The following is a 55477-nucleotide window of genomic DNA, read 5'->3' on the forward strand; positions in this document are numbered from 1 at the left end:
AACCGGCCATCTTGAGCTCGACTTGCCCGATCAGCTGCCGGACGAAGCCTTGGCTTTGCCGTCTCCTGCCGATGAACCGGAGACGGACGAGGCGAAACCGGCGAACCCGGTTCCGGCCTGACCTCAGATGAGTGCGAAGTCGTCGAAGAGGTGACGCACGGGTTTGCGTGGGCCCGGCTGGGGAATGCGGAGCTTGGGCTGTTCACGGGCGTCTTGGCGGCGGTGTCTCATTTTCGGTCCTGGTCAATTCTGCGTTGCGTCTTGCGGGGTCAACGGCATGTTCAGGGTCTGGTTCCAACCCGGTTTGCAACCGCGATCGCCCTTGTTTCATTCTGAAATGTGCAGCGTGAGCAGCTCAGATCGCGGCCCAGTCGGTGAAGCGGTAGGTCTTCGGACTCTTCGGTCCCGGCTGGCGAGTGACGGGTGCAGGTTGCGGGGCGGGTTGTGCGTGGTGTGTCATGGGTCGGGTCCTCCGGTGTGATGCCAAGAGGATGGGGACGATCGGCCCTGACAGACAAAGTCGCGCCGTTGAAAGCGGAGAACCAGCCGCTGCTATCCGATGACATCGTGCGAAATCAAACAGTTGCGACGTCGGCGGGAACTGCCGTCGGGCATCGTTGGTTCGCTCCGGGATGGCAGATGCGTCGCCTGCCCGATCCGCGCGGCGTTACGGATGGAGAAAGACATGTCCCTGAAGAGAGTCGCGAAGACCGCCCTCAAGACCTATGCCCGGAACAGCCGTCGCAGCGGCCCCGTCAACCGTACGTCGACTGTGGGTCACAGCCCGGGGACCTATCGCCCGGGTTCGACCAAACAGAAGGCGGCACGGACCGCCGTTCGCGAAGTCGGCAAGGCGTTGCGGCGCTTTTGACGGCGCAAACTGACCGGCCGAAGTGGCGCGTCCGTTGGGCGCGCCTTTTCTCTTGGCATCAGCCGATGACGCCCTTCTTGAGGATGATGTTCCCGTACAGCCGGGTTTCGCCGGTCTGGACGATCACGAAGGCCTCGGACGCGCGCTGATAGAAATCGAACCGTTCGAGAGAGGCGATCGGAGCGGGGTGATCCGCCGTCTCATCGATGATCTTCTGAAACTCACCGAAAATCGGCGGCGCCTCGTCCGGCTTGCCGACGACCTGCATCGTGAGCGCGGGGTCGGGGACGAAATTGTCGAGCGGCATAAGAGAGAGGACCGCCTGCAAAACATCGGTTGCGTCCAGTCCGTCCAGCCGGATGGCTGTCGGTCCCAGAGACGAGGCCGGGAAGTTCGCATCGCCGAGCACGATGTCGTCGCCATGCCCCATCGCGGCAAGCGCGTGCAGCAGGTCGGGCGAGAGAATTGGTGGAATGTTTCGCAGCATTGGAGCCCCTCGGAGAATGTCTCGGACACTCTATCCGGTTGGGATCAGCTTGCGTAGGGGGTGGCGCGCCGGAACACCGGCGCGCCGATCGCCTCAGGCGAGAGCGAGGTTCGTCGCGCTCGAACGGCCGTCGCGGCCGGATTCGATGTCGAACGTCACTTTCTGGTCGTCACGCAGGCCGGTCAGGCCAGAACGCTCGACGGCGGAGATGTGCACGAACACGTCCTTGCCGCCTTCGTCAGGAGCGATGAAGCCGAAACCTTTGGTTGCGTTGAACCATTTCACGGTGCCAGTGGCCATGTGAAGATTCCTTCCGTTTTGTCTTGCTGCCCGCAACATGCGGCAGCCCGGCTCGGTCACGTCTGGTTCGAAAACTGTGAGCCGGGTCGCGGAAAACAGAAGGGTCGAAGAGAAGATCGGTCGCAGCCATCTCTATGCGCTCTTTTGTGAGTCGTTGCAAGCGGCGCAGTTCTCAGGATCATGTGACCGCGCAACAGTCGACTTCAGGAATTCTTAAGGTCGATCGGTTTGTCTGTCGGCATGAGAGCGCATGTCCAGTCGGCCCCCGCGACGTTCCGTTTCTGCACCCTCTCCCTTTCGAGGGAGGGGGACAGGCTGCTGATCGAACACCTCGATCTGTTCCGGGCGAGCTACTGGGACGAGGTTCGGCGCCGGCCCCTCGTCACTGACTGCATCGTCGTGCTTCCCGACCACCTCCATGCGATCTGGTCGTCGGCCGGGTCGGTGAAGTACACGGCCGGGCGCTGGTCCCGCATCAAGGCCGGCTTCACCCGACGCCTGAAATCCCGGACAGGTGTCCGCGAAAGCCCGTGGATGCCGGGGGTTCTGCAACATCGTATCCGCAGTCTGCCCGACCTCGAGGCGCACCGCCGGCTGATCTGGACCAATCCGGTGCGCCACAATCTTGTCCCCCGGCCGGAGGACTGGCTGGTGACATCGCTCCACCGCGACCTGAGGGAAGGGCGAGTGGATGATGCCTGGATGGTCGCATTGGGCGCCGGACCTGCCGAGGAACCAAGGCCCGGTTGAGCTCAGGCATGCCGACCCGTCATCAGGCCGCTTGCGATGATGAGAGCGAGCACACCGTAGAAGGCGAGCGCGGTAGCGACACCGGCACCAGAAAACAAGGTGAGAGAGGCGGCGAACAATGCGCCGTTAAGTCCGATCAGGGTGCGTGCCACGAGTAACCTCCGTTCTGGCTGACCAGAGGCATTTTGGCGAACGGGCTTTAACCGTCGGTCAGCAAAGCCGGGTCATTTGAAGGCGATACCGCGTGACATCGTGGCAATCGTGAACCTGCCCTTAACCCCGACTGCCTTATTCCAGCTTCATGACTTCGTACCGACGGCTGCGCGTCCCGGGCGGCACATATTTCTTCACGGTCTGCGCGGTCGGGGAGGGATCGACGATCCTCACCGATCATGTGGACCTTCTGAGGCGAGCCTGGTCCGATACCTGTCGGGACAAACCGTTCAGGACAATCGCCGCGGTGGTCCTGCCGGATCATCTGCATGCGATCTGGACGCTGCCGGCGGGCGACTCCGACTTCTCCAACCGATGGGGCATGCTCAAGGCACGTTTCACGCGGCGGTATAGGGCGCGAATGGGCTATGCCCCGATACCTCGATCCATGTCGAAGGCTCGCAAAGCCGAAGCCGGGGTCTGGCAGCGCCGCTTCTGGGAGCATCATATCCGAGATGCGGCGGACCTCCGTGCGCATCGGGAGTATTGCTGGGCCGATCCCGTCCGGCATGGACTCGTCGCGCAGCCGGCGGACTGGGCGTTGTCATCCCTGCAGCGGGAGGTCCGAGCGGGCCGGATCGGGGCAGACTGGCGACCGGCGAGTCTCGAGGGTCCGGGTAGGATGGGTGAACCACCCATCCTACGAGACTCACATCACCTCAGCGGGTGAACTTCTTGAACTTCACGCGCTTCGGCTCCAGCGCGTCCTCGCCGAGGCGGCGCTTCTTGTCCTCCTCGTAATCCTCGAAGTTGCCCTGGAACCACTCGACATGGGCCTCGCCCTCGAAGGCGAGGATGTGCGTGCAGATCCGGTCGAGGAAGAAGCGGTCGTGGCTGATGACCACGGCGCAACCGGCGAAATCCACCAGGGCGTCCTCGAGCGCGCGCAGCGTTTCGACGTCGAGGTCGTTGGTCGGCTCGTCGAGCAGCAGAACGTTGCCGCCGGACTTCAGCAACCGCGCCATGTGCACCCGGTTGCGCTCACCGCCCGACAGCAGGGAGACCTTCTTCTGCTGGTCGCCGCCCTTGAAGTTGAAGGCCCCGCAATAAGCGCGGGAGTTCATCTGCGCGTCGCCGAGCTGAATCACTTCGCCCCCGTCCGAGATCACCTCCCAGACGGTCTTGTCGGCGTCGAGGTCGTCGCGGCCCTGATCCACATAGGACAGCTGGACCGTGTCACCGTACTCGATCGACCCCTCGTCGGGCTGTTCCTGCCCGGTCAGCATCTTGAACAGCGTCGACTTGCCGGCCCCGTTCGGGCCGATCACGCCGACGATGCCGCCCGGCGGCAGCGAGAAGGACAGGTCCTCGATCAGGAGCTTGTCGCCCATCGCCTTCTTCAGACCTTCGACCTCGATCACCTTCCCGCCAAGCCGCTGGCCGTTCGGGATGATTATCTGTGCCTTGCCCAGCTTCTCGCGCTCGGACTGGTTGGCGAGCTCCTCGTAGGCGCTGATCCGGGCCTTCGACTTCGCCTGGCGCGCCTTCGCGCCCTGGCGCATCCACTCGAGCTCCCGCTCCAGCGTCTTCTGCTTGGACTTGTCTTCGCGGGCTTCCTGCTCCAGCCGCTTCGCCTTCTGCTCCAGCCAGCTGGAATAGTTGCCCTCGTAGGGAAGGCCCCGGCCGCGATCGAGTTCAAGGATCCAGCCGGTGATCGAGTCGAGGAAATACCGGTCGTGGGTCACGATCAGGATCGTGCCCTTGTACTCGATCAGGTGGTTCTGCAGCCACGCGATCGTCTCGGCGTCGAGGTGGTTGGTCGGCTCGTCGAGCAGCAGCATGTCAGGCGCTTCGAGCAGCAGCTTGCAGAGCGCGACGCGGCGCTTCTCACCGCCCGACAGCGTCGTCACGTCGGCCTCGTCCGGCGGGCAGCGCAGAGCCTCCATCGCGACGTCGATCTGCGCGTCGAGATCCCAGAGGTTCTGACTGTCGATCTCGTCCTGCAGCGTCGCCATCTCTTCCGCGGTCTCGTCGGAATAGTTCATGGCGAGCTCGTTGTAGCGCTCGAGGATCGCCTGCTTGGCGGCAACCCCTTCCATCACGTTCTCGCGGACGGTTTTCGCTCCGTCGAGCTCGGGCTCCTGCGGCAGGTAACCGACGCGGGCGCCTTCGGCGGCCCATGCCTCGCCGGTGAAATCCTTGTCGTGCCCCGCCATGATCTTGAGCAGGGTGGACTTACCGGCGCCGTTGACGCCGACGACACCGATCTTCACGCCGGGCAGGAAGGAAAGGCGGATATTCTCGAACGTCTTCTTGCCGCCGGGGTAGGTCTTGGACACCCCGTCCATGTGATAGACGTACTGGTAGCTTGCCATGATCGTCGGTCCTCCGGGGAATGGTTTTCGCGCGATCTACAGTCTGGCCGGGGCGGGTGCAATCGAGGAGGCGCGATCGCCTCAACTTCACCACGGGCGAAGTTTTTCCGGAACTCTGATGACGATCCCGTGTTTGTCACCTGACATGGCGGACGATATCAACGGGACACAGTACGACGAACGTACGAAAGAGCTGCGGGCGATCCGCCGCCTTATCGGGGCGATGTTCATCATCGCGCTGTTCGGCACACTCTACTTCGCCCGTGCCCTGCTGTTTCCCATCGTTCTCGGGTTGCTGATTGCGCTGACCCTGCGGCCCGTGGCGCGCAGCTTTTCGAGGATCGGAATTCCCCTCATCGTTTCAGGCGTTTCGCTGATCGCGGCCTTCTCGGTCCTCGTCGGCGGCGCGATCTATTTCGCCAGCGGCCCGGTCGGTCGATTGGTGAGCCGGGCGCCGGAGATCGGTCAGGACCTGCAGTTCAAGCTGCGTCACCTGCTGCAGTCGGTCGACGACGTGCAGGAGGCGTCCGAGCAGGTCGAGAACATGACCACCGGCGGCGACGGCGTGCAGCAGGTCGTGCTGGAGCAGGGTGGCTTGCTGTCCAACGTCGTAGGATCACTCGCCAGTGCGGGCACGTCGCTCGCCGTGGCGACGGTGCTGGCGATGTTCTTCCTCGCTTCCGGCGACTTCTTCCAGCAACGCGTGGTCGAAGTGTCCCGCCGCCTTCAGGACAAGAAGCGCGCGCTGATCATCGTGCGCGACGTCGAGCGTCAGATTTCCCGCTACCTCGCCGCGATCACGATCATCAACGCCGGCCTCGGCGTGTGCATCTGGCTGGCGCTCTGGCTGATCGGACTGCCCAACGCACACTTCTGGGGCATCGCCGCCTTCCTGTTGAATTTCCTGCCCTTTATCGGTGCGATGATCGGCGTCGTCGGGGTCGCGATGGTGTCTGTCGTGACGTTCGACTCGATCGGCTACGCGGCGCTTTGCCCGGCCGCCTACCTTGCGCTTACCGCGCTCGAGGGGAACGTGGTCACGCCCTCGCTTCTGGGCCGTCACCTTGCCATCAACGTGACGGCCGTCTTCCTGACGGTCACGCTCTGGGTATGGCTCTGGGGAATCGCGGGGGCCTTCCTCGCCGTGCCCGTGCTGGTGATCCTCAAGGTCCTGTGCGACCATGTGCCGGCGATGAATTCCTTCGGCCTGTTCCTTGGCTCTGGCGAGTCCAAGCGAGGTTGAAGGTGAATTGCGGGGACAGGCCCTGCGACAGGCAAAGCATTGTTTTTAGGGCCTCGTCCGCAATAATCCGTCGGAAGGCGGCCATGGTCGGGCAGGTCACCGCCGCTGGACAGGCGCTGAGCAAAGAGGCCGCCGAGCTGTGCGAGTTGATGGCGTAGTTTCACCTGTCGGCTGAAGATGATGATCCCGCTATTGTCGAGCCGCTTCACGTCGGCGCCCGCCCCGACCCGCGCACTGCCGCCATCGGCGCTCCCCATCACCGCCTTCCGCCGTTTGACATTTCCTGGCGGGACGTCTCTTATCCCCTAAAACGTTTACGACCGCCATCAATCATGGCGGGACGACCTTTGGGAGGAGACCGAAGATGAGCTATCACGCGGCAGAAGATCGCTATGAGAAGATGGTCTACCGGCGCTGCGGCGCCAGCGGACTGAAACTGCCGGCCATCAGCCTCGGGCTGTGGCACAATTTCGGGCACGATTTCCCGCACCAGACGAAGCGCGAGATCTGCCTGACCGCGTTCGACCACGGCATCACGCACTTCGACCTCGCCAACAATTATGGCCCGCCCCCGGGCAGCGCCGAACATGCGTTCGGCTCCATCATGGCCGAGGACCTGAAGCCCTACCGCGACGAGCTCATCATCTCTTCCAAGGCCGGCTACGACATGTGGCCCGGGCCCTACGGTGAATGGGGCAGCCGCAAGTACCTGATCGCCTCCTGCGACCAGTCGCTGAAGCGGATGGGCCTCGACTATGTCGATATCTTCTACTCTCACCGTTTCGACCCCGACACGCCGCTGGAAGAAACGATGGGCGCGCTCGATTACATCGTGCGCTCGGGCCGTGCGCTTTATGTCGGGATCAGCTCCTACAACAGCGACCGCACGCGCGAGGCGGCAGCGATCCTGAAGGACCTCGGCACGCCCTGCCTGATCCACCAGCCGGCCTACAACATGCTGAACCGCTGGGTCGAGCGTGACGGGCTGAAGGAAACGCTGACCGAGCTCGGCATCGGCTCCATCGCCTTCACGCCGCTCGCCCAGGGCATGCTGACGAAGAAGTATCTCGGCGGCATTCCCGACGACAGCCGCGCCAGCCAGAACAAGTCGCTCAATCCGTCGATGCTGTCCGAGCGTGCGGTCGAGAACATCCGCAAGCTCAACGAGATCGCCGAGAACCGCGGCCAGACGCTCGCCCAGATGGCGATCGCATGGGTGCTGCGCGAAGGGGGGATCACCTCCGCCCTGATCGGGGCGTCGCGGCCAAGCCAGGTGATCGACTGCGTCGGCGCCGTCGGCAACCTCGAGTTCAGCGCCGAAGAGATCGCGCAGATCGACGAGTATGCCGACGAGGAGAAGATCAACCTCTGGGCGCGCTCCTCGGATGCCTGACGCCGGGTATGCCACCCGGCCACTCGCACCGGAATCCTGGCAGCCCTATGCCGATCTCGTCGATCGTCACCATCGCCGCAAAGGCGTCGCCGCCCGGGCGCTTGAGGGAGCAATGCCCCTCATCGCCGAAGCGGGCTGCGGCACGGTCGGGGCCTGTCCCGAGGAGCTGACCGGCCAGAAGACCTCTGCCGGTTTCCTGTGGGGCGGCACTCTCAGCCTGTTCGAGCGGGCCGGTTTCGCGCCGCACCGCAAGATCGGAAAGCACCGCTGGATCGTGCGGCGCAATATCGAAAGGACACTCCAATGATCCGCAATCCCGTGCTGAAAGGCTTCAACGCGGACCCGTCGTTCCTTCGCGTGGGCGAGGATTACTACCTCGCCGTCTCGACGTTCGAATGGTATCCGGGCGTGCAGATCCACCATTCCCGGGGCCTCGTGAACTGGCGGCTGGTCTCGCGACCGCTGGACCGTGAAGCGCTGCTCGACATGCGCGGCAATGCCGACAGCTGCGGTGTCTGGGCGCCCTGCCTGAGCCACGACGGAGAACGCTTCTGGCTGGTCTACACCGACGTGAAGCGGCTCGACGGCAACTTCAAGGACGCCCACAACTACATCACATGCAGCGAGACGATCGACGGGCCCTGGTCCGACCCGTGGTACGTGAACTCGTCCGGCTTCGATCCGTCGCTGTTCCACGATGACGACGGGCGGAAGTGGTTTGTGAACCAGCAGTGGAACCACCGCGGCCCCGGCACCGGCGGCAACCCTGCCCACGCGAGCTTCGACGGGATCCTCTTGCAGGAATGGTCGCCCGAAGAGGGGCTGATCGGCGAGGCCGAGAACATCTTTCCCGGCTCCGACCGCGGCCTGACCGAAGCGCCCCACCTCTTCAAACGGGACGGCTATTACTACCTGACAACCGCCGAGGGCGGGACGGGCTACGATCACGCGGTGACGATGGCGCGCAGCCGTGACATCCACGGCCCCTATGAGCTGCACCCCGAGACGCACCTGATCTCGACCAAGGGCACGCAGGGTCCGATCCAGCGCACCGGCCACGGTCAGTACGTGGAGACGCATTGGGGCGATCACTACCACTCCTTCCTGATGGGCCGGCCGATGCCGGGCCGCGACGGCACCGGGCGCTACTGCCCGATGGGGCGCGAGACTGGGCTGGAAAAGGTCGTCTGGAAGGACGGCTGGCTGTGGCTCGAGGAGGGTGGCACCGTGCCGCGCACCGAGGTGCCCGCGCCGGTCGATGTCGCTCCGGAGCCGGAAGTCGCCATCGACTACGGGTTCGATGCCGGCCTGCCGATGGACTTCCAGTGGCTGCGCACGCCCGCGCCAGAGCGGATCTTCCGCACCGGCGACGGTGCCCTGACGCTGTTCGGACGCGAAAGCCTCGGCAGCTGGTTCGAACAGGCGCTCGTCGCGCGCCGGCAGGAGCATTTCGCCTACACTGCTGAAACGGAAGTCGATTTTGCTCCGACGACCTACCAGCAGGCTGCCGGCCTCACGACCTATTACAACCGTCACAAGTTCCACGCGCTGCTCGTCACGGATGAACCCGGGATCGGCCGGGTGCTGACAATCCTGTCCTGTCCCGGCGACTGGCCCGAACAGCGGCTCTCGATGCCGGCCGAGCCGGTGGCGCTCGCCGACGGCCCGGTCGAGATGCGGGTCGTGGTCGATCATGCCGAACAGCAGTTCTGGTATCGGCAGGGTGGCGACTGGCAGCCGTTCGGTCCGGCCCTCGACGCGAGCGTGATCTCGGACGAGGGCGGACGGGGCGAACATGCCTCCTTCACGGGTGCCTTCGTCGGCATGGTGGCGATGGACACCTCCGGCCGGGGCCGCGAGGCGCGTTTTTCGCGGTTCCGCTACGCCCCCGCCGGCACCTGAATTTTCGAAGGAAATTCGTGAGACCCGACAGATGATGAGTGAACTCTGCCTGTGCGACCCGTCCGGCAACCTCGAGGTGCTGATGACCCACGATGGTCATATCGAGGCGCCGAACTGGCATCCGGACGGATACCTCGTGGTCAACGGAGGGGGGCGGATATTCCGCGTCCCCCTCGACGCGCCCGAGCTGCTGCCGATCGACACGGGCTTTGCCGACAGGTGCAACAACGATCACGGCCTGTCGCCCGACGGCCGAACGCTCGTAATCTCCGACGCCAACGAGCACGGCAAGAGCTGCATTTACACCCTCCCGGTGGAGGGCGGCGCGCCGACCAAGGTCACCCGGCGACAGCCTTCCTGGTGGCACGGCTGGTCCCCCGACGGTAGCCTGCTGACTTATGTCGGCGCGCGGGGCGACCGGGTGGTCAAACCCTTCGTCAGCAATGTCGACGGCAGCGGCGAGCGCTGCCTGATCGAGACCTTCGACCATGTCGATGGCACCGATTTCTCCGCTGACGGGACATGGGTCTGGTTCAACGGAGAGCGGGACGGTCAGGTCGATCTCTGGCGCATCCGCCTCGACGGCTCCGACCTGCAGCGGATGACCGACGGGCCGAGCGTCGACTGGTTTCCGCACCCATCGCCGGATGGCCGGCATGTCATCTGGATCGCCTATCCGCCGGGCACCGAAGGCCACCCCGGCGGGCTCGACGTCAGTCTCTGGATCATGCCGCAGGACGGCGGGGCAGGGACCGAGCTGGTGGCGCTGCATGGCGGGCAGGGCACGATGAACGTGCCCAACTGGTCGCCCGACGGCGAACGCTTCGCCTTCATGCGCTATTCGCGCTAGGTCGCTCCGAAAGCCTTGAGGGACGTCAGGTGAGACACGGGTTCCCAGTTGCGCGTGCTGGCCAGGTCATCGGCCTGCTCGGCGGATCGTTCGATCCGCCGCACGAGGGACATGTGCATATCTCCCGGACCGCGCTTCGCCGCTTCGGCCTCGATCAGGTCTGGTGGCTGGTCTCGCCGGGCAACCCGCTGAAAGCGAAGGGTCCCGCGCCGCTCGAGCGCCGGCTCGCCGCTTCGCGCGAGATCATGCGCCACCCGTCGGTGCAGGTGACCGACCTCGAGGCGCGGCTCGGCACCCGCTACACCGCCGAGACGCTGGAGCGGCTGCGCGCACTCTATCCCGGCGTGCGCTTCGTCTGGCTGATGGGGGCCGACAACCTCGCCCAGCTTCACCGCTGGCAGGACTGGGAAGAGATCATGCTGAGCGTGCCGGTCGGCGTTCTCGCCCGGCCCGGTCAGCGCATCTCGGCCCGGATGTCGAAAGCCGCCCGCATCTACCGCGAAACCCGCCTGCCGGCGCGCGCCTCGCACCTGCTCGGCCGGGCAGAGGCGCCGACATGGTGCTTCGTCAATCTCCAGATGAGCGGCGCGTCCTCGACCGAGATCCGCGCCACGGGCGGCTGGACCTAGGTGCCGGTCGCCTCCCGCCAGTGACGCCGGCAGAGCGAGACGTAGGTCTCGTTCCCGCCGATCTGCACTTGCGCGCCATCCCGCACCGCCTGACCGTCCGGTCCGCGCCGGATCACCATCGTCGCCTTGCGCCCGCAGTGACAGATCGTGCGCACTTCCCGCATCTCGTCGGCCAGCGCCAGCAGCGCGGCAGAGCCTGGGAACAGCTTGCCCATGAAATCCACGCGCAGCCCGTAGCACATCACGGGGACGCCGATGTCGTCGACCGCGCGGGCCAGCTGCCAGACCTGCGCCTCGGTCAGGAACTGCGCCTCGTCCACGAAGACGCAGGCACAGGGTCCCTCGTCGAGACGCGCCTGCACCCGGGCCATCAGATCGTCCTCGGGCCGGAAAGTCGCAGCCTCCGCGCCGATCCCGATCCGACTCGCGATGCGGCCCGATCCGGCCCGGTCGTCATGCGCGGCGGTCAGAAGGAACGTCTCCATCCCCCGCTCGATATAGTTGTGGGACGCCTGGAGGAGCACCGTCGACTTGCCGGCGTTCATCGTCGAGTAGTGGAAATAGAGCTTGGCCATGGGCGACGGGCTAGCCCGCCGAACCGGGCTTATCAAGCGGCCGGCGGCGGTCAGAGCCGCTCGACGATGACCGACCCGACGGAATAGCCGGCCCCGAAGGAACAGATCAGTCCGAGATCGCCGGGCGCCAGCCCGTCCCGATTCTGTGCGAAGGCGATGATCGACCCGGCGGACGACGTGTTGGCGTAGTCCTGAAGGATGTTGGGCTGCTCGCCCGGCGCTGGCTCGCGGCCCAGCACCTTCTTTCCGATGAAGTCGTTCATCGACTTGTTCGCCTGATGCAGCCAGAGCCGCTTCAGCTGATCCGCGCCGATCCCCTCGTCGTCCATATGGGCCGCGATATGCTCGCTCACCAGCGGCAGCACTTCCTTGAAGACCTTCCGGCCGTTCTGCATGAAGCGCATGTCCCGCCGGTCTTCCATCTGGTTGTGCGCCGACCGCAGGAAACCGTGGTTGTTGCGGATATTGTTGGAATATTGCGTCGCCGCGCGGGTGGACCGGACAAGGAAGCCGCCAGCCGCGTCCTCTTCGCGTTGAAGCAGCACCGCCGTCGCCACGTCGCCGAAAATGAAATGGCAGTCCCGGTCCCGCCACTCGAGATGGCCGGAGGTGATCTCGGGCGACAGTACGAGGGCCGAACGGATCGACCCTGCCCGGATCATGTCCGCCGCAGTCTGGATTCCGAAGGTGGCGGAGGAGCAGGCGACATTCATGTCGAAGGCGAAGCCCGCCGTGCCGAGGATCGACTGCACCTCGACCGCAATCGCCGGATAGGCGCGTTCGTGGTTGGAGGCCGCGCAAAGGATCGCATCGACCGCGTCCGGCGCGACACCGGCCTCTGCCAGCGCCGCCTCCGCCGCCTTCACCGCGATCTCGGCCATCAGCGAGGGCTCGCCGTCCTCGCGCGGGGGCAGGTCGGGATACATCCGGTCGGGATCGAGCACGCCTTTGCGGGTCATCACGAAGCGGCTCTCGATGCCCGAGGCCTTCAGGATGAAGTCGGACGAGGAATGCTCCTTCGCCGCCACCGTGCCGGCCTCGATCTCCTCGGCATGGTCGCGGTTGAACCGGTCGGCATAGTCGTTGAACGCCGCCACCAGCTCGTCGTTTGTGATACGCTCGGGCGGTGTGAAAACGCCCGTCCCGGAAATGACGGCGCGATACATGGGGCCCCTCCCTGACAGTCCGAAGAGCGTGACGGCCCCGTCCGCGCTTGTCCAGAGCGTCGACGCAACGTCCCCCGCGCTCGGCACTTCTTCATTCCCGCTCCCTAGGGTGCCCGCCGAACCGAAACCACGAGGGTGCTTCCATGACCGACCATTTCCGGGCCAGCGTCTCCGGCCTCGACTCGCCCGCTTCCGGCCTCTTCGCGATCACGCCCGACGATGGCGCCGACCTTGCCATCGCCACGCGCGCCATCGTCGCCGCGACGTCGGGCCATGTCCGCGTCACGACGATCGACGGCAGCGAAGGCACGCTCTTCGTCGCCGCCGGCGCCCCGATGCCGGTGCGCGTCGCGCGGGTCTGGGCCACGGACACGGATGCCACCGGGCTGGTCGGCCTCTACTAGGCACCTCGTCCATTGGCTTCTTTGGGCTTCAAATATTTCTCGGGGGTGAATTGGGCCAGAGGCCCAAGAGGGGGCAGACAGCCCCCCTCGATCCGCTCGCCCGCAAGGGCGGGCTGACCCTGCGCGCGCGGCACGCGCGCTCCGCAAGGTCAGGCCTTTCGAGGTCAGCCCTGTAGAGAGCGGACCCGCATTTCCTCTTCGCCACGCGCCTTCATGGCCAGCGCGGCGGCATGTGCGCCGGCGGCGGTCGTGTAGTAGGGAATCTTGTCGGCCAGCGTCACCGCGCGCATCGACCGGCTGTCCTCGACTGCGGCCGCGCCCTCGGTCGTGTTGAAGACGAGGTCGACGTGCCCGTCCTTCAGGCGGTCGACGATGGTCAGCCCGCCCTCGTAGGCCTTGTTCACGAGGTCGGCCGCGATGTCCTTTTCCTTCAGCCAGGCCGCCGTGCCGCGCGTCGCGAGCACCGTGAAGCCGAGCCCGACCAGGATCGAGGCCGCCTCCGCCATCTGGTCCGTCTTGTCGGCGTCGCGGATCGAGATGAAGACCGTCCCGCTCTCGGGCAGGTTGGTGCCGGCTCCCATCTGCGCCTTCAGGAATGCGAAGGGGAAGTTGCGGGCCCAGCCCATCACCTCGCCGGTCGAGCGCATCTCGGGGCCCAGGATCGTGTCGACGCCGGGGAAGCGGTTGAAGGGCAGCACGGCCTCCTTGACCGAGAACCACGGCGTCTTCGGATCGGCCAGCGTGAACGGGTTGCCGAGCGGCAGCACGTCCATCGGGTCCGCCGCCTCCGGGTAGGGCTCGCGGCCGGGGAAATTCGACAGCGGCTCACCCGCCATCAGCCGCGCGGCGATGGAGGCGATGGCACTGTCGGTCGCCTTGGCCACGAAGGGCACGGTCCGGGACGCACGCGGGTTCACCTCGATCAGGTAGACCACGTCGTCTTTCACCGCGAACTGGACGTTCATCAGGCCGACCACCTTCAGCGCGCGGGCGAGCGCGGCCGTCTGGCGCTTCAGCTCCTCGATGATGTCGTCTGAAAGGGAGTGCGGCGGCAAGCAGCAGGCGCTGTCGCCGGAGTGCACGCCGGCTTCCTCGATATGCTGCATGATGCCCGCGACATGGACCGCCTCGCCATCGCAGAGGCAGTCGACATCGACTTCGGTCGCACCCGACAGGTAGCTGTCGAGCAGGACCGGCGACTTGCCGGAGACGACGACGGCGTCGCGGATGTAGCGCTTCAGCCCCTCCATGTCGCGCACGATCTCCATCGCGCGGCCGCCCAGCACGTAGGAGGGACGGATCACCAGCGGGAAGCCGATGTCGTCCGCGATCGCGAAGGCTTCCTCGTCGGAATGGGCGATGCCGTTCTTCGGCTGCTTCAGCTCGAGCTTGTTGACCAGCGCCTGGAACCGCTCGCGGTCCTCGGCAAGGTCGATCGCGTCGGGCGTGGTGCCGAGGATCGGGATGCCCGCCGCCTCGAGGTCGTTGGCCAGCTTCAGCGGGGTCTGGCCGCCGAACTGCACGATCACGCCATGCAGCGTGCCCGCTTCCTGCTCCACCCGCAGGATCTCCCTCACGTGTTCGAAGGTCAGCGGTTCGAAATACAGCCGGTCCGAGGTGTCGTAGTCGGTCGACACCGTCTCCGGGTTGCAGTTGACCATGATCGTCTCGTAGCCCTGATCGCTCAGCGCGAAGCAGGCGTGACAGCAGCAATAGTCGAACTCGATACCCTGGCCGATGCGGTTCGGACCACCGCCGAGGATCACGACCTTCTTGCGGTCGGTCGGGCGGCTCTCGTCCTCCACGTCGCCCATCACCGGGCTCTCGTAGGTCGAATACATGTAGGGCGTCTGCGCCTCGAACTCGGCGCCGCAGGTGTCGATCCGCTTGAAGACGGCCGTCACACCAAGCCGGGTGCGGGCGCGCCGCACCACGTCCTCGTCCCGCCCGGTCAGCGCGGCGAGGCGGGCGTCGGTGAAGCCCAGCATCTTGAGCGCGCGCAGCCCGTCGGCGGTGACGGGCAGCCCCTCCTTGCGGATACGCTGCTCGGCATCCACGATCTCGCGGATCCGGGCGAGGAACCACGGATCGAAGCTGGTTACGGCCTGGATGTCGTCGTCGGACAGCCCGTGCCGCATCGCCTGAGCGATGACCCGGAGCCGGTCCGGCGTCGCCTTGGCCAGCGCCTTGGTGATCGCCGCGCGGTCGGGGGCGCCGGGGATCTCGATCTCGTCGAAACCGGACAGCCCGGTTTCAAGCGAGGCGAGTGCCTTCTGCATCGATTCATGGAAGGTCCGGCCGATCGCCATCGCCTCGCCCACCGACTTCATCGAGGTGGTTAGGTTCGGCTCGGCGCCGGGGAACTTCTCGAAGGCGAAGCGCGGGATCTTGGTGACGACGTAGTCGATGGTCGGCTCGAAGCTCGCCGGGGTCACCTTGGTGATGTCGTTGTCGAGTTCGTCGAGCGTGTAGCCGACGGCCAGCTTCGCGGCGATCTTGGCGATCGGGAAGCCCGTCGCTTTCGACGCCAGCGCAGAGGAGCGCGACACGCGCGGGTTCATCTCGATCACGACCATGCGGCCGTCCTCGGGGTTGATCGCCCACTGGACGTTCGAGCCGCCGGTCTCCACCCCGATCTCGCGCAGCACGGCGATCGAGCCGTTGCGCATCTCCTGGTATTCCTTGTCGGTCAGCGTCAGGGCCGGGGCCACGGTGATGCTGTCGCCGGTGTGGACGCCCATCGGGTCCACGTTCTCGATGGAGCAGACGATGATCGCGTTGTCCGCCTTGTCGCGGACGACCTCCATCTCGAATTCCTTCCAGCCGAGCAGGCTTTCATCGACGAGGATCTGCCCGACGGGGGAGGCATCCATCCCCGTCCGGCAATAGTGCATGTATTCTTCGCGGTTGTAGGCGATCCCGCCGCCCGTGCCGCCGAGCGTGTAGGCCGGGCGGATGATCGCCGGCAGGCCGATGTCCTCGAGCGCTTCCAGCGCCTTGGCGACGCCCGCGTCGAGGTCGTAGTTCTTCTTGCCCTTCGGCGCGGAGATGATGGTCGCTTTCGGGTTCTCGAGACCGATCCGGTCCATCGCCTCGCGGAACAGGGCGCGGTCCTCTGCCATCTCGATGGCGTCCCGGTTGGCGCCGATCAGCTGGACGTTGAATTTCTCCAGCACACCCAGGTCGGCGAGCGCGAGCGAGGTGTTCAGCCCGGTCTGGCCGCCCATGGTCGGCAGCAGCGCGTCGGGGCGCTCCTTCTCGATGATCTTGGCGACAACTTCGGGGGTGATCGGCTCGATGTAGGTCGCGTCGGCGAGGCCGGGGTCCGTCATGATCGTCGCGGGGTTCGAGTTGACGAGGATGACGCGGTAGCCTTCCTCACGCAGGGCCTTGCAGGCCTGGGCCCCGGAATAGTCGAACTCGCAGGCCTGGCCGATGACGATGGGACCGGCCCCGATAATCATGATGGACTGAATATCGGTACGTTTTGGCATGGTCATTCCCTCGACAACACCCGAGTCGGACGGTCCGGCTCGGGCAAATTGATGTGCCTTATAGATAGCGGACTGTTGGGTGCAACCCCGCGCGCGCCGTGCCTCCGGAGGTCGGGGAAACCGGAATGGACCCACGCGCCGCGAGCGGCTTTCCTAAAGGCGTCATTCATTTCGACAAACCATTTTTTAAGGGAGACTTCAGATGTCACTATTCAGGACAATGGCGTCCGCCATGTTGCTTTTGGTCTGCGGGCAGGGGGCTGTTGCTCAGGACCTCAACGTTACCCTCGAGAGCAACGCGATCGTCCGGCCGGAACGCGCGAGCGCGCTCAACATGTTCGATGGGAAATTCGTCAACGAGGCCTTCGTCGACCGGCTGACCGACCGGCCGGTTCTGCATTGGGAACTGGTCGAAAACGGCGACGCTCCGTTGCTCGCGATCACGATCCAGCGGCCTCGCCGGATCGAGACGGTTGTACTGACCGAACCGCTTCCAAATGCGGGCCATCGGGTGCAGGAAGGCGGCCAGCAGCGTGCGGGTATGTTCGGCGGCTACCCGATCCTGTTCCGCGCGGAGACGGAAACCTCGATCTCTCTCGATCCCGACACGTGGGACTTCTTCGGAGAGCCCGACTCGCCCTACATGGTTTCGACCACCGAAGTTCAGGTCCGGCGGGTGCCCCGCATCCACGGTCAGGGGCAGGGCCTTTGGGTGCCGGCTTTCTCGGTGACCGAACAGGCGTCAATGCCCACTGGCTCCGCGCCCTGGCGCGTTGCGGTCGAGATCAACGCTCCCGATGGCCAGACGCTCGGCGGCAGCAGCATGACCACGCAGGCGTCTTCGAGTTCCGACTCGACAGCGGACGCCTGTGCCGAATTCGGCGAAGCCCGCGCCGAGTACGCACGTCAGCAACTCGAGGAGATGCGCGATGGGGCGCTGAACGACTTCAACATGTCGGTCGGCTCCAGCATCATCGCGGCCTACGTCGGAGCGCGCTTCGGGCCTCAAGGAGCCGGCGCGGCCTCCAGTGCCGTGGCCACCGGTGTCGAGAACAGCTCCAGCTATGGCCTCGAGGCAACCTTCCGTGCGCTTCAATCCTGGCAGCACGCCCAGATGGTCACGGCCGAGCAAATGATCAACGAGGCGATCTGCCGGGCTGCAGCGGGGATCGATCCGAGCATCGCCGCCGCGCTGATCGAGATCATGCCGCAGGCTGGCGGCGGACCCGCTCCCGGCGCTCAACTCACGGCTGTCTGTCTCGAATGGAGCGAGGACTACGAGACTTTCGAGGAGGTCGGCGAGGGCGAGTATGAGCTCGTCCTCCACTCCGGCAAGTGCGTCCGCTTCACGTTCCTCTGGCTCGAGACCTGACCTCAGGCCTCCGAGCCGTCCGAAAAGACCTGCGGGCGCGGCTCCGGCTGCGCCCGTTCGCGTATGGTCGCCACGAACAGGATCGACAGGGCCAGCAGCGACAGCGAGCCGAGCACCACCGGCAGGTTCAGCGCCTCGGGGGCAAGCGCAACCGGACCGGTGCCGGCCAGCGTCAGCGGCAGGGCGCACCCGATGATGACGAGACCTCCGGTCCGCAGCCCGAACCGGTCGAGGAGGTGGGGCATGAAGGCCAGCGCCGGCAAATAGGCCGACGGCCCCGCATAGGGCGTGACGAAGGTCAGCGCGGTCAGTGCTACGGGCCACGTCAGCACGTGGATCCGCTCTCGCCCCGTGATCGCCAAGGTGGTGAAGGCCAGGGTCGCGGCCATCACGATGGCCGAGGTCATCTGCCACGCATCGGGGCGGATCGCCGCCTCGGGCCAGGCCCAGGTGCCCAGCATCGCGTCGAGCGACCAGCGCCCTTCGGTCGGCGACAGGCGCAGCGCCTCGAGCGCGGCAAGGTAGTCCTCGTGCATCGGCGCACCGGCGACCGCGACCGACAGGCTCAGCACGATCGCACATGTGCAGAGGAAGACCGCCGTCTCGCGCCAGCGGCCGGCAACCAGCCAGAGCGGTGCAAGCAACGCGACATGGATCGACAGCGACGTGGCCCCGGCAAGCGCGAGGCCGGCCACCAGCGGCACCTTCGACTGCGACCGCTCGATCGCCGCCACCGTCAGGAAGCCGGCGAGGATCGCCGACTGGTCACTCGCCAACGCCTCCGTCCCCGGCAATACGAAGAGCATCGCCACACAGCCCACGGCCGTCATCATGGTGGTCGAGACGTCCCGTGCCTCGATCGGGCGCGCGGCGATCCAGACCGACCCGGCGAGCAGCACCGGCGCGGTCGCCACGATCATCAGCTTCAGCGCGCCGAATGGCAGGAGCTGCACGCCCCACGAGGCGAATACGGCCCAGATCGGCAACATCGCGAAGGGGGCAAGTGCCCCGTCCGCGCTGTAGACCGCCGCCTCTTCGCCGAGCGCCAACAGGTGTCCGGCAATGAATAGTTGTCGGACTTCAGGGGCGGACTGGTGGGCAAACAGCAGCCAGCACGCCGCCCAGAAGGCGGCGACGACGATCGCCGTGTAATAGGCCGGATGTCTCAATTTCTGCCCGATCCGGTTCGCGCTCTCGAGGGCGCCGTTGCCGCGACCTTAGCCGGGAGGTGTGGACAGGCTCAACTCAGCTCGTTGCCGGAAGGGACGACGTGGCGCCGCGTCCGGGGGATTTCAGCAACAGTGCCAAGAGGATGAGCAGCGCCAGCGGTCCGCACATCAGCGACAGCAGGCCGACATCCGGCAGACGGAACTGAGTGAAGGGCGACAACAGGACCAGCAGCACCAAGCCGGACATCAGCGCGCGTGCCGGAGGCATCCGGCAGAGGAGCGCCGGCGCCAGCAAAAGCGGCAAGATGGCGTAGTGCGACCAGCCAATGGGTGAGGCGAGGATCAGGAGGATCGACAGCGCGATGGCGAGCCGGACGGTCCGATCCTCCGCAGGCCAGCTTGCGGCGCAGCGCAGCAGAAGGGCGATCCCGCCGAGCAGCAGGCACAATCCGACGAGACCGGCCCAGGCCGGGGCCGGGAGGATTTCGAACCCCTGTCCGGGATTGGCGCCATCGGTCAGCGCGACGAGAAGCGGAAGCAGGCTGTAGTTCGCCGCCGTCACCATCAGGTTGGCGCGGGCGCGGGACAGCTGCTCGAGAAAGGACAGGTGCAGCTCCGGTCCGGCGATCCCGAGGCTGAGCGCGGCGAGGCCGATCGTCGTCGCAATGGTGACAAGCGCTGCGCGGCGGTCGCCGTTCAGCAGGAAGACGAGGCAGAAGACGAGTGGCGTCAGCTTGATCGCCGCCGCCACACCGAGCGCGAGTCCAGCCATGATGGGCCATCCCGCCTGGTGGCGTTCGAGCGCCAGAAGTATCAGCGCGACGACGGTCAGCGTGGGCTGCGCATGCCAGAGCGCCGTCATCCCCGGCATCGTCAGCGACAGCACGACCAGGTTGGCGAGGAGCCAGAGCGTCAGAGGCCAGCGGCCGCGTCCACCGAGCCGCCACGCAAGCACGGCGCCGCCGAGGATCAGGACCGTCTGCACGATACGGGCGGCGGCGAAGAATGCCTCGGGCGTCGAAGCCGCGGCGGCCGGTGACAACAGCGCCGCCCAGAGCGGCGGGTAGACAAAGGCCACGGTCGGCATGCCGGGGCTCCCGGCCTCGGCAAGCAGGGCGGCGACCGCCGGATCGGGGTTTGGCCCGAAAAAGCGCTCCGGCGCGGCATAGACCAATTGATCCAGCCCTTCGCCGTAGGCGCGCGCCGCGACGTAGACGGCGGACAGGTCGACCGCCCACCCGCCGAACCAACGGATGAGCAGCACGAGCGCCGCCGCCAGCAGAAGGATGCTGACCGCGACGTCGATCCGGTCGGTGAAGCCCCGTTGTCCCATGCGCGCATGGGTCGCCCACGATCCGGGCGGTTCTGCGGCAGGTCTCAGGTCTTGTAGAGATAATCCCGCGTCAGTGGCACCGCGGTCTTGTCGTGCGACAGCTGGAACTGGAACACGCCGAGGCGCTCCAGCCGGAAGCTCTCTTCTGCCGCGACGAGGTAGTAGCGCCACATCCGGAAAAACCGTTCATCATAGAGCGCGAGCGCCTCGTCGCGCCGGGCGAGGAAGCGGTCGTGCCAGTGCCGCAGCGTCCGGGCGTAGTGAATCCGCCAGACCTCGACATCGTCGACGGTAAGGTCGGCGGCTTCGATCGCGCGGACGGTCTCGGACATGGCAGGGATGTAGCCGCCGGGGAAGATGTACTTGCGGATCCACGTCGAGGTGGCGCGTGGCGGCGCGGAGGAGCCGATCGTGTGGATCAGCGCGACGCCGTGCGGCGCGAGCAGCTTCGCCACCTTGTCGAAATAGGTTCGGAACTGCGCGGCTCCGACATGCTCGAACATGCCGACGGAGACGATGCGGTCGAACGGTCCCTCGACGTTGCGATAATCCTCGAGCCGGATGTCGATCCGGTCGGCGAGGCCGGCGGCCTCCGCGCGCTCGGTCGCGATCCGGTGCTGCTCCTCCGACAGGGTCACGCCGACCACCGAGGCGCCATAGTCGCGGGCCAGCGTCAGCGCCATCCCGCCCCAGCCGCAGCCGATGTCGAGCACCCGCTCCCCCGGCCGGATCAGCAGCTTCTTCGCGATATGCTGCTTCTTCGCCTCCTGCGCGTCCTCGAGGCTCATCTCGGGGTCGGGGAAGTAGCCGCAGGAATACTGGCGGTCCGAGTCCAGGAAGAGGTCGTAGAGCTCTCCCGACAGGTCGTAGTGATGCTGCACGTTTCGGCGCGAGGACGAGACCCGGTTGTGGGCGAAGAAGCGCTGGATCGGCATCAACATCTTCTGCAGCGCCATCATCACCGCCGGGGAATGCCCGTGCCGACGATTGTCGAGCGCCAGACGTATCAGCGGACGGGGATCGTCGCCCGGCAGGACGATCCTGCCCTCCATGAACCCCTCGCCGAGCGCGAGGTCGGGCGTGTAGAGCAGGCGGCGCACCGTGCCGGGATCGTTGATCTCGGACTTGACGGGCGTTGCGTCGTCTTCCCCGTAGCGACGGGTCGTGCCGTCGGGAAAGGTCACTTCGAGCGCGCCGCGCCGGACGAGACGGGCGAGGGCTTTGTCTAGAGCGGAATTCCACATGACGAACAACGGCATATCGGATCGTTAAGAAAAGTTAACGTAACCGTCAGTTCGCGCTCGTCCAGCCCCTTTGACCGGATAAAACGGTTCAGTCCTGCACAGTACGGGGGCCATCTCCGCCCACCTCGGCGGCCGCTGGGCTGGCAAGCCGGGTTGACTTGCCCCGCGCGACTTGGTCAATCGGCGCGGAACATGAACCCGGAGTTTCTGATGCACATCTATCGCACGCACACCTGCGCTGGCCTGTCGAGCGCCAACGTGGGCGAGACCGTCCGCCTCTCGGGCTGGGTCCACCGCGTCCGGGACCACGGGGGCATCCTCTTCATAGACCTGCGTGACCATTACGGCGTGACGCAGGTGCTCTGCGATCCCGACAGCGCCGCCTTCGCCGAGGTCGAGAAGGTGCGCTCCGAATGGTGCATCCGCATCGACGGCGAAGTGAAGGCCCGCGACGCGGAACTGGTGAATTCCAAGATCCCGACCGGCGAGATCGAGGTCTTCGTGCGCGACATCGAGGTGCTCGGCGCCGCGAAGGAGCTGCCGCTCATCGTCTTCGGCGACCAGGAGTACCCGGAGGAGACGCGGCTTCGGTATCGCTACCTCGACCTGCGCCGCGAGGTGATGCAGAAGAACATGACACTCCGCTCCGACGTCGTCGCTTCCATGCGCAAGCGGATGTGGGACCAGGAATTCCGCGAGTACCAGACGCCGATCATCACGGCCTCCTCGCCCGAGGGGGCGCGCGACTTCCTCGTGCCGTCCCGCCTGCACCCCGGCAAGTTCTACGCGCTGCCGCAGGCGCCGCAGCAGTTCAAGCAGCTGATCATGGTGTCGGGCTTCGACAAGTATTTCCAGATCGCGCCCTGCTTCCGCGACGAAGACCCGCGCGCCGACCGCTCGCCCACCGATTTCTACCAGCTCGACCTCGAGATGAGCTTCGTCGAACAGCAGGACGTGTTCGACACGATTCAGCCGGTGATCCAGGGCGTGTTCGAGGAATTCGGCGGCGGCCGGAAGGTCGACACCGAGTGGCCGCAGATCTCCTACAAGGACGCGGCTCTCTGGTACGGCACCGACAAGCCGGACCTGCGCAACCCGATCAAGATGGACGTGGTGTCCGAGCATTTTGCCGGCTCCGGCTTCGCGATCTTCGCCAAACTGCTGGAACAGGACGGCACCGAGATCCGCGCCATTCCCGCGCCGGGCGGCGGCAGCCGGAAGTTCTGTGACCGGATGAATGCCTTTGCCCAGAAGGAAGGCCTGCCGGGGATGGGCTACATCTTCTGGCGCGATGCGAACGGCGAGATGGAAGCCGCCGGCCCGCTGGCCAAGAACATCGGCCCGGAGCGGACCGAGGCGATCCGCCAGCAGCTCGACCTCGGGGTGGGCGATGCGGCCTTCTTCCTCGGCGGCAAGCCGGCGAGCTTCGAGCGCGTGGCCGGCAAGGCCCGCGACGTGATCGGCGACGAGCTGGAGCTAACGGATAAGGACCGCTTTGCCTTCTGCTGGATCGTCGACTTCCCGATGTACGAGGCGGACGAGGAATCGGGCGACATCGACTTCTCGCACAACCCGTTCTCGATGCCGCAGGGCGGTCTCGAGGCGCTGGAGGGCAATCCGCTCGACGTGCTCGGCTTCCAGTACGACCTTGCCTGCAACGGCTACGAGCTGATCTCGGGCGCGATCCGGAACCACAAGCTCGACGTGATGATCAAGGCGTTCGAGCTGGCGGGCTACGACGAGGCGGAAGTGCGCAAGCGCTTCGGTGGCATGGTCAACGCGTTCCAGTATGGTGCCCCGCCGCACGGCGGCTGCGCGGTCGGGATCGACCGCTGCGTCATGCTGCTGGCGGACGAGGACAATATCCGCGAAGTCATCATGTTCCCGATGAACCAGCGGGCCGAGGACCTGATGATGGGCGCACCGTCTGAGCCGACGAACGAGCAGCTGCGCGAACTGCGCCTGCGGGTTTTGCCACCCGAGAGCTGAGAAAGGCATGGGTTTCTCAACCCATCCTTCAGGCCGGATCATCCTGATCCACGGAGCGTCGAGCGCCGGCAAGTCGACCCTTGCCGGCGGCGTGCTGTTCTTGTTGCGGGTCGGCACCGACCGCCTGCTCGTGGCCATGCGGTCGCTCCGCCTTCTTCGAGGGATGAGAGCTAATCCGCCTGTCGCCGTCCGCTGCGTCTGATCGGCGGCAACCGGATCGTTCCATCGCGCGTTAAGAGGCATCTGCAACGGAGGCTATCATGCGCAAGCTCGTGAAGTGGTTCGCCCTCTACAAGCTGGCACAGCAGGTGCTGCGCCATCGCCGTCAGCCCGCCGACCGGGTCGAGCCCCGGCCCGCGCGTCCGGCTGAACCACACTACTGAACCAGACGATCGAACGAAGAAGGCCGCACCCCATCGGGTGCGGCCTTTGGCATTTCCGCGTCGCGGTCGGTCAGTCCGACAGGTTGCTCAGCACGCCTTCGAGCTCACGAACCAGCTCATCCGCGTCGGGTTCGACGGGATCGACCGTTATTTCGGTGTCGCTGGCCGCGACGTTGTCACTCGCGGCGACGTTCTCCACCGGCTCCAACGTGGTTTCCGCCACCGGGTCCTCGGCCACCAGAACCGGCTCGGACTCGACCTCCGGCGGCTCGGAGGGTTCGATGATGCCGCCCTCGATCACCTCGGCCTGAACCGGGGGAAGGATGTCCTTCTCGTAGAGATAGACTTTCGTGTTGATCGGCACGCGCGGGTAGAGATCGACGATCTGCTCGTCTACCAGCCGCGCGCAGCCGTTGGAGACGTCCTGCCGGATCGTCTCCGGCTTGTCGGTGCCGTGGATACGCAGATACGTGTCGCCGCGTCCTTCCTGGAACAGGTAGAGCGCCCGCGCGCCGAGCGGGTTGCCCGGGCCGCCCGGCATGCCGTCGGCGTACTGGGCGTACTGGTCAGGGTTGCGCTCGATCATGTCGGGGGTCGGTGTCCAGGACGGCCAGCGCTTCTTCGCGCCGACATAGAAGATCCCCGGCTCGTAAAGCTCGTCCCGGCCGACACCGACGTAATAGCGGATTGCCTCGGTCTCCGAGGTGACGAGGTAGAGCGAGTAATCGTCGGGGACCATGTGGATTTCGCCGACGGGCAGGGGCTTCAGCAGACGCATCCGCCGCGGCCAGAGTTCGGGCGGCAGAGCCGCGAGGTTGTCGTCCTGAGCCCGCAGCATGCTGGGGCCGAGGGCCAGACCGGCCGCGGCGGTTGCGAGAAATTGGCGTCTGCTGTTCATTAACCTGTCTCCTTCTGTCCGTGCCTGAAAGGCATGAACGCGCGTAATCTTATACGGTTTCGTCGCATTGCACCCGTCACATGATTGTGGCCAATTGTGCGGAGTCTCCGGGACTCGGGAGGTTCCTCATGTATGACGCCGTCGTTCTGCCCGCACTTCAGGCAATGAACCGGGCGGGCCACCTGCTCGACGTGGTGGATGCCACGGGCCGGGCAAATAACTTGCTGTCGGCCAAGCTGGCCCCTGACATGTTCGACTTCTCTATGCAAATTCGGATGGTGCCCGACTTCGCGTTGCGCGCCACCTTTCCGCTCACCGGACGGGCAGTGCCAGAGCTTGGCCACGGGCACGACATGGCCGCGCTGCGCGCCCGTCTGGAGGAGAGCGACGCCCTCGTCCGCGGCCTGACAGAAGCTGATTTCGATGGCGGGGCGGATCGGATCATCCGCCACCGGGCCGGGGACGCGGAGCTCGAGCAGACGGGGCGCGACTACTTGCAGCGGTTCGCGCTGCCGAACCTGTGGTTTCACCTGTCGATGGCCTTCGCAATCCTGCGCATCGCCCACGTCCCGGTGGGCAAGGGGGATTTCGACGGCCTGCACAGCTATGCCCCCGGCTTCAGTTTCGTTTCATGACATCGCTCGCCGACTGGACCCCGCCACCGCTACCGACCCGAACCGCGATGGCAGGGCGCTACGTGACGCTCGAACCGCTTGCTGCGGACCATGTCCCGGGCCTCTACGAGGCATTCAGCGAAGATACGTCCAACGCGATGTGGCACTACCTGCCGACAGGACCATATGCCGACGAGGCGGCGCTCGCGGCGTGGGTCGAGGGCGCCCGCCTGCAACACGACCCGGTCTTCTACGCGATCCGAATGGCGGACGGGCGGCTCGGCGGGATCATCAGTTACCTGCGCATCACGCCGGTTGTGGGCTCGATCGAGGCCGGCTGGCTGACTTTTGCCCCACGCCTTCAGCGCACGCGCGCGGCGTCGGAGGCCGTGATGCTGCTGGTGCGCTGGGCCTTCGAGGCGGGTTATCGCCGGTTCGAGTGGAAGTGCGACGCCGGCAACGCACCCTCGCGGGCGGCGGCGGAGCGGTTCGGCCTGTCCTACGAGGGGGTGTTCCGGCAGGCCGCGGTCGTGAAGGGCCGCAACCGCGACACGGCCTGGTTCGCTGCGATCGACGGGGAATGGCCGGCCCTTCGCGCGGCCTACGACGCGTGGCTCGATCCGTCGAACTTCGACGAGGCGGGGCGGCAGATCGTGTCGCTGCGCGACCTGACCGGGCCGATCCTCGTCGCGCGGGACCCGGCAGGCTGATGCTTGGGCCCCTGAGGGATGCGGGGTTCGACGTGCTTGCCCGCAACCACGCAGAGGCGATCCTCGCCCATGATTTCGCGACTGAAACCGCAGAGCTGTTCGATGCCCTGACCCGCTATCGGATCTCGCTGGCCGAACTCGTCTCGGGCGGAGGCGGCGAGAGCGGCCAGACCCAACGCCTGCGCCGCACGCTGGCGGACCGGGACTGGGCCAAGCACAAGTTCAGCGTCCAGACCATCGTCGACGGGCAGGAGCGCGAAGCGGTGAGCCACGAGGTCGACCATGTCCGCTTCGGCCCGGCGGGGACGCTCGCGCTCGAGATCGAATGGAACAACAAGGACCCGTTCTTCGACCGTGACCTGGAGAATTTCCAGCGGCTGCACGCGATGTCGGCGATCTCGGTCGGCATCATCGTCACGCGGGGCAGCTCGATGCAGGAGGTGCTGTTCGACCGGGTGCGGGACTGGCTGGACGGGCAGGGGCTTCGCGAGGAGGCCGATCTCGAGAGGCTCGGGATCGGGACGCGGACGGCAGCCCAGAGGCGCAACGTCGCGACGCAGGTCGCGCGAGGGGTGCCTTTCGGTGAGGCCTTCAGCCGGAACTTCGTGACCAGCAAGTTCGGGATCGCGACGACCCACTGGGCAAAGCTCGAGGATCGGGTACGGCGGGGCGTCGGCAATCCCTGTCCATTGCTTCTGATCGGGCTGCCCGAGTCGATCCTGGACGGGTAGGGGGCGCGCCATCGACGACACCCGGTTCGCGATCTCCCAAGGCGGTCCGGCACTTCGAAACGCCCGACTGCAGTAGTGACTTGAGGACCCTCTCGACGGGGCCGGCAGGCGCTTAGACGCGCCTTCTACTCCGCGGCGACGGAGGAGTTGTAGGCGTAGGTCTTCCAGCCGGGCTTGTAGTCGGCATCCGCCTGGTTGCCCCAGACGGTCCAGCCCTCACGCACACCGCGGCCGAAAAGCTCTAGGTAGGGACCCCAGGAACATTCCTCGATCAGCTTGTATTGCTCGTCGGGCTTTCGGGAATGTTCGCGTTTGCGGGTCTGCATCATGTTCACCTGACGCCGGCCGGGGGGCAGGGTGCGGGCATTCTTGCCCTTGGTGCCGAACAACATGAGCTCCGTCACGTTGCGAAAGTAGAACCCGACGCCGCGGCCGTCCGAGCCGCCGTCCTTGCGGACCTTGTGCCAGACGATGTTCGACTTGTACTCGAACCCCCATGCAGACAGCACGCGCAGCCCTTCGGGCAGCAACGCGTTCGGCACCCAGAGGTAGCAATGCGCCCGGTCTTCCAGATGGTCGGCGACCGGCAGGGCGCAGATCTCGTCCAGAGTCATCGTCGGATAGCGCGACAGCCGCTTGTGTTCGGGCGCGACCTTCCCGGTACGGTTGGTGAACCGCCACGGCGGATCGGCCATCACCGTCGAGAATCTGTCCCCGTTGAGGAACTGCTGCAAATGTTGCGAAGCGTCGGCGCTCATATCCAACATATTGGAGGAATCCTCCGCCCCTGTCATGCGAACATTTATAGAACATAGCGTGGGGCGGCGAAGTTTGGCAAGGGGCAGGCGGCACCGAACTGTCTCCGTTTGTGGAGAACTTTCGACAATTTTTCCGGGGTGCGCCCTGATCGCCGGGCGGAGCACCTTCGGGGCGCTCGATCAGCCCTCCCTCCGGTCGGGCGGCGTTCAGGGGGCTGTCTGCCCCCTCTGGGCCTGCGGCCCATTCACCCCCGAGAAATATTTGAAGCCCAAAGAAGACCGGGGAGGCGCGTCGTCTCCCGCTCTTTCGCCGTGAAAGAGCGGGCAAAGAGAAAGGCCGGCCGCAGCGGGGCGACCGGCCTTTCGGAACTGTCGGAAATGCCGGCCTCAGTGGGCGGCGATCAGGCCCATGCTCTCGAGCTTGAGGACGACCTGGTGGGCGCAGTTGTCGACATCGGTGCCCTCGGTCTCGAGCCGGATTTCCGGGTTCTCGGGAACGTCGTAGGGGTCGGAGATGCCGGTGAACTCCTTGATCTTGCCTTCGCGGGCAAGCTTGTAGAGGCCCTTGCGGTCACGTTTCTCGCATTCCTCGATCGTCGTCGCGACGTGGACCTCGACGAAGGCGCCGAAGGCCTCGATGTCCTCGCGCACCGCGCGGCGGGTCGCCTGGTAGGGGGCGATCGGCGCGCAGATGGCGATGCCGCCGTTCTTGGTGATCTCGGAAGCGACGTAGCCGATCCGTCGGATGTTGAGGTCCCTGTGCTCTTTCGAGAAGCCGAGCTCGGAGGACAGGTTCTTGCGGACGATGTCACCGTCGAGCAGCGTCACCGGGCGGCCGCCCATCTCCATCAGCTTGACCATCAGCGCGTTCGCGATCGTCGATTTGCCGGAGCCGGAGAAGCCGGTGAAGAACACGGTGAAGCCCTGCTGGGACCGCGGCGGACGGGTCTTGCGCAGTTCGGACACCACTTCGGGGAAGGAGAACCACTCGGGGATCTCGAGGCCCTCGGCGAGGCGGCGCCGCAGCTCGGTGCCGGAGATGTTGAGGATGGTGACGTTGTCCTTGTCCTCGATCTCGTCGTTCGGCTCGTACTGGGCGCGTTCCTGCACGTAGACCATGTGTTTGAAGTCGACCATCTCGATGCCCATCTCTTCCTGGTGGGTCCGGAAGAGGTCCTGCGCGTCGTAGGGGCCGTAGAAATCTTCACCGGCGGAATTCTTGCCCGGACCGGCGTGGTCGCGGCCGACGATGAAGTGGGTGCAGCCGTGGTTGGCGCGGATCAGGCCGTGCCACACCGCCTCGCGCGGGCCGGCCATGCGCATCGCCAGCGGCAGCAGGGACATGGTCGTGGTCGACGAGGGGTATTTGTCCAGCACGGCCTCGTAGCAGCGCACGCGGGTGAAGTGATCGACGTCGCCCGGCTTGGTCATGCCGACGACGGGATGGATCAGCAGGTTGGCCTGCGCTTCCTTGGCGGCGCGGAACGTCAGTTCCTGGTGGGCGCGGTGCAGCGGGTTGCGCGTCTGGAACGCGACGACCCGGCGCCAGCCGAGCTTGCGGAAGGTGGCGCGCAGTTCGTTCGGCGTGTCGCGCCGGGCGCGGAAGTCGTAGTGCACGGGCTGCTGGATCCCGGTGACCGGGCCGCCGAGGTAGATCTTGCCGGCGTGGTTGTGCAGGTAGTTCACCGCCGGGTGGGCGAGGTCGTCGGCGCCGAAGACCTTCTCGGCTTCCTTGGACTTGTCCGGCGCCCAGCGGTCGGTGACCGTCATGGTGCCGAGGATCACGCCTTCCTGGTCGCGCAGCGCGATGTCCTGCCCGATCTCGATGGACTCGGCGAACTTCTCGGAAACGTCCAGCGTGATCGGCATCGGCCAGAGCGATCCGTCGGCGAGGCGCATCGTGTCGACGACGCTGTCGTAATCCTCTTCCGTGAGGAAGCCCTTGAGCGGGTTGAAGCCGCCGTTCATCAGCAGCTCGAGGTCGCAGATCTGGCGCGGGGTCAGGTCCCACGATGTCAGGTCGGCCGCCTCGACCTTCAGCTTCAGGGAACTCTCGTAGGAAACATAGAGCTCGGGGATCGGAGCAAGGTTGTTCTTCATCAATTCGGTCCTGTGTTTCAGGGGAACATGTCCACTGGTCGTGCCGGTAAGTTCAGCGTGGAGCGCGTCGTATTCAGCGAATTTCCGGGCGAGAAAACGGTCGGTCAGCCGGATCTTCTCGGCCGCGCCGCGCGAGGTGAGCGAGTAGGCGAAGCGGCGGCGCTTGTCGGGGCCGCCCCGTTCGGAAATCCGCACCAGCCCCGCGTCGGAGACGGCCCGCAAACAGGTGTTGAGCCGGCCGAGCGACACGCCCACGGCCTCCGCCGTATGCCGCTGCGATGCGTCCGGCGCGCGGTCGAGCTGGCGCAGGATGCGGAAGAGGAGGTCCTCTTCCGGCAGCTGTGTCATGGTCGAAGGCACTGGCATCTTGGCGACTCAAAGTCTGTTCACGCGTGAACGCATTGCACAGTTTGCAGGTGCAGAAAAGTCTTTCCTGTCACGGTTGGTGAATTGTCGCCGGACTGTCACGTGCGCCGGGGGTGCAGGGTTATTGTCCCCTGGCCGAGCTGGCGGGCGGTCTCGCGTCGCTTCAGGGGCTGGTTTGAACCGGCGCGCTTCGCCATTGCGTGGCGGCGTCCGGTTTCGCACTTGGCAGGGGTATGCCATGGCGGTTCAGTCGATCAGGCAGACACGCGCCAGACCCGGGCGGCATCGCGACAATCAGAGCAAGCTATGTCCCGTTGATGCCGGTTGCCATCGCCAAGCGTTGCGACTGCGGCGCCAGCCTCACCGGGAGAGGTAGAAAGCGCCAGTTGTCCATCTGGATTATTTTGCCCGTGCGGGCGTGTCCGCAGGGGGCAGCCGGGCCGGGCGCGCGATTCTCGAAGAGGATGCGCCGCCCGGACCCCTGCAGGCGATTACTCCGCCGCGCCGACCTCGGCACCGTAGCCGAGCGGCTCGGTCACGACCTCGCGCTCCGCCTCGTGGTGGTCGGCGAGGAATTTCTCGGCGTCGAGGGCAGCCATGCAGCCCATGCCGGCAGAGGTCACGGCCTGACGGTACTTGTGGTCGGTCAGGTCGCCCGCCGCGAAGACGCCGGGGACCGACGTCTCGGTCGTGCCGGGCTTCACTTTCACGTAGCCGCCCATGTGGGTTTCCAGCTGGTCCTTCACCAGTTCCGACGCCGGCGCATGGCCGATGGCGACGAACACACCTTTCGCCGGAATCTCGGTGATCTCGCCGGTCTCGACATGGCGGACCCTAACGCCCGTGACGCCGAGCGGATTGTCCTCGCCCACGACTTCCTCGAGCTGGTGATGCCACATCGGGTGGATCTTGGCGTTCTTCATCAGGCGGTCCTGCAGGATCTTCTCCGCCCGGAGCTCGTCCCGGCGGTGGATCAGCGTGACCTTGCTGGCGAAGTTCGTCAGAAACAGCGCTTCTTCGACCGCGGTGTTGCCGCCGCCGATCACAATGATCTCCTGTCCACGATAGAAGAAGCCGTCGCAGGTGGCGCAGGCGGACACGCCGAAGCCCTTGTACTTCTCTTCGGACGGCAGGCCGAGCCACTTGGCGCGGGCGCCGGTCGCGAGGATCACGGCATCGGCGGTGTAGGTGGTGCCGCTGTCGCCGATGGCGGTGAAGGGCCGCTTCGAGAAATCGACATCCGTGATGATGTCGCCGATGATCTCGGTGCCCATCGCGCGGGCATGGGCTTCCATGCGGACCATCAGGTCGGGGCCCTGCACCTCGGTGTCGCCCGGCCAGTTCTCGACCTCGGTCGTGGTGGTGAGCTGCCCGCCCGGTTCGATCCCCTGCACGAGGATCGGCTCGAGCATCGCCCGGCTCGCGTAGACGCCGGCGGTGTATCCCGCCGGGCCGGATCCGATGATCAGTACCTTGGTATGCCGCGTCTCAGCCATGCCGCGCCCCCTTTGCTGTCAGGCTCGATATAGGGACCTGTGGACATGGAGGGAACCCTCGGGCAAATACAGCGTTCGCCAGCAACGATCTTGCGCTCACGCGAAACAATATTGCGCAGCGCGCCCCGCTGGCGTATGGTTCGCAAAGAATTAGGAGCCCCCATGCCCGGACCTCGACTCGACGACATCGATCGCATGATTCTCGCGGAACTGCAGGGCAATGGCCGGATGACCAACGTCGAGCTTGCCCGCCGTGTCGGCATCTCCGCCCCGCCGTGCCTGCGCCGTGTGCGTGCGCTCGAGGAAGAGGGCTTCATCCGGGGCTACCACGCCGTCGTCGATCCGCGCGAGCTGTCGTTCGAAGTGCAGGTCTTCGTGTCCGTCGGGCTGAAGAGCCAGGCCGAGGCGGATCTTTCCGCGTTCGAGGCGCTCTGCGCCAACTGGCCGCTGGTCCGCGAATGTCACATGCTGAACGGGGAAGTCGACTTCATCCTGAAGTGCGTCGCGCCCGACCTCCGGTCGTTCCAGAGCTTCCTGACCGAGCAGCTGACCGCAGCGCCGAACGTGGCGAGCGTGAAAACCTCGCTTGTGATCCGGCAGGCGAAGAACGAGCCGGGCGTGCCGTTCGACGTGCTCGAGGAGCGGTTGAAGAAAGAGGCGTGAGGCGGCGCGGGCGCGGATGGCGTGAGGCGACAGCTGCAATCCGTGCCGACCACCTGAGCGGACACGAAACCGCAACGCCCCTCACCACCCCCAAATTTTCGCCGAAAATTTGATAGTGCGCGGGTTAAGATCGCGTGAATTTCAGATCGGAGCGGCCCGGTAATCTCCGGACCAGTCCGACCGAATTTCAGAGCAGCGGCAGGCCAGGGCCCAACGCAAAGCCACTACGCGACGCCCAGCATCTCCAGGTCCGACATCCGCAGCCGCGCATAGCGCAGCGGTCCGAAGTCCGCGAAATCGTCGAAGTGCGGGAACAGCGACATGTAGAGGCCGAGGTTCTCGCCCCTCAACGCCAGTTCGTGCAGCGTCCCGGGGTGATGGCTTTCGATCTCGACGCCACAGGCGATCAGCCGGTGATGGCCCGCGAAGCCGAGGTGATAGACCGGAACCGCGCTCATCGGCGTCAGCTCGATCAGGTTGATCCCGTCGATCATGTCGCGCGCCGGCACGAATGCCCCGTCCGCCCGCGTCAGGCGCTGGACGGCTTCCGTCCGGTGGTAGATCCGCGCCTTCGGTCCGAGCACGAGGTCCGGCATCGGCCGCGCCACGCCAAGTGCGTCGGCGGCGATGCGGGTCAGTCGCCCCATCTGCGGGGACTGGCCGCGCGCGTTTGGCACGATCGTCGTCGACCCTTTCCAGAGCAGCGGCTGAAAGCCTTCCTCCACGGTCTTCACCATGTCGCCGGGCAGCAGGTCTTCGACGGCGACCGGCCCCTGGGCGGTCGAGATCAGGGTGCCGCGCGCGAAGGCGCTGAACGCATCCTCGAAGGCCGCGATCGCGGGCGCCACGCGGACCAGTTCGCCGATGTCGCCGCTGCGGTCGAGCCACGTCACCTCGTACTTGCGCATCAGCGTGCGCTGGCGCGGTTCGGCGGGATCGGTTGCGGAGGGAAGGGTCGTGGCCTCGTCGAGGTCGGAATCCGACCGGGCGGGCAGTCGAGGGGGAATGGTCATGCGATCACCTTGCGGTTGGTCACATCTTCTGCCGGCCCCCACCGACGACGTCCGAGGACGATTACAATATCGAAGTGGAACCAGTCTCTGCCGACACGGCCCGTTGTGTCAAAATTCCAGGCTGCTCGTTCGTGTCTGGTCCGGAAATGCGGGGCAGGAGGCGCGATTGTCGCCGCTCGCGCTACCGTCCCGCCACATTCCGATTCGCTGTTTCCCGGCTCAGGCCGAGGCGATGCGGAAGACGCTGGCCTTCGGCGCGTCGGAGGAGTCGCCGCGCAGGCGGCGCTTGGCGATGAAGCTCTCGCGCCGGACGCCACGCTCCCACGGCATGGAAACCTTGGTGCGATCGGCCTCGGACCGGATACGCTCGATGACGCGGCTGACGTCCTTCATGGCTTTGTACCTTCTGCACAGGGGAGGGCGCGTCGTGCGCGCTACCACCCCAATGCAACAGTCACCGGGGGCGAAATTGCGGCGACGCTAGGACAACTTTCTGCCGATCATGGTTGACGACAGGCCCGGAGCGATCGCCGTCAGAGGCGGATCGCGGCGATCAGGCGCCCGTAATCCGCTTCCCGCTGATGCACGCTGCGACGGTAGCTGAAGAACCGTTCCGGGTCGGAATAGGTGCAGTGGCGCGTCCAGTGCGCCTCGGCCACGCCCGCTTCGCGCAGCCGGTAGAGCCCGAAGGCCGGCAGGTCGAAGTGGTAGCGGTCGCCGTCGCCCGACGCGAAGAAGCGGCCATAAGCGTTGTCCGCGTCGATGAAGGTCTCGAGGAACTCAGGTCCGACCTCGTAGGCGCGCTGACTGATGGAGGGGCCGATCGCCGCCGTGATCCGCCCCCGCTCGGCGCCGAGCGCAACCATCGCGTCGATCGTCGCCTCCAGCACGCCATCAAGCGCCCCGCGCCATCCGGCGTGGGCCGCGCCGATCACGCCGGCCTCGGCATCGGCGAACAAGACCGGCTGGCAATCGGCCGTCAGCACCGACAGCGCGATCCCCGGTGTCGCGGTGACGAGCGCGTCCGCCCGCGCGACGTCCTCCGTCGGCGCATCCACCGTGACCACGTCTGCCGAATGGACCTGGCTGACGCCCTGCAGCCGCTCCGGCGGAAGGTCGAACGACAGGGCCACCCGCGCGCGGTTGATCTTCACCGCCTCGTGCTGGTCGGAACTGCCGAACCCGCAGTTCAGCCCGCGGAATACGCCGGAGGACGCGCCGCCCGCACGGGCGAAGAAGCCGTGGCGGACCGGCGAGAGCAGGTCGGACGTGATAATGTCCAGCTTCATGTCATAAGGCCCGGAGGCGGTGCCGCGGTCGTCGGATAAATCCCCATCACCTTGAAAAGGTGACCCATCTCGGCGGGGTGGGTCAAGCGGCGGTGCGCGGCGATATGCTCGCCGAGGGCGCCGCCGCTCAACGAGGCGGCAAGCGTCCGTGCCCGGTCCGCAATGCCGAGCCGTTCGAGAAAGACCCCTTGAGGGACCGGCTCCGTGGCCGCTGCGGGGGCTGCGGCAGCGGCGATCGGGCGGAAGTCGACATGCGCCGTCAGGTCCGCTTCGCCCGGTGCCTCGAGCACCTTCACCTTCCGGTGATGCGAGATCGCCTGCAGCGTGTCGCCGGTCTGGCCCCAGTCGCCGTAGTCCACGATTAGCGCCGCGCCGCCGTGCGCCTCGATTCGCCGGCCGATCTCGGCGGCCATCGGCTCCGCGGTGGCGCAGAGCTCGACCATGTCGCCCTCCTCGGTGTCCGCCAGCCGGCCCTCGAGCGCGGCGAGCGGCGCGGGCGGGGACAGCCCGAAGGCCAGCGTGCCCTCCGTCTCTCCGATCACCCGTTCGCGCCAGCCATTCCCCTCGCGCAGGAACTGGCGGACGGGGAGGGCATCGAAGAACTCGTTGGCGATGAGGAACAGCGGCGCCTCGGGCAGGTCCGCGACATGGTCGTGCCAGTTCGCCGTGCCCAGTCGCTCCGCCTGCGCGGCGCGCATGGCGGGCGAGGTCTCCACGAGATGCAGGCGGATCGCGTCGCGGAAGCCCGGCACACCGCGCGTAGCGCGCAGGATGTCCTGCATCAGCGTGCCGCGACCCGGGCCGAGCTCCGCCAGCACGATCTCCGACGGCGCGCCCTGGTCAAGCCAGCTTTGCGCCAGCGCCAGCCCGGTGAGCTCACCGAACATCTGGCTGATCTCGGGCGCGGTGGTGAAATGCCCCCGTGCGCCGAGCGGATCAGCGCGGGTGTAGACGCCATGTTCGGGGTGCGACAGGCAATAGGCCATGTAGTCGGCCACCGTCAGCGGCCCCGTCAGCGCGATCTGCCGCAGCAGGAGATCGCGCAGCGCACTCATGCCGCCGCCGTCCCGCGCGACGCCCGCAAGCCCCACCAGATCGTCAGCAGACCGACGATCACCATTGGCAGCGACAGCAGCTGGCCCATCGACAGCCCGGCCCCGGCGAGTTGCACGACGTAACCCATCGGGTTGTCCGGCGTGATGAACTGCGGATCGGCCTGCCGGAACAGCTCCACGAACATGCGTGACAGGCCGTAGCCGGTCAGGAAGACCCCGGTCGTGACCCACGGCCGCTTCGTCCAGCGGTAGGCAAAAACGCTGACGAGCAGGATCGTGCCGAGCAGCAGCCCCTCGAGACCCGCCTCGTAGATCTGCGACGGGTGACGGGCGCAGAGCCCCTCTATGGCGGGGCAGTCCTGCGCCGCCGCGCCGGGGAAGATCACGCCCCACGGCAGGTCCGTCGGACGTCCCCACAGCTCGGCATTGATGAAGTTGGAAAGCCGGCCGAGCATCAGCCCCACAGGCGTGGCCAGCGCCAGCAGATCGGCGATCGACCCGAGCGGCGCGCGATGCTTGCGCGAGGCATAGACCACCGCTGCCACGACACCGAGGAAGCCGCCGTGGAACGCCATCCCGCCCTGCCAGATCATCGGGATCTCGAGCGGATTCTGCAGGTAGTAGTCCGGCCTGTAGAACAGCACGAATCCGAGCCGTCCGCCGACGATCACGCCGATGATGATCCACGTCAGCAGATCCTCGACCTGCGACTCCGTCATCGGCGCGGTATTGCCCGGGAACAGCTTGGGACGGCGGATCGCCGCGATCACGATGCGCCAGCCGATGAGGATGCCGGCGATATAGGCCAGCGCGTACCAACGGAGCGCGAACTCCATGCCGAAAAGGGAGACGGAGAAGACCTCGGGCCTCAGCCAGTCGGGAAAGGGAATGCCTGTCATGGCGGTTCTCGTCCTTCAGCGCGGGGCCGGTGTCAACTGCCCGCCTTGTTGGCGGGCGCGATGCGGCCCATATAGGGGGCACGCATGACCGGAGGCTGACATATGCAGACCAGAGGCAAGATCTTCGACGACATCTCGCAGCTGATGACCAACGCGATGGGCGTGGCTCAGGGAGCGCGGGAAGAGGCCGAGACGGCCTTCAAGGGCATGGTCGACCGCTGGTTGGCCGACCGCGACTTCGTCACCCGTGAGGAATTCGAGGCCGTGCGCGGCATGGCCCAGAAGGCGCGCGAAGAGAACGAGGCGCTGAAAGCCCGGCTCGACGCGCTCGAGGCGAAGTCCTCCTGACCGGCCTTCAGGCCCTGTAAACCATCGGGTCTCGATTTCGTTGACCCGGTGGCACCGATCCTCCAGAACCTCTCACGACGGGCCGGCATGACGCGGGTCCGGGCGCCGGCGCGGCCACACGGCCCGCGAAACGGACGCGGACGATCCTGAACGGTCGTCGTTTTTCCGACATTCGTCCGGCGCAGCCGGTAACCGGGGCGTTGATGCCTCCGGTGCCGACTCTCCTGCGCTATCTGGAGGGAGGTATCGTGCGATGCGTGTCCTTGTCGGGGCATGGTCCTGGAGGGGCGTTGCCCACGCTCTCGAACTGCGCCGCGAAGGTTTCGCGGTGACGCAGGCCGACACTCCTGACGACCTTCTTCTGTTGGCCGATGGCGGTGGTGCCGACGCGGTCTTGCTCTGGTCCGATGTCCCCGGCACCGCCGCCGCAGGGCTGGTTGCGCCCCTCGCCGGGCGACGCCCGGTCCTAGTGCTGGGCTGTCCCGGCGACGGAGATGAGGGTGCGGCCTGCTACGCTGCCGGTGCTTTCGCCGTGCTGGACCGCGCCGGCGCGGCCGAGGTCGCGGCCCGCCTGCGCGCGGCGGTCATGCGCAGGGCGGGTCACACGCCGCCACGTATCGCGTTCGGCGGCCTCGTCATCGACGTGATGGCGCGCACCGTCACCATCCCCGCGGGGAAGGTCCCGCTGTCTCCGCTGCAGTACCAGATGGTCGAACGGCTCGCGCTGGCCAGCGGTACGGTGGTCAGCCGGGACGCGTTGCTCGACCATCTCTACGGTGGTGAACAGGAACCGTCGCACCGGGTGCTCGACACGTTCCTGCATGACGTGCGCCGCCGCATCTGCGCGGCGGGCGGGCAGGGCTCGTTGATCGAGACGGTTCGTGGCCAGGGGTTCCGGCTCGCCAGGACCACGACCCCTGACCTGTCGCTGCTGGCCGGTTAGGCGCAGCCGCGGGGCCGACGGGTCAGATCGGAGGTACCGAGCAAACACCTGGCCCGCCAGTTACTCGCCGGCCCCGATAAGCCCGGCCGCCATCGGCCGGGCCTGCCGTTCAGAAGGACTCGATATAGGCGGCGAGGATGTCGCGCGCCGCTTCGAGGTCGGACTTGTGGATCATCTCGGTCACGGTGTGGATGTAGCGCGTGCCGACCGTGATCCCGAAGGCCTTCGCCCCGGCCGCGGCCTGCTGCGCCGCCGCACCGTCCTGCCCGCCAGCGCGAAGCATCGTGCGCTGGAAGGGGATGCCCTTGGCTTTCGCCAGCGCGTCGATCTCGGCCACCAGCCCCTTGTCGGAGATGAAGCTCCCGTCACGGATATGAAGGCCGAAGCCCTCGCCCTGCACCGTGGTGCGGTCCTGCTCCGGCACGCCGGGCGTGTCGCAGGACAGCGTGACGTCGATGCCGATCCCGATGTCGGGCCGCACCTTGAACGCCGCCGTGCGTGCACCACGCAGGCCGACTTCCTCTTGAGTTGTGAAGACCACGTGGATCTCCGCGCCGCGCTTGTCCTTCGCCGCCGCGCGGACCGCCTCGATGCCGAGCCAGCAGGCCACCCGGTTGTCGAGCGCCTTGGAGACGAACTTTTCGCCCATCTCGAGGAACGGTTCGTCCATCACGACGTAGTCGCCCACCTCGACCTTGTCTTTCGCCGCCGCGCCGAGCCCGGTGTCGATGTAGAAGTCCGCGACTTCGGGGACCTTCTTGCGATCTTCGGGGGCGGAGATGTGGATCGGTTTGCCGCCGGGGTTCATCACCGCCTTCAGGTCGCCGTCCGCCGTGCAGACCAGCACCCGGCGCGAGAACAGGTTGCGCGGGTCGAAGCCGCCGACCGGCTGCACGTAGACGAAGCCCTTGTCGGAGACGTGGTTCACGAGGAACCCGATCTCGTCCATGTGGCAGAGCATCATGACTTTCGGCGCGCCGTCCTTGTCGGCCTTGCGCACGCAGTGGAGCGAGCCCATCGCGTCGGTGCTCACCTCGTCGAAGAGCCCCTCGATCTCGGTCTCGATCAGCGCGCGGACGCGCTCCTCGTGGCCGGGCACGCCGGGGGTCTCGCAGAGTCGCTTGAGAAGATCGGTATTCATGGGAGGGGCTCCTTTCGCGCGCGATCCTGCACCGCGGGGCAGGGAGGCTCAATAGCCCCGGCCGCTTGACCCAACGGACCCGCTGTCATCGTCCCGTCATCCTGTCGTAATGCTCGCGTCGCCGGACGACCAGATCGCGGCCTGTCAGGGCCCGAAACCCCAAAATACTGTGGACATCCACAAGAAATTGCTGGACAGGGCCGCCGAACCAGTCTCACCATATGTAGTGAGGAGGCTGGCAACGCACCGCCTCCCTAGAGCAGCCATCTAGCGCTTGGGGCGCTGCCAATCTTGCCCCACGCTGGAGATACAGGAGGCCCACATGGCGCTGACCGAGCACATTTCGAGCGACGACATTCATCCCATCGACCTCGTCGAGCATATCGCCGAGCATTACGACTGGGAGTTCGATCGCATCGGCGACGACCAGATCGCGATGGCGGTCGAGGGCCAGTGGCGCACCTACTCGATCACGCTCGCCTGGTCGGCGTTCGACGAGACGCTGCGCCTGATCTGCACCTTCGAGATGGAGCCGCCCGAGCACCGCATCCCGGCGCTCTACGAAGTGCTCAACCATGCCAACGACCTCTGCTGGTCGGGCGCCTTCACCTACTGGGCCGAGCAGAAGCTGATGGTCTGGCGCTACGGCCTCGTCCTGTCGGGCGAGCAGATCGCCGGCCCCGAGCAGATCGACACGCTGATCGGCGCCGCCGTCACCTCCGCCGAGCGCTTCTACCCTGCGTTCCAACTGGTCACATGGGCCGATCGCGATCCCAAGGACGCAGTGCAGATCGCCATCGCCGAGGCCTACGGCACCGCCTGAGCGGGGAGGTGCGTCGGGGAGGTGCAGTGGTGGCCTGCCTCTGCGCTAGGCGTTAGTTTGAGAACCACTATAGGGCTCGGGGCGCAATGACCGCTTCGAGCCCTATTTGCTTGATGCAGCTCGTTGCACAAGCCGCTTTACAGGACACGTGGCCATTAAAAGAGAATCTCGTCTTCGTCCTGAGGTTCGATAGACACCCCCGAATTTTCTGTATGCTCAACGATGAACCGAGCTCGTTCGTACAACTCGTCAAAGGTGATGATTTTTGGTTGGCGCAGATTCCGGCGGAAGCCCTCGAAAGCTTGATAACGCGATGCGTTCACACCTTTTTCGGTCTTAAACTGATCGAGGCTGCCGACTACTAGAAATGATCGAGGCTGAACCGCCATCAACTCTTCCCCGGTCGGGTTGCCTTGCTCGTCGAAAAAGCGATGGTATGTGTCTAACTCATTAGTAGCGGCACGCAACGTCTCTTGGCATTGCGCCACTGCACCACTTAGTTCCGCAGAAGGTGCCCACGTGCCACGGCGGTATTCGTTCTCTTTTAAAAGTCCGGTTTCGCTTTTCTTGATTTCAACAAGGCAAAGTGCACTAACAGCGGCACGGGTCTTCATGATGCCGTCTGGAACCTTTCCCGGCCCAGCCACACTGGATCCACGGATCGTTTGTTGAAGTTTGCGCTCATCCAACCCTGTAGTGAAGATGTAGCTAAGGCCGTAGCCAAAAATCCACTGATTGCGTTCAAAGAAGTTTTGCCAAGTACTTTCCGAGATGCTCACGCCAGAATCTAGCATTTCTGAGAACGCTTTCAGCTCCTTGCGGCGATATGCGAGCGCAATCACGTCTTCGGTGGTAATCTGGCTACGTGCAAATTCGGCAACGAGTCCAGGCCGTTCTTCAAGAAGTTTGCGAGCTTCAGCGTCCGGCATGTGGACCAAACGCAAGTCAGCCTCATTCACGTTGAATTTGCCAGACTCAGGAATTTCCAAGCGCTGGATATTGTTTAGAAACTCTAACAACTTAGAAACCTGCTCGCCATATAACACGACCTGATCACCTATGGGGTTTCCGGTTTTGGTACTCCAACGCTGAATGTGAAGATGGGTAATTCTCCTCCCATCCTCGATAAACCGAGCCTGAATCTGCTGGATGCCCGTATCTGTTTCATGTAGAACGAACTCACCACCATCCTTGATAAGCTCTTTCAACGGCCCAGCCTCGAACCTTTTCCAGCCGCGCCTGTAAACGGTTTCTTTGCCGGGGTACTTGAAACCCTTCGATATATAGAGCTTATCTGGATCTCGATTTTTGGCATACTCAAATTCCTCAAAATCAATTTCTGACATGAACCATTCCGGAAATCCCGTTTGTCGCGGGCGATACAATCTTAGCGGGCAACGAAGCAAGAAAAGGATACATGCGCCACACTAGGTTTCTGTGCTGGTCAGCGATCTGACGTCGTCTGTAATGAAGCCGACTTCTAGTTTGCGTACACCAACGTCCGCTCAGCCCGCACACCCGACCTCCCCATCAACCACGGACCCGACAAGCCGGCCAAAAAGCACTCATACGTGTCGCGAACGGCCATTGCCTCCCCCCCGCACCTCGTTATCGTGACGCCGGACACGGGCAGGGGCGACAGATGGCCTATTCGGGCTGGCGCATTTTCAGGGAAGCCCTCTCGGGCAACAAGGGATGGGAGCGCGCGTGGCGCGACCCGGAGCCTAGGGCCGAGTACGACATCGTCATCATCGGCGGCGGCGGCCATGGCCTGTCGACCGCCTTCTACCTCGCCAAGGAACACGGGCTGAAGAACATCGCCGTGCTCGAGAAGGGTTATCTCGGCGGCGGCAACGTGGGCCGCAACACGACGATCGTGCGGGCCAACTACTACCTGCCGGGGAACTCGGAGTTCTATTCCCATTCGCTCAAGCTCTGGGAAGGACTCGAGGGCGAGCTGAACTACAACGTGATGCACAGCCAGCGCGGGCTCATCAACCTGTTCCACAGCGACGGGCAGCGGGACGCCTTCGTGCGGCGCGGCAACTCGATGATCAACCAGGGCGACGACGCGATCCTGCTCGACCGCGAGGGCGTGCGCGCGCATCTGCCCTACCTCGATTTCGACAATGCCCGCTTCCCGGTGCAGGGCGGTCTCTACCATCCTCGCGGCGGCACCGCCCGGCACGACGCGGTGGCCTGGGGCTATGCGCGCGGCGCCGATCAGCGTGGCGTCGACCTGATCCAGAACTGCGAGGTCACGGGCATCGACATCGAAGGCGGCAAGGTCCGGGGCGTCCAGACCACCCGCGGCGCGATCCGGGCGAAAAAGGTCGGCATCGTCACGGCGGGCCGCTCCGGCCAGGTGGCGGCGATGGCGGGGATGCGCCTGCCGATCGAGAGCCATGTGCTTCAGGCTTTCGTGACCGAAGGGCTGAAGCCGGTGATCGACCATGTCGTCAGCTTCGGCATGGGGCACTTCTACATCAGCCAGTCCGACAAGGGCGGCCTCGTCTTCGGTGGCGACCTCGATTTCTATGCCTCCTACGCGCAGCGCGGCAACCTGCCGATCGTCGAGCACGTGATGGAGGCCGCGATGACGCTGATGCCGATGATCGGCAAAGCGAAGGTGCTGCGCAGCTGGGGCGGCATCATGGACATGACCCCCGACGGATCGCCGATCATCGACAAGACGGGGATCGACGGGCTCTACATCGACTGCGGCTGGTGTTACGGCGGCTTCAAGGCCGTGCCGGCCTCCGGCTTCTGCTTCGCGCATCTGATCGCGCAGGGCCGGCCGCACAAGTCGGCCGAGAAATTCAGGCTGGACCGGTTCAACACCGGCATCGGCCTCATGGACGAGGAGGGAACCGGTGCGCAGCATAATCTCCACTAGCATCGCAGGGCTGCTCTGCGTGACGGCCGCCGCTGCCGAGACGCCCGCGGGCTGCTACGTGCGCGAGTACGACGATGTCCACATCAAGTCCCACCCCGCGCAGACGGTGAAGTGGATCCGCATCGGCTTCGACCTGCTGCCCGACTACAGCGAGACGAATGCCTACGTGATCGCCCAGTTCCTCGACCGGGGCCGCGCGGCGGAGGACGGGGTCGGGGGCATGACGCTCGACCAGTCCGCGATCTGCTGGGAATACGAGGGCACCTGGAGCTGCGGCGTCGAGTGCGACGGCGGCAGCTTCGATATCACCCGGATCGACAGGGACATCCTCGAGATCCGAACGGGCCATTTCTCCATTGGTGACACCGAAGGGTGCGGCGGGTCCACGACCCTGGCCGAGGGAGAGTACGACGAGCCCACAACCTATCGCCTCTACCGCGCCAGCGACGGCGCGTGCCGAATGCAATGACATGACAAAATACTTCCTGATCCCCACTCTCCTTCTTCTTCTGACTGCCTGCGACCAGGCCGGGTTCTCCGGCTTCGGGTTCGGCGGCGGTGCCGATCCCACCGGTTGCGACAACCCTGTGGCCTGCACGGCGTCCGCCGGTGCGGTGGCCGAACTCAACGGCATGATCGGCCCGGTCGCGCCGGGCATCGACCTGCTGCAGGTCCAGCAGGACCGCGAGACGATCGTCGCCGACATCCGCGTGCCGCTGACCCAGTCCGACCTGACGACGCTGGGCGAACCCGCGTTCCGCGCGCAGGCGGAGAACGCCTCGCGCGTTGCGATCTGCCGCAGCGTCGATGCCAACGTCCTGTTCGGCGCAGGCGTCCTGCTCCGTGTCCGCCCGCAGGGCACCGACGGCACCCAGTTCCCCGAGTTCACGCTGAATTCCTGTTCCGCCAACGTCTGACCCATGCGCATCCCCTGTCCCCATTGCGGCGCCCGCGACCGGCGCGAGTTCACCTACAAGGGCGCCGATCTCGCAGCCCCGGGCGGCACCGAATGGTCGGACGCATGGGACGACTACCTGCACCTGCGGGACAATCCGGCGGGTGAGCTGACGGAACTCTGGTATCACGACCCCTGCGGCACCTGGGTCAGCGTGCGGCGTGACACCGTCAGCCATGCGGTGATCGGCTCCGCTGCCGCCTCGGCGGGGCGGCCCTCGTGAGGGTCGCAGGCAAGGGCATCTACGGCGACGCCAAGGCCGTCCCCTTCAGCTTCGACGGACAGAGCTTCGAGGCCCGCGAGGGCGACACGCTCGCCGCCGCGCTGCTGGCCAACGACGTCCGCCTCGTTGCGCGGTCCTTCAAGTATCACCGCCCGCGCGGCGTGCTGACCGCCGGCTCGGAAGAGCCGAACGCGCTCGTCACGGTCGGGCAGGGCGCGGCCCAGGTGCCCAACGTCCGCGCCACGGTGCAGGAGGTCTTTCCCGGCCTCGCCGCCCGCAGCCAGAACGCCTGGCCCTCGCTGAAGCGCGACGCGCTGGCGATCAACGACCTAATGTCGCCGTTCTTCGGCGCAGGCTTCTACTACAAGACCTTCATGTGGCCGAAGAGCTTCTGGGAGAAGGTCTACGAGCCGGCGATCCGCCGCGCCGCCGGGCTTGGCGCGCTGTCGGGCAAGCCAAATGACGAGGCCTACGAGAAGGCCTTCGCCTTCTGTGACCTGCTGGTGATCGGTGCCGGCCCTGCCGGGCTGATGGCCGCACTGACCGCCGCCCGCGCCGGTGCGGACGTGATCCTCGCCGACGAGGACGCGCGGATGGGCGGCCGGCTCCTGTCGGAGACGCTGGAGGTCGACGGCACCGCCGGTCACGTCTGGGCGGCGGAGCTGCTCGACGAACTCGCCGGGATGCCCAACGTCCGCCTGATGAGCCGCACCACGGTGACAGGCGTCTACGATCACGGCACCTATGGCGCGCTCGAACGGGTCGGGCTGCACCGTCCTGCCGCGCCCGACCTCGTGCGGGAGTGCTTCTGGCGGATCGTTGCCAGCCGGGCAGTGCTCTGCGCCGGCGCGCTGGAGCGGCACATCGCCTTCGCCGACAACGACCGGCCCGGTATCATGATGGCCTCCGCCGTGCGCGCCTACCTCAACCGCTGGGGCGTCGCGCCGGGACAGAACGTGACGATCTTCGCCAACAACGACGCCGCGCACCGCACCGCCAAGGACCTGCTCGACGCCGGGGTGAAGGTGAACGGCGTGATCGACACCCGCGATCGGGAGCGTGTGCCGGAGTCGACCGACTACGAAGTCTTCATCAAGGGCCGGGTCACCGGCACCGCCGGGCGCCACGCGCTCGAGGAGATCGAGATCGAACACAAGAGCGGCGCGCGCACGCTCAAGACCGATTGCCTCGCCCTGTCGGGCGGCTGGAACCCGTCGCTGCACCTGACCTGCCACAGGGGCGCTCGGCCCGCCTGGTCGGGCCAGATCGCTGCCCACGTCCCGCCGGAGGGCGCGGTGCCGGGCCTCGCGGTCGCGGGCGCCGCGCGCGGCATCTTCTCCACCGCCGGTTGCCTCGAGGACGGGGTGAAGGCGGCGCTCTCCGCGCTGGGCGAGCTCGGCCTGTCGGCGCGCGACGTCGAGGTCCCGAAGGCCGAGGACGGCGCCTATGCCATCCGCCCCTTCTGGCGCGTCGCGGGCGAGGGGCGGGCATGGCTCGACTTCCAGAACGACGTGACCGTGAAGGACGTGGAGCAGGCTGCGAAAGAAGGCTTTCGCTCGGTCGAGCACATGAAGCGCTACACGACGCAGGGCATGGCCACCGATCAGGGCAAGAGCAGCAACGTCGCCGCGCTCGCCATCCTCGCCCACGTCACCGACCGCTCGATCCCCGAGACCGGCACCACGACCTACCGCCCGCCATTCTCGCCCGTCTCCATCGCCGCGATGGGCGCCGGCGGTCAGGGGCAGGGCTTCGCGCCCCGGCGACTGACGACCTCGCACGAGGCGAGCGTCCAGAAAGGCGCGCCGATGATCGAGGCGGGGCTCTGGTATCGCCCCTCCTACTTTCCGCTCAGGGACGAGAAGACCTGGCGCCAGAGCTGCGACCGCGAAGTCGCGATGGTCCGCAATGCGGTCGGCGTGACCGACGTCTCGACACTGGGCAAGATCGACGTTCAGGGGCCGGATGCGGGCGCGTTCCTCGATTACGTCTACACCGGCACCTTCTCGACCCTTGCCGAGGGTCGTGTCCGCTACGGCGCGATGCTGCGCGAGGACGGTTTCGTCATGGATGACGGCACCGCCGCGCGGTTGGGGGCGGACCACTACCTCGTGACCACGACCACCGCCGCGGCGGGACAGGTGATGCGCCACTTCGACTACGTCGCGCAGGTGCTGCGCCCCGACCTGTCGGTGCGCCATGCCAGCGTGACCGAGCAATGGGCGCAGTTCGCCGTCGCCGGCCCGCGGTCGAAGAAGCTGCTCGACGGGCTGCTCGACGCGCCCGCTGACCCTGCTTTCATGGCATGGGCGCCGGTCACCGTCTCCGGCGTCAGGGCGCGGCTGTTCCGGATCACCTTCTCGGGCGAACTCGGCTACGAACTGGCCGTGCCCGCGCGCTACGGGGCCGCCGTCTACCGAATGCTCGTCGCGCTGGCGGAGGGACTCGGCGGCGGCGCCTACGGGATGGAGGCGCTGAACGTGCTCCGGATCGAGAAGGGCTTCCTCACCCATGCGGAGCTCGACGGCCGCACCACCGCCTTCGACCTCGGGATGGAGCGGATGTGTTCCACCAAGAAGGACTACGTCGGACGCGCCGCGGCGAGCCGCCCGGGCCTCACCGGCCCGGACCGGGATCAACTTGTCGGTCTGCGCGCCGCCGGGGCCGTGCGCCAGCTCACTGCCGGCGCCTACCTGTTCGCGCCCGGGGCGGAGCCGGTCAGCGACAGTGCGGAGGGCAACGTCACCTCGGCCTGCTACTCGCCGACGCTCGACACCGGCATCGCGCTCGCCCTGCTGCGCGACGGGCGGGCGCGGCATGGCGAACATGTGAAGCTTGTCGATCACCTGCGCGGTATCGAAGCCCTGTGCGAAGTCTGCGACCCGGTGTTCTACGATCCCGAGGGAGGGCGCGCCCGTGGCTAGGCTCCGGTCCCGCACCCCGTTCGAGGGGCTGCTGCCGATCACCATCGGCACGGTGCTGGTGGAAGAAGTCGTCCCCGGTCCGGTCCACCTTGTCGCGACCTTTGCCGGTCAGGAGGCCGGAGTCGGACGCGCGCTCGGCACCGGACTGTCGCTCGCCTTCCCCGCGCCCGGACAGGTGACCGAAGGACGCGACGCCCGCGCGATCTGGGTTGCGCCGGGCCAGGCGCTGGTCTTCGCTGCCGACCTGCCGGCCATCGCCCACGCAGCCGTCACCGACCAGTCCGACGCCTTCGCGATCTGCGCGGTGAGCGGCCCCGATGCGGCGGAACTGCTGTCCCGTCTTGTGCCCGTCGACCTGCGCCCGTCCGCGTTCCCGACGGGCACCACCGCGCGCACGCTCGTCGGACACATGACCGCCAGCGTCACCGCGGTGGAAAACGGGATCGAGATCATGGTGTTCCGCTCGATGGCCGGCACCCTCGCCGAAGAGCTCAGCCACGCCGCGAGGCACCTCGCCGCGCGCCGCGCCTGACCCGCTCTCTCATCTGGCCGCAAATACCTCCGGGGTCCGGGGCAGAGCCCCGGCGGATCGACGCGCCGAAGGCGCGGCGATCCAGACCAGGGAAACGCTCAGCCCTCCAGCGGGTGGAAACAGGCCGCCTGCTGGGTGCCGAAGGTCGCGGTTTCCAGCGTCGGCACCTCCTCGGCGCATTTCTCCGTCGCGCGGGGGCAGCGCTTGCGGAAGGCGCAGCCCGACGGCGGGTTGAGCGGGTCGGGAAGTTCAGTCTCCCGACCCTCGGGCGCTTTCAACTCCCGCCCCACGACCGGCGCGGAATCCGCCAGGAGCTTGGTGTAGGGATGCCGGGGCGCGCGGAAGATGTCCTCCGCCCGGCCCAGTTCCACCACCGACCCGAAGTAGAGCACCGCGATCCGGTCGCAGACCGCCTCCACCACGGCGAGGTCGTGGGAAATGAACAGGTAGGTGAGGTCGAACTCCGTCTTGAGGTCCGCCAGCAGGTTCAGCACCTGCGCCTGCACCGATACGTCGAGCGCGGAGACCGGCTCATCCAGGATCAGGATCGAGGCCTGCGCGGCGAGCGCACGCGCGATGCCGATCCGCTGCGCCTGTCCGCCGGAGAACTCGTGCGGATAGCGGTCCAGGAATTCTTCCCGCAGGTTCACGCTGTCGAAGATCTCGGCGATGCGCTTCTGCCGCTCGGCCTTCGGCATCCCGTGCAGCCGCTTCAGCGGTGCCTCCATGATCTGGCGGATCGTCTTCCTCGGGTTCAGCGAGGAGATCGGGTCCTGGAAGACATATTGGATGCGCTTGCCGAAGACCGCCGGGTCGGCATTGTCGAGCGCCTGGCCGTCGATCTCCACCGTGCCGCCGGTCGGCGGCAGCAGCCCGACCAGCATCCGCGCAAGGGTGGATTTGCCGCAGCCGGACTCGCCGACGATGCCGAGCGTCTCGCCCTTCTCGACGGTGATGTTCACGGGGTGAACGGCGTGGACATGGCCCTTGGCCGCGCCGAACAGGGACTTGCCCACGGCGAAGGTCTTCTTGAGGTCGGTCAGCTTGAGCGCGGCGGTCATTGGGCGGCCTCCGTGGCCTGGCGTTCGACGGGATGCAGGCAGCGGGCGCGGTGGTTTCCGACCTTCGCCAGCGGGATCTCTCCCGACCGGCAATCCGCCTGCACCTTGTGGCAGCGGTCGGCGAAGGCGCAGCCCTCGGGCAACTTGTCGACGGCCGGTGGCAGGCCGGGGATCGCCTCGAGCCGCCGCTTGCCCTCGCCCAGTTCCGGCACGCAGGCCATGAGGCGGGCGGTGTAGGGATGGCGCGGGTTGTTGAGGATCTGGTCGGTGGTGCCTTCCTCGACGATCCGCCCGGCATACATCACCGCCGCCCGGTCGCAGAGCTGCGCCACGACGCCGAAGTCATGGGTGATGAAGATGATGGCGAGCCCGCGCGATTTCCGCAGGTCCGACAGCAGCGACAGGATCTGCGCCTGCACCGTGACGTCGAGCGCGGTCGTCGGCTCGTCGGCGATGATGACGTCGGGATCGTTCGCGAGCGCCATGGCGATGCCGACCCGCTGGCGCATGCCGCCCGACATCTCGTGCGGGTAGGTGTCGATCCGGCTCTCGGCATTCGGAATTCTCACGTCCTTCAGCAGCTGGATCGCCCGCTTGCGGGCTTCGCCCCGACCGATACCGTGATGCACCTTGATCGCCTCGATCAGCTGATCGCCGACCTTGTAGAGCGGATGGAGCGTGGCGAGCGGGTCCTGGAAGATGTAGGCGACCCGGTCGCCGCGCAACGAGCGCAGCTTGCCGTAGTCCGCGCCGATCAGCTCCTCGTCCTTGTAGCGGGCCGAGCCGCCGGTGATCACACCCGGCGGAGAGGCGACGAGGCCCATGACCGACAGCGCCGTCACCGACTTGCCGGAGCCGGATTCGCCGATCAGGCCGAGGCACTCGCCCGGCGCGACATGGAGCGAGACCTCGTTCACCGCCTTGAAGACGCGCTTGCCGACGTGGAACTGTGTTTCGATGTCGGTCAGCGTCAGCACGCCGCTCTCGCGCGGCTCCGGCGCGGGCGCCTTGCGCTCCACCGTGGTGGCGGCCATCGGCCGCGACAGCGCGCCCGAGCGCAGGCGCGGGTCGAGCGCGTCGCGGATGCCGTCGCCGAGCAGGTTGATCGACATCACGATGATGAGGATCATCAGGCCCGGCGGATAGCTGACATGCGGGTCGGAGATCAGGCTGTCCTTCGCCAGACCCAGCATCGAGCCGAGATCGCTGTCGGGCGGCTGCGAACCGAGGCCGAGGAACGACAGGCCGGCGGTCTCGAGGATCATCCATCCGACCGTGGTCGAGGCCGCGACGACGATCACCGGCACGACGTTGGGGAGGATCTCGAACAGGATGATGCGCGCGTGGCTCATGCCTGCAAGGCGGGCGGCGTCGACGAATTCCTTGTGGGCGAGGCCCACGGTCACGCCCCGGATGTTGCGCGCGAAGAAGGGCACGTTCACCGCGGCGACGGCGATCAGCGCGTTCATAAGGCCGGGCCCGAGCGCGGCGACGATGGCCAGTGCCAGCAGGATGTAGGGAAAGCCCATGATCATGTCGATCGCGCGCATCAGCAGGTTGTCTGTCCGTCCGCCGGCATAGCCCGCGATGATGCCGATCGCCGCGCCGACGACCGCCGCGATCACGGCCGAGATGAAGCCGATGGCGAGGCTCACCCGTGTCCCCCAAAGGAGCCGCGACAGGATATCCCGCCCGAGGTGGTCGCTGCCGAGGAGATAGCCGGACTCTCCGAAGAAGGCGTTCTTGTTCGCCGGATCGGTCGCGTTCGGCGCTTTCAGCGGCAGCAGCGGCGTGATGAGCGCGAGGACAACGACAAGGATCAGGATGATGCCGCCGGCCAGCGCCAGACGGTTGCGGGCGATCAGCTGCAGCGTCTTCATGTCTGGATCCTCGGGTCGATCATCGCCTGAATCACGTCGACGACGATGTTGAAGAGCACGTAGAGCGTCGCGACGAGGACCACGCCGCCCTGCACCAGGAGCAGGTCGCGGGTGAGGATCGCGTCGACCAGCATCCGGCCCACGCCGGGCCATTCGAAGACCTTCTCGATATAGACGGCGCCCGACAGGACGAAGCCCGCCTGCAGGCCGAGCACGGGAATGATCGTGACCATCGCCGCCTTCAGCGCGTGCCGCCACACGACGTTGCGCTCGTTCACGCCCTTGGCGCGGGCGGTGCGGATGAAATCCTGTCGCAGCACCTCAAGCATGGCCGAACGCGACAGTCGCGCGATCACGCCGAGCGCGACCAGCGCCAGCGACACGGCGGGCAGAACGAGGTGGTGCGCGACGTCCCAGAAACCGCCGCCCCCGAGATAGGCGAGGCCGGACATCCCCGAGGTCGGAAACCAGCCGAGCGAGACGCCGAAGATCAGCACCATCATCATGCCAAGGAAGAAGGACGGGATGGAGATCCCGATCAACACCGCGAAGGTGATCGCCTTGTCCGCCGTCCCGTACTGACGCGCGGCAGAGACGACGCCCGCCGCCACGCCGAGGATCGAACACAGGATGAAGGAGGCGCCTGCCAGCAGCAGCGTCGCGCTGAACCGCTCCCACACCTCGTCCAGCACCGGCCGGTTGAGCGAGAAGCTGCGCCCGAAATCGCCGGTCAGCATGTTGCCGAGCCAGATGAAATACCGCGTGACCAGTGGCTTATCGAGGCCGAGGTTGCGGTTGATCCGCTCCACGTTCTCTGGCGTCGCGTAGGAGCCGAGGATCGCGGTGGCCGGATCGCCGGGGATCATCGCCATGATGAGGAAGACGATGATCGTCAGCCCGAGGATGACCGGCACGGCAGAGACGAGACGTTTCAGGATATAGCTTCCCACGGAGGTCTCCTCGGTGTGGAAGGTGGGAGGAGGCCGGCCCGCGCCGGCCTCCTCGAATGGCTCATTCCTTCGTCACGTCCTCGAGGAGGAGGTAGAAGGAGGGCTGCAGTTCGAAGTTGCCGACACGATCGCTGGCGACGGCGTTCTGCACCCAGTTGGCCACGAAGACCCACGGTGCGTCGTCGTAGACGATCTGCTGCATCTGCTTGTAGAGGTCCGCGCGCTCGTCCTGGCTGGTCGCGACGCGGGCCTCGTTCAGAAGCTCGTCGACCTCGGGGTTGGAGTAGTAGCCCGAGTTGAAGCCGCCCTGGTCCGGCCAGGCTTCGGACCGCAGCGCGAGGAAGGGCAGGGTGTCGGGGTCGGTCGTCATCCACGCCATTTCGGCCATGTCGGCCTTGCCCTCGAGCCCCGGATTCACTTCGCCGAGGAAGGTGTTCCACTCGTAGGTCTCGATGTTGACGTCGAAGCCGACGGCCTCGAGGTCCGCCTGGATGGCGGTGCCCATGGCGATCGGGTCGAGCATGCCGGACCCGCCCTCGGTCACGTAGAAGGTGACTTCGGGATTCTCCATTCCGGCCTCGGCGAGCAGCTCACGCGCCTTGTCGGGATCGTAGGCGTAGGGCTGCAGTTCTTCGTTGTAGGCCCAGCCGAACGCCGGCGGAGTCGGGCCCGCCGCGACCTGGGCGGTGCCTTCGAGGATGTCCTCGACCAGCGATTCCTTGTTGATCGCGTAGTTCGCGGCCTGCCGGACGGCCTGCTCGGTAAAGGGGCCTTCCTTCAGGTTCAGGATGAGGAACCACAGGTGCGGGCCGGCCGCCTCGTAGATGTCGTACGTGTCGTCCTGGAACTCGCCGAGCGAGTTCGGCGGAACCTCGACCATCACGTCGATCCCGCCCGACAGCATCTCGGCGACGCGGGTGTTGGCGTCGGTCAGCGGGCGGAACACCACGGCCTGCAGCTCCGGCGCGCCGTTCCAGTAGTCGGGGTTTGCCTCGACGACGACCGCCTCGTTCGACTGCCATTCGATGAAGGTGAAGGGGCCGGTGCCGACCGGGTTGCGGCCGAAGTCCGCGCCGTTCTCCTCGACCGCAGTGGGCGAGACGATGGCGCCGGTGGGCGAGGCGAGGTTCGACATGAAGGGCGCGAAGGGCTCGTTCAGGGTGAACTTCACGGTCAGGTCGTCCACGGCCTCGACGCTGTCGACCGCCGAGAAGTAGAAGGCGAGCGGGAACGGGCCGGTGTCGGCGTAGGGGTGATCCTCGTTCAGCATCCGCTCGAAGGTGAAGACCACGGCCTCGGCGTTGAACGGAGTGCCGTCGTGAAAGGTCACGCCCTCGCGCAGGTTGAAAGTGTACTCCAGCCCGTCCTCGCTGATCTCCCAATCGGTGGCGAGCTTGGGCTCGATGTTGAGCGTGCCGCTCTCGTAGCCGACGAGCCCGTCGTAGACGTTGACGAGGATGCGGAAGTCGTTCGCCGCGGTCACCGCCTGCGGATCGAGCGACTTCGGCTCGGCGATCTGGCCGACGACCAGCACACCCGGAGGCGTCTGTGCGATCGCGGGCGCACCGGCGGCGAGAGCGATGGCCGAGGCCATTCCGGTGGCCATCAGCGCGCGGCGCGTCCATTTGAATAGGGTCATTCGGTAACCTCCGCTGGGTATGATCTTGGTTTTTTGCTTCATTGAATGAGGGCAAATCTTCATGATAAATTCAAGACTGGTTTCGATGGAGGGTCCGGGTGACCATTTCAATCCTCACCTATGACGCGAAAACAGGCACATACGGCGGGGCAGCCTGCACCGGCTCGCTGTGCGTCGGCGGCTGGGTCCTGAGAGGCGACGCCGAATCAGGTCTCTCCGCCTCGCAAGGATCGGCGCCGAGCACGCTCTGGGGGACGCGCTCGCTCGAGTTGATGCGTGGCGGCACCTCTGCCGCGGACGCGGTTGCCCGCTTGACGGGCGCCGATTCGGGGCGAGGGCATCGCCAGATGGCCGCGCTCGACCCCTCAGGCGGCGTCGGCCATTTCACCGGTGCCGACAGCGTCGCCACCGCAGGGGCGCGGGCTGCCGAAAACGTGGTCGTTTCGGGAAACATGCTGTCGGGAGAGGCCGTTCTCGACGCCTGCATCGAGGGATACCTCGACGCGCGGGGTGCTCATGCCGAACGGTTGCTCGCCGCGCTGACGGCGGCGGAGCGTGCCGGCGGCGACAGCCGCGGCCTGCTGTCCGCCGCGCTGCTGGTGGTCGGGCCGGACATGGCGCCGCTCACCTTGCGCATCGACCATTCCGAAACGCCGCTCGCGGCGCTGCAGGATCTCTACCGCCGGTCGCAATCCTCGCCCTATGCCGACTGGCTAGACCTCGTGCCGACTCTCAACGCGCCGGATCGCGCGCCGGGCTGAGCCGCATCGAGGCAGAGCACCGGCTCACCTTGACGCGCCCGCCCCGGCCTTCTTTGGGCTCTTAGATATTCGCGGGGGTGAATTTGGCCGCAGGCCCAAGAGGGGGCAAAAAGCCCCCTGACGCCGCACGACCGGAGGGAGGGCTGCTGGATGTGCACCGAAGGTGCGCCGCCGGATCAGGCTACTCCGCGATGAACCGCTTCATGACCTGCGCTTCCTGCGCTTCCATGTGGTCCTGCGCGATCGCCATGTGCGAGGCCATCAGCCGCCGCGCCTCCTCGGCATCACCGGTGCGCAACGCGTCGATCACGCCGAGCTGGTGCATACGGCCCTGCCGCCAGAGCTCGATGTTCTGCGGCGCGTAGAGCCGGCGATAGATCGTCAGGTCGGACAGGATCTGCGCCATGAAGCTGATGAGGAAGCCGAGCAGTTCGTTGCTCGCGAACTCCGCCAGACGCGCGTGAAACTTGAGCGAAGCGACATGCTGTTCGCGCTCCTCCTCGTCGTCGCGGGCCGGTTCGGGATAAAGCGCGACGATGGCCTCCAGCTCGGCGATGTCGTCGTCTGACAGCTCGCCGGCGAGCGAGGCGGCAAGCTCTGGCTCCAGCAGGCGACGCAGCTGGTAGATGTCGCTGACGGTGAGGTTCTTGAAGTAGAAGTAGTTGCCGAGCAGCGCCCGTGCCCGGTCTGACGTCACCTCGCCGACGAAGCTGCCGCCGCCGGGGCCGGTGCGGGTGACGATCAGGCCCTGCGCCTCGAGGATGCGCATCGCCTCGCGGATCGTGCCCTTGGCCATCCCGAAGCGGGCGATCATCTCCGTCTCAGACGGCAGCCGGTCGCCTTTCTGCAGGCCGCGCTCGACCACCCAGCCCTTGATCTCGTCAGCCACGCGGACGGGCCTCGATCGCTTCGGTTCGCGGGGCTTGGGCTGGGCTCTGGGCATCGGTCCGGCAATGGTCACATGATCGAAAACGGCTGGACCGGGATAGCACGCGGGCCCGGCCGCCGGAAGCGGCGCGTCAGCGGGCCCTCGGGTCGGCCAGACGGCGCATCACGGTCGGGCCGGTCACCTGACCGATGACGGAGCCCTGTTCGGTAACGGCCACGGGACCGGAGCCGCCGGCGAAGCGGCGCATCAGGTCGGCGACCGTGGTGTCGGCAGGCACCTCGTCGGTGTGGTCCTCGCCCGCCGGTTCCATCACGTCCTTCGCTGTCAGCACGCCGAGCGGGTTCATGTGGGCGACGAATTCCGCCACGTAGTCATTGGCCGGGCTCGAGTAGATTTCCTGCGGGCGGCCGCACTGGACGATCCGGCCGCCTTCCATGATCGCGATGCGGTTGCCGATCTTGAACGCCTCGTCGAGGTCGTGGCTCACGAAGACGATCGTGCGCTTCAGCTCGCGTTGCAGCTCGAGCAGCTCGTCCTGCAGTTTGGTGCGGATCAGCGGGTCGAGCGCGGAGAAGGGCTCGTCCATCAGGATGATCGGCGACTCGGTTGCGAAGGCACGGGCGAGGCCGACGCGCTGCTGCATGCCGCCCGACAGCTCGCCCACCTTGCGGTCGGCCCAGTCCGACAGGCCGACGAGGCCAAGCTGCCGGTCGGCGCGCGCGTCGCGCTCGGACCGGGAAATGCCGGACAGTTCGAGGCCGAGCGCCACGTTCTCGCGCACCGACCGCCATGGCAGGAGGCCGAACTGCTGGAATACCATCGATACGCATTCGCGCCG

55 protein-coding genes (2 of these 55 cut by a window edge) are annotated in these 55477 nt (G+C 66.3%); 28 read left to right on the forward strand and 27 right to left on the reverse strand.

What is annotated here, in order from left to right; genetic code table 11:
* Window positions 1-121: the final stretch of a hypothetical protein gene (locus I8N54_RS03990; RefSeq protein WP_140193807.1), read on the forward strand. 146 nt of this gene lie to the left of the window's left edge; 121 of the gene's 267 nt are visible here — the last part of the coding sequence; the start codon falls outside the window, past its left edge; the stop codon is at window positions 119-121.
* Window positions 122-929: 808 nt separating this feature from the next.
* Here I8N54_RS03990 and I8N54_RS03995 read toward each other — a convergent pair.
* Entirely contained in the window at window positions 930-1358 is a 429-nt protein-coding gene (locus I8N54_RS03995) for an RbsD/FucU family protein (RefSeq protein WP_140193806.1), read from the reverse strand.
* A 93-nt stretch (window positions 1359-1451) separates the two neighbouring features.
* Window positions 1452-1658, reverse strand: a complete 207-nt coding sequence (locus I8N54_RS04000; protein ID WP_140193805.1) for a cold-shock protein — start codon at window positions 1656-1658, stop codon at window positions 1452-1454.
* A 240-nt stretch (window positions 1659-1898) separates the two neighbouring features.
* Between I8N54_RS04000 and I8N54_RS04005 the strand changes: the two genes are divergently transcribed.
* Window positions 1899-2408: an REP-associated tyrosine transposase gene (locus I8N54_RS04005; RefSeq protein ID WP_140193804.1), complete on the forward strand. Its 510-nt coding sequence runs from the start codon at window positions 1899-1901 to the stop codon at window positions 2406-2408.
* 2 nt (window positions 2409-2410) lie between these two features.
* Here the strand turns inward: I8N54_RS04005 and I8N54_RS04010 are convergent, their stop codons facing one another.
* Window positions 2411-2560, reverse strand: a complete 150-nt coding sequence (locus I8N54_RS04010; protein ID WP_197097510.1) for a hypothetical protein — start codon at window positions 2558-2560, stop codon at window positions 2411-2413.
* Window positions 2561-2709: 149 nt separating this feature from the next.
* On the opposite strand from I8N54_RS04010, the gene I8N54_RS20340 reads away from it, so the two are divergent.
* Window positions 2710-3291 carry an REP-associated tyrosine transposase gene (locus tag I8N54_RS20340; RefSeq protein WP_408635344.1) on the forward strand — a complete coding sequence of 194 codons (582 nt, stop codon included), beginning with the start codon at window positions 2710-2712 and terminating at the stop codon, window positions 3289-3291.
* Here the strand turns inward: I8N54_RS20340 and ettA are convergent.
* A complete protein-coding gene (gene ettA / locus I8N54_RS04015) occupies window positions 3281-4936 on the reverse strand; it encodes an energy-dependent translational throttle protein EttA (protein WP_140193803.1) in 1656 nt (551 codons plus the stop codon). The two genes, I8N54_RS20340 and ettA, sit on opposite strands and share 11 nt — an antisense overlap.
* A 118-nt stretch (window positions 4937-5054) precedes the next feature.
* On the opposite strand from ettA, the gene I8N54_RS04020 reads away from it, so the two are divergent.
* The 6 genes from I8N54_RS04020 to I8N54_RS20125 all read left to right on the forward strand — a co-directional run bounded on the left by I8N54_RS04020 (window position 5055) and on the right by I8N54_RS20125 (window position 10953).
* Window positions 5055-6179: an AI-2E family transporter gene (locus I8N54_RS04020; RefSeq protein ID WP_232790430.1), complete on the forward strand. Its 1125-nt coding sequence runs from the start codon at window positions 5055-5057 to the stop codon at window positions 6177-6179.
* 364 nt (window positions 6180-6543) lie between these two features.
* Window positions 6544-7572, forward strand: a complete 1029-nt coding sequence (gene mgrA / locus I8N54_RS04025) for an L-glyceraldehyde 3-phosphate reductase (RefSeq protein ID WP_140193801.1) — start codon at window positions 6544-6546, stop codon at window positions 7570-7572.
* Entirely contained in the window at window positions 7565-7879 is a 315-nt protein-coding gene (locus tag I8N54_RS04030) for a hypothetical protein (protein ID WP_140193800.1), read from the forward strand. The genes mgrA and I8N54_RS04030 overlap by 8 nt, the downstream gene beginning before the upstream one ends.
* Window positions 7876-9474: a glycoside hydrolase family 43 protein gene (locus I8N54_RS04035; RefSeq protein ID WP_140193799.1), complete on the forward strand. Its 1599-nt coding sequence runs from the start codon at window positions 7876-7878 to the stop codon at window positions 9472-9474. The genes I8N54_RS04030 and I8N54_RS04035 overlap by 4 nt, the downstream gene beginning before the upstream one ends.
* A 31-nt stretch (window positions 9475-9505) precedes the next feature.
* Window positions 9506-10324: a TolB family protein gene (locus tag I8N54_RS20120; protein ID WP_232790431.1), complete on the forward strand. Its 819-nt coding sequence runs from the start codon at window positions 9506-9508 to the stop codon at window positions 10322-10324.
* A gap of 29 nt (window positions 10325-10353) precedes the next feature.
* Complete coding sequence (locus I8N54_RS20125; RefSeq protein WP_231592491.1) at window positions 10354-10953, forward strand: nicotinate-nucleotide adenylyltransferase; 600 nt, start codon at window positions 10354-10356, stop codon at window positions 10951-10953.
* On the opposite strand, the gene I8N54_RS04045 is transcribed toward I8N54_RS20125, so the two are convergent.
* Together I8N54_RS04045 and I8N54_RS04050 are read right to left on the reverse strand one after the other, a co-directional pair.
* Window positions 10950-11528: a thymidine kinase gene (locus tag I8N54_RS04045; RefSeq protein ID WP_140193797.1), complete on the reverse strand. Its 579-nt coding sequence runs from the start codon at window positions 11526-11528 to the stop codon at window positions 10950-10952. The two genes, I8N54_RS20125 and I8N54_RS04045, sit on opposite strands and share 4 nt — an antisense overlap.
* 50 nt (window positions 11529-11578) lie before the next feature.
* The gene (locus I8N54_RS04050) at window positions 11579-12694 is read right to left on the reverse strand and encodes a beta-ketoacyl-ACP synthase III (RefSeq protein ID WP_140193796.1); all 1116 of its coding nucleotides are present in this window, start codon (window positions 12692-12694) and stop codon (window positions 11579-11581) included.
* A gap of 143 nt (window positions 12695-12837) precedes the next feature.
* Between I8N54_RS04050 and I8N54_RS04055 the strand changes: the two genes are divergently transcribed.
* A complete protein-coding gene (locus tag I8N54_RS04055) occupies window positions 12838-13098 on the forward strand; it encodes a spike base protein, RCAP_Rcc01079 family (RefSeq protein WP_140193795.1) in 261 nt (86 codons plus the stop codon).
* Between the two features lie 164 nt (window positions 13099-13262).
* On the opposite strand, the gene carB is transcribed toward I8N54_RS04055, so the two are convergent.
* Window positions 13263-16592 carry a carbamoyl-phosphate synthase large subunit gene (carB, locus tag I8N54_RS04060; RefSeq protein WP_140193794.1) on the reverse strand — a complete coding sequence of 1110 codons (3330 nt, stop codon included), beginning with the start codon at window positions 16590-16592 and terminating at the stop codon, window positions 13263-13265.
* 232 nt (window positions 16593-16824) lie between these two features.
* On the opposite strand from carB, the gene I8N54_RS04065 reads away from it, so the two are divergent.
* A complete protein-coding gene (locus I8N54_RS04065) occupies window positions 16825-17964 on the forward strand; it encodes a hypothetical protein (RefSeq protein WP_140193793.1) in 1140 nt (379 codons plus the stop codon).
* A 2-nt stretch (window positions 17965-17966) separates the two neighbouring features.
* On the opposite strand, the gene I8N54_RS04070 is transcribed toward I8N54_RS04065, so the two are convergent.
* The 3 genes from I8N54_RS04070 to I8N54_RS04080 form a co-directional block, all read right to left on the reverse strand.
* A complete protein-coding gene (locus tag I8N54_RS04070; protein ID WP_140193792.1) occupies window positions 17967-19133 on the reverse strand; it encodes a hypothetical protein in 1167 nt (388 codons plus the stop codon).
* Between the two features lie 76 nt (window positions 19134-19209).
* The gene (locus I8N54_RS04075; protein WP_140193791.1) at window positions 19210-20466 is read right to left on the reverse strand and encodes a glycosyltransferase family 87 protein; all 1257 of its coding nucleotides are present in this window, start codon (window positions 20464-20466) and stop codon (window positions 19210-19212) included.
* 44 nt (window positions 20467-20510) lie between these two features.
* Window positions 20511-21725: a class I SAM-dependent methyltransferase gene (locus I8N54_RS04080; protein ID WP_331459692.1), complete on the reverse strand. Its 1215-nt coding sequence runs from the start codon at window positions 21723-21725 to the stop codon at window positions 20511-20513.
* A 195-nt stretch (window positions 21726-21920) separates the two neighbouring features.
* Here I8N54_RS04080 and aspS point away from each other — a divergent pair, with 195 nt between their 5' ends.
* From aspS to I8N54_RS20255, 3 genes are read left to right on the forward strand one after another with little or no spacing between them, the layout of a single operon-like run.
* A complete protein-coding gene (aspS, locus tag I8N54_RS04085) occupies window positions 21921-23699 on the forward strand; it encodes an aspartate--tRNA ligase (RefSeq protein ID WP_140193790.1) in 1779 nt (592 codons plus the stop codon).
* A gap of 7 nt (window positions 23700-23706) precedes the next feature.
* A complete protein-coding gene (locus tag I8N54_RS04090; protein WP_140193789.1) occupies window positions 23707-23901 on the forward strand; it encodes a P-loop NTPase family protein in 195 nt (64 codons plus the stop codon).
* 58 nt (window positions 23902-23959) lie between these two features.
* Entirely contained in the window at window positions 23960-24082 is a 123-nt protein-coding gene (locus I8N54_RS20255; protein ID WP_269434063.1) for a hypothetical protein, read from the forward strand.
* Window positions 24083-24152: 70 nt separating this feature from the next.
* Here I8N54_RS20255 and I8N54_RS04095 read toward each other — a convergent pair whose 3' ends face one another.
* Window positions 24153-24980 (reverse strand): L,D-transpeptidase, encoded by an 828-nt coding sequence (locus I8N54_RS04095; protein WP_140193788.1) that lies wholly within the window; start codon window positions 24978-24980, stop codon window positions 24153-24155.
* A gap of 128 nt (window positions 24981-25108) precedes the next feature.
* Between I8N54_RS04095 and I8N54_RS04100 the strand changes: the two genes are divergently transcribed.
* Genes I8N54_RS04100 through I8N54_RS04110 form a run of 3 tightly spaced genes read left to right on the forward strand, consistent with a single transcriptional unit; the run spans window position 25109 to window position 27035 of the window.
* Window positions 25109-25615 carry a DUF1993 domain-containing protein gene (locus I8N54_RS04100; protein WP_197097509.1) on the forward strand — a complete coding sequence of 169 codons (507 nt, stop codon included), beginning with the start codon at window positions 25109-25111 and terminating at the stop codon, window positions 25613-25615.
* Window positions 25612-26304, forward strand: a complete 693-nt coding sequence (locus I8N54_RS04105; protein ID WP_140193786.1) for a GNAT family N-acetyltransferase — start codon at window positions 25612-25614, stop codon at window positions 26302-26304. The genes I8N54_RS04100 and I8N54_RS04105 overlap by 4 nt, the downstream gene beginning before the upstream one ends.
* The gene (locus I8N54_RS04110) at window positions 26304-27035 is read left to right on the forward strand and encodes a BglII/BstYI family type II restriction endonuclease (protein WP_140193785.1); all 732 of its coding nucleotides are present in this window, start codon (window positions 26304-26306) and stop codon (window positions 27033-27035) included. Before I8N54_RS04105 ends, I8N54_RS04110 begins: the two co-directional genes overlap by 1 nt.
* Window positions 27036-27160: 125 nt before the next feature.
* Here the strand turns inward: I8N54_RS04110 and I8N54_RS04115 are convergent, their stop codons facing one another.
* The 3 genes from I8N54_RS04115 to trxB form a co-directional block, all read right to left on the reverse strand.
* Entirely contained in the window at window positions 27161-27793 is a 633-nt protein-coding gene (locus I8N54_RS04115; protein WP_140193784.1) for an MT-A70 family methyltransferase, read from the reverse strand.
* Between the two features lie 387 nt (window positions 27794-28180).
* Window positions 28181-30241, reverse strand: a complete 2061-nt coding sequence (locus I8N54_RS04120; RefSeq protein ID WP_231592489.1) for a bifunctional sulfate adenylyltransferase/adenylylsulfate kinase — start codon at window positions 30239-30241, stop codon at window positions 28181-28183.
* A 509-nt stretch (window positions 30242-30750) separates the two neighbouring features.
* On the reverse strand, window positions 30751-31755 hold the full coding sequence (gene trxB, locus I8N54_RS04125) for a thioredoxin-disulfide reductase (protein ID WP_140193782.1): 1005 nt from the start codon (window positions 31753-31755) through the stop codon (window positions 30751-30753).
* Window positions 31756-31917: 162 nt separating this feature from the next.
* Between trxB and I8N54_RS04130 the strand changes: the two genes are divergently transcribed.
* Window positions 31918-32418, forward strand: a complete 501-nt coding sequence (locus I8N54_RS04130; RefSeq protein WP_140193781.1) for an Lrp/AsnC family transcriptional regulator — start codon at window positions 31918-31920, stop codon at window positions 32416-32418.
* A gap of 224 nt (window positions 32419-32642) precedes the next feature.
* On the opposite strand, the gene I8N54_RS04135 is transcribed toward I8N54_RS04130, so the two are convergent.
* The 5 genes from I8N54_RS04135 to lgt all read right to left on the reverse strand — a co-directional run bounded on the left by I8N54_RS04135 (window position 32643) and on the right by lgt (window position 36674).
* Entirely contained in the window at window positions 32643-33431 is a 789-nt protein-coding gene (locus I8N54_RS04135) for a Hint domain-containing protein (RefSeq protein ID WP_231592486.1), read from the reverse strand.
* 219 nt (window positions 33432-33650) lie between these two features.
* A complete protein-coding gene (locus I8N54_RS04140) occupies window positions 33651-33824 on the reverse strand; it encodes a hypothetical protein (protein WP_197097508.1) in 174 nt (57 codons plus the stop codon).
* 140 nt (window positions 33825-33964) lie between these two features.
* Window positions 33965-34720: a peptidoglycan editing factor PgeF gene (gene pgeF, locus I8N54_RS04145; RefSeq protein WP_140193780.1), complete on the reverse strand. Its 756-nt coding sequence runs from the start codon at window positions 34718-34720 to the stop codon at window positions 33965-33967.
* Window positions 34717-35775, reverse strand: coding sequence for a class I SAM-dependent methyltransferase (locus I8N54_RS04150; RefSeq protein WP_140193779.1), 1059 nt, complete (start codon window positions 35773-35775; stop codon window positions 34717-34719). Before I8N54_RS04150 ends, pgeF begins: the two co-directional genes overlap by 4 nt.
* A complete protein-coding gene (lgt, locus tag I8N54_RS04155; protein WP_140193778.1) occupies window positions 35772-36674 on the reverse strand; it encodes a prolipoprotein diacylglyceryl transferase in 903 nt (300 codons plus the stop codon). Before lgt ends, I8N54_RS04150 begins: the two co-directional genes overlap by 4 nt.
* A gap of 102 nt (window positions 36675-36776) precedes the next feature.
* Here lgt and I8N54_RS04160 point away from each other — a divergent pair, with 102 nt between their 5' ends.
* Both I8N54_RS04160 and I8N54_RS04165 read left to right on the forward strand, forming a co-directional pair.
* Window positions 36777-37022: an accessory factor UbiK family protein gene (locus I8N54_RS04160; protein ID WP_140193777.1), complete on the forward strand. Its 246-nt coding sequence runs from the start codon at window positions 36777-36779 to the stop codon at window positions 37020-37022.
* 253 nt (window positions 37023-37275) lie between these two features.
* Complete coding sequence (locus I8N54_RS04165) at window positions 37276-37965, forward strand: winged helix-turn-helix transcriptional regulator (protein ID WP_140193776.1); 690 nt, start codon at window positions 37276-37278, stop codon at window positions 37963-37965.
* 109 nt (window positions 37966-38074) lie between these two features.
* On the opposite strand, the gene I8N54_RS04170 is transcribed toward I8N54_RS04165, so the two are convergent.
* Window positions 38075-39106, reverse strand: a complete 1032-nt coding sequence (locus tag I8N54_RS04170) for a M42 family metallopeptidase (RefSeq protein ID WP_140193775.1) — start codon at window positions 39104-39106, stop codon at window positions 38075-38077.
* A 322-nt stretch (window positions 39107-39428) separates the two neighbouring features.
* On the opposite strand from I8N54_RS04170, the gene I8N54_RS04175 reads away from it, so the two are divergent.
* Window positions 39429-39929, forward strand: coding sequence for a type III secretion system chaperone family protein (locus I8N54_RS04175; RefSeq protein ID WP_140193774.1), 501 nt, complete (start codon window positions 39429-39431; stop codon window positions 39927-39929).
* Between the two features lie 155 nt (window positions 39930-40084).
* Here the strand turns inward: I8N54_RS04175 and I8N54_RS04180 are convergent, their stop codons facing one another.
* Entirely contained in the window at window positions 40085-41275 is a 1191-nt protein-coding gene (locus I8N54_RS04180; RefSeq protein WP_140193773.1) for a Shedu immune nuclease family protein, read from the reverse strand.
* Window positions 41276-41571: 296 nt separating this feature from the next.
* Between I8N54_RS04180 and I8N54_RS04185 the strand changes: the two genes are divergently transcribed.
* From I8N54_RS04185 to I8N54_RS04210, 6 genes are read left to right on the forward strand one after another with little or no spacing between them, the layout of a single operon-like run.
* The gene (locus tag I8N54_RS04185) at window positions 41572-42825 is read left to right on the forward strand and encodes a sarcosine oxidase subunit beta family protein (protein ID WP_140193772.1); all 1254 of its coding nucleotides are present in this window, start codon (window positions 41572-41574) and stop codon (window positions 42823-42825) included.
* Window positions 42803-43294 carry a hypothetical protein gene (locus tag I8N54_RS04190; protein WP_140193771.1) on the forward strand — a complete coding sequence of 164 codons (492 nt, stop codon included), beginning with the start codon at window positions 42803-42805 and terminating at the stop codon, window positions 43292-43294. Before I8N54_RS04185 ends, I8N54_RS04190 begins: the two co-directional genes overlap by 23 nt.
* 1 nt (window position 43295) lies before the next feature.
* On the forward strand, window positions 43296-43742 hold the full coding sequence (locus tag I8N54_RS04195) for a hypothetical protein (protein WP_140193770.1): 447 nt from the start codon (window positions 43296-43298) through the stop codon (window positions 43740-43742).
* 3 nt (window positions 43743-43745) lie between these two features.
* Complete coding sequence (locus tag I8N54_RS04200) at window positions 43746-44003, forward strand: sarcosine oxidase subunit delta (RefSeq protein ID WP_140193769.1); 258 nt, start codon at window positions 43746-43748, stop codon at window positions 44001-44003.
* Entirely contained in the window at window positions 44000-46927 is a 2928-nt protein-coding gene (locus tag I8N54_RS04205; RefSeq protein WP_140193768.1) for a sarcosine oxidase subunit alpha family protein, read from the forward strand. The genes I8N54_RS04200 and I8N54_RS04205 overlap by 4 nt, the downstream gene beginning before the upstream one ends.
* Window positions 46920-47459, forward strand: coding sequence for a sarcosine oxidase subunit gamma (locus I8N54_RS04210; RefSeq protein ID WP_140193767.1), 540 nt, complete (start codon window positions 46920-46922; stop codon window positions 47457-47459). Before I8N54_RS04205 ends, I8N54_RS04210 begins: the two co-directional genes overlap by 8 nt.
* A 98-nt stretch (window positions 47460-47557) precedes the next feature.
* Here I8N54_RS04210 and I8N54_RS04215 read toward each other — a convergent pair whose 3' ends face one another.
* The 4 genes from I8N54_RS04215 to I8N54_RS04230 all read right to left on the reverse strand — a co-directional run bounded on the left by I8N54_RS04215 (window position 47558) and on the right by I8N54_RS04230 (window position 52989).
* Window positions 47558-48520 (reverse strand): ABC transporter ATP-binding protein, encoded by a 963-nt coding sequence (locus tag I8N54_RS04215; protein ID WP_140193766.1) that lies wholly within the window; start codon window positions 48518-48520, stop codon window positions 47558-47560.
* On the reverse strand, window positions 48517-50400 hold the full coding sequence (locus I8N54_RS04220; protein WP_140193765.1) for a dipeptide/oligopeptide/nickel ABC transporter permease/ATP-binding protein: 1884 nt from the start codon (window positions 50398-50400) through the stop codon (window positions 48517-48519). Before I8N54_RS04220 ends, I8N54_RS04215 begins: the two co-directional genes overlap by 4 nt.
* Window positions 50397-51350, reverse strand: coding sequence for an ABC transporter permease (locus I8N54_RS04225; RefSeq protein ID WP_140193764.1), 954 nt, complete (start codon window positions 51348-51350; stop codon window positions 50397-50399). Before I8N54_RS04225 ends, I8N54_RS04220 begins: the two co-directional genes overlap by 4 nt.
* A 61-nt stretch (window positions 51351-51411) precedes the next feature.
* Window positions 51412-52989: an ABC transporter substrate-binding protein gene (locus I8N54_RS04230; protein ID WP_140193763.1), complete on the reverse strand. Its 1578-nt coding sequence runs from the start codon at window positions 52987-52989 to the stop codon at window positions 51412-51414.
* Between the two features lie 98 nt (window positions 52990-53087).
* Here I8N54_RS04230 and I8N54_RS04235 point away from each other — a divergent pair, with 98 nt between their 5' ends.
* Window positions 53088-53750, forward strand: a complete 663-nt coding sequence (locus tag I8N54_RS04235) for a DUF1028 domain-containing protein (protein ID WP_140193762.1) — start codon at window positions 53088-53090, stop codon at window positions 53748-53750.
* 181 nt (window positions 53751-53931) lie between these two features.
* On the opposite strand, the gene I8N54_RS04240 is transcribed toward I8N54_RS04235, so the two are convergent.
* Window positions 53932-54693 carry a FadR/GntR family transcriptional regulator gene (locus I8N54_RS04240; RefSeq protein WP_140193761.1) on the reverse strand — a complete coding sequence of 254 codons (762 nt, stop codon included), beginning with the start codon at window positions 54691-54693 and terminating at the stop codon, window positions 53932-53934.
* A gap of 76 nt (window positions 54694-54769) precedes the next feature.
* A protein-coding gene (choV, locus tag I8N54_RS04245; protein ID WP_140193760.1) for a choline ABC transporter ATP-binding protein crosses the window boundary here: on the reverse strand, window positions 54770-55477 show its 3' portion. Its footprint extends 324 nt past the window's final position; only the last 708 of its 1032 coding nucleotides appear in the window; its start codon lies beyond the right edge, outside the window — the gene reads right to left on this strand; its stop codon occupies window positions 54770-54772.

Source organism: Pelagovum pacificum, assembly GCF_016134045.1.
GTDB classification, from domain to species: domain Bacteria; phylum Pseudomonadota; class Alphaproteobacteria; order Rhodobacterales; family Rhodobacteraceae; genus Oceanicola; species Oceanicola pacificus_A.

What these genes read in the sequence shown, in the direction of transcription:
- I8N54_RS03995 (WP_140193806.1), bottom strand. Translation starts at nt 1,358, where the DNA reads ATGCTGCGAAACATTCCACCAATTCTCTCGCCCGACCTGCTGCACGCG.
- I8N54_RS04000 (WP_140193805.1), bottom strand. Translation starts at nt 1,658, where the DNA reads ATGGCCACTGGCACCGTGAAATGGTTCAACGCAACCAAAGGTTTCGGC.
- I8N54_RS04005 (WP_140193804.1), top strand. Translation starts at nt 1,899, where the DNA reads ATGAGAGCGCATGTCCAGTCGGCCCCCGCGACGTTCCGTTTCTGCACC.
- I8N54_RS20340 (WP_408635344.1), top strand. Translation starts at nt 2,710, where the DNA reads ATGACTTCGTACCGACGGCTGCGCGTCCCGGGCGGCACATATTTCTTC.
- ettA (WP_140193803.1), bottom strand. Translation starts at nt 4,936, where the DNA reads ATGGCAAGCTACCAGTACGTCTATCACATGGACGGGGTGTCCAAGACC.
- I8N54_RS04020 (WP_232790430.1), top strand. Translation starts at nt 5,055, where the DNA reads ATGACGATCCCGTGTTTGTCACCTGACATGGCGGACGATATCAACGGG.
- mgrA (WP_140193801.1), top strand. Translation starts at nt 6,544, where the DNA reads ATGAGCTATCACGCGGCAGAAGATCGCTATGAGAAGATGGTCTACCGG.
- I8N54_RS04030 (WP_140193800.1), top strand. Translation starts at nt 7,565, where the DNA reads ATGCCTGACGCCGGGTATGCCACCCGGCCACTCGCACCGGAATCCTGG.
- I8N54_RS04035 (WP_140193799.1), top strand. Translation starts at nt 7,876, where the DNA reads ATGATCCGCAATCCCGTGCTGAAAGGCTTCAACGCGGACCCGTCGTTC.
- I8N54_RS20120 (WP_232790431.1), top strand. Translation starts at nt 9,506, where the DNA reads ATGATGAGTGAACTCTGCCTGTGCGACCCGTCCGGCAACCTCGAGGTG.
- I8N54_RS04045 (WP_140193797.1), bottom strand. Translation starts at nt 11,528, where the DNA reads ATGGCCAAGCTCTATTTCCACTACTCGACGATGAACGCCGGCAAGTCG.
- I8N54_RS04050 (WP_140193796.1), bottom strand. Translation starts at nt 12,694, where the DNA reads ATGTATCGCGCCGTCATTTCCGGGACGGGCGTTTTCACACCGCCCGAG.
- I8N54_RS04055 (WP_140193795.1), top strand. Translation starts at nt 12,838, where the DNA reads ATGACCGACCATTTCCGGGCCAGCGTCTCCGGCCTCGACTCGCCCGCT.
- carB (WP_140193794.1), bottom strand. Translation starts at nt 16,592, where the DNA reads ATGCCAAAACGTACCGATATTCAGTCCATCATGATTATCGGGGCCGGT.
- I8N54_RS04065 (WP_140193793.1), top strand. Translation starts at nt 16,825, where the DNA reads ATGTTGCTTTTGGTCTGCGGGCAGGGGGCTGTTGCTCAGGACCTCAAC.
- I8N54_RS04075 (WP_140193791.1), bottom strand. Translation starts at nt 20,466, where the DNA reads ATGGGACAACGGGGCTTCACCGACCGGATCGACGTCGCGGTCAGCATC.
- I8N54_RS04080 (WP_331459692.1), bottom strand. Translation starts at nt 21,725, where the DNA reads ATGCCGTTGTTCGTCATGTGGAATTCCGCTCTAGACAAAGCCCTCGCC.
- aspS (WP_140193790.1), top strand. Translation starts at nt 21,921, where the DNA reads ATGCACATCTATCGCACGCACACCTGCGCTGGCCTGTCGAGCGCCAAC.
- I8N54_RS04090 (WP_140193789.1), top strand. Translation starts at nt 23,707, where the DNA reads ATGGGTTTCTCAACCCATCCTTCAGGCCGGATCATCCTGATCCACGGA.
- I8N54_RS20255 (WP_269434063.1), top strand. Translation starts at nt 23,960, where the DNA reads ATGCGCAAGCTCGTGAAGTGGTTCGCCCTCTACAAGCTGGCACAGCAG.
- I8N54_RS04095 (WP_140193788.1), bottom strand. Translation starts at nt 24,980, where the DNA reads ATGAACAGCAGACGCCAATTTCTCGCAACCGCCGCGGCCGGTCTGGCC.
- I8N54_RS04100 (WP_197097509.1), top strand. Translation starts at nt 25,109, where the DNA reads ATGTATGACGCCGTCGTTCTGCCCGCACTTCAGGCAATGAACCGGGCG.
- I8N54_RS04105 (WP_140193786.1), top strand. Translation starts at nt 25,612, where the DNA reads ATGACATCGCTCGCCGACTGGACCCCGCCACCGCTACCGACCCGAACC.
- I8N54_RS04110 (WP_140193785.1), top strand. Translation starts at nt 26,304, where the DNA reads ATGCTTGGGCCCCTGAGGGATGCGGGGTTCGACGTGCTTGCCCGCAAC.
- I8N54_RS04115 (WP_140193784.1), bottom strand. Translation starts at nt 27,793, where the DNA reads ATGAGCGCCGACGCTTCGCAACATTTGCAGCAGTTCCTCAACGGGGAC.
- I8N54_RS04120 (WP_231592489.1), bottom strand. Translation starts at nt 30,241, where the DNA reads ATGACACAGCTGCCGGAAGAGGACCTCCTCTTCCGCATCCTGCGCCAG.
- trxB (WP_140193782.1), bottom strand. Translation starts at nt 31,755, where the DNA reads ATGGCTGAGACGCGGCATACCAAGGTACTGATCATCGGATCCGGCCCG.
- I8N54_RS04130 (WP_140193781.1), top strand. Translation starts at nt 31,918, where the DNA reads ATGCCCGGACCTCGACTCGACGACATCGATCGCATGATTCTCGCGGAA.
- I8N54_RS04135 (WP_231592486.1), bottom strand. Translation starts at nt 33,431, where the DNA reads ATGACCATTCCCCCTCGACTGCCCGCCCGGTCGGATTCCGACCTCGAC.
- I8N54_RS04140 (WP_197097508.1), bottom strand. Translation starts at nt 33,824, where the DNA reads ATGAAGGACGTCAGCCGCGTCATCGAGCGTATCCGGTCCGAGGCCGAT.
- pgeF (WP_140193780.1), bottom strand. Translation starts at nt 34,720, where the DNA reads ATGAAGCTGGACATTATCACGTCCGACCTGCTCTCGCCGGTCCGCCAC.
- I8N54_RS04150 (WP_140193779.1), bottom strand. Translation starts at nt 35,775, where the DNA reads ATGAGTGCGCTGCGCGATCTCCTGCTGCGGCAGATCGCGCTGACGGGG.
- lgt (WP_140193778.1), bottom strand. Translation starts at nt 36,674, where the DNA reads ATGACAGGCATTCCCTTTCCCGACTGGCTGAGGCCCGAGGTCTTCTCC.
- I8N54_RS04160 (WP_140193777.1), top strand. Translation starts at nt 36,777, where the DNA reads ATGCAGACCAGAGGCAAGATCTTCGACGACATCTCGCAGCTGATGACC.
- I8N54_RS04165 (WP_140193776.1), top strand. Translation starts at nt 37,276, where the DNA reads ATGCGTGTCCTTGTCGGGGCATGGTCCTGGAGGGGCGTTGCCCACGCT.
- I8N54_RS04170 (WP_140193775.1), bottom strand. Translation starts at nt 39,106, where the DNA reads ATGAATACCGATCTTCTCAAGCGACTCTGCGAGACCCCCGGCGTGCCC.
- I8N54_RS04175 (WP_140193774.1), top strand. Translation starts at nt 39,429, where the DNA reads ATGGCGCTGACCGAGCACATTTCGAGCGACGACATTCATCCCATCGAC.
- I8N54_RS04180 (WP_140193773.1), bottom strand. Translation starts at nt 41,275, where the DNA reads ATGTCAGAAATTGATTTTGAGGAATTTGAGTATGCCAAAAATCGAGAT.
- I8N54_RS04185 (WP_140193772.1), top strand. Translation starts at nt 41,572, where the DNA reads ATGGCCTATTCGGGCTGGCGCATTTTCAGGGAAGCCCTCTCGGGCAAC.
- I8N54_RS04195 (WP_140193770.1), top strand. Translation starts at nt 43,296, where the DNA reads ATGACAAAATACTTCCTGATCCCCACTCTCCTTCTTCTTCTGACTGCC.
- I8N54_RS04200 (WP_140193769.1), top strand. Translation starts at nt 43,746, where the DNA reads ATGCGCATCCCCTGTCCCCATTGCGGCGCCCGCGACCGGCGCGAGTTC.
- I8N54_RS04215 (WP_140193766.1), bottom strand. Translation starts at nt 48,520, where the DNA reads ATGACCGCCGCGCTCAAGCTGACCGACCTCAAGAAGACCTTCGCCGTG.
- I8N54_RS04220 (WP_140193765.1), bottom strand. Translation starts at nt 50,400, where the DNA reads ATGAAGACGCTGCAGCTGATCGCCCGCAACCGTCTGGCGCTGGCCGGC.
- I8N54_RS04230 (WP_140193763.1), bottom strand. Translation starts at nt 52,989, where the DNA reads ATGACCCTATTCAAATGGACGCGCCGCGCGCTGATGGCCACCGGAATG.
- I8N54_RS04240 (WP_140193761.1), bottom strand. Translation starts at nt 54,693, where the DNA reads ATGCCCAGAGCCCAGCCCAAGCCCCGCGAACCGAAGCGATCGAGGCCC.